The sequence below is a fragment of the Streptomyces cellostaticus genome (genome assembly GCF_023630175.1).
GTDB classification, from domain to species: domain Bacteria; phylum Actinomycetota; class Actinomycetes; order Streptomycetales; family Streptomycetaceae; genus Streptomyces; species Streptomyces cellostaticus_A.
In genome coordinates this window covers 1-57671 of record NZ_JALLIN010000009.1, presented here as the reverse complement: position 1 = coordinate 57671, position 57671 = coordinate 1, and the positions used below count along the sequence as shown (strand labels likewise).

Below are 57671 nucleotides of genomic sequence, written 5' to 3'. Positions count from 1 at the left end.
GGCGCCCCAGTCGCACGTGGACCCGGACGACCCCGCGTACCTCTCCTTCGAGTACCAGCGCCGGCTCGGCCACGTCATCGACCTCGCCGCGCCGCCCGGCCGGCCGGTGCGGGTCGTGCACCTCGGCGGTGGCGCGCTCACGCTCGCCCGCTACGTCGCCGCCACCCGGCCGCGCTCCACCCAGCAGGTCGTCGAGCGGGACGCGGCCCTCGTCCAACTGGTCCGGCGAGAACTCCCGTTGGATCCGAACGCGCGGATAAGGGTGCGGTCGACGGACGCCCGCGAGGGCCTGGCCAAGGTCCCGGACGGCTGGGCCGACCTGATCATCGCCGACGTCTTCAGCGGCGCCCGCACCCCGGCCCACCTCACCTCCACGGAGTTCCTGGACGAGGTCCGCCGGGCCCTGAAGCCCTCCGGTGTCTACGCCGCCAACATCGCCGACGGACCGCCGCTCGCCCATCTGCGCGGCCAGATAGCCACCGTCGCGGCCCGCTTCCCGGAACTCGCGCTGGTCGCCGACCCGGCGGTGCTGCGCGGCAGGCGCTTCGGCAACGCCGTCCTGGTCGCTTCCGGGCTCGCGCTGCCGCTCGCCGAACTCACCCGCCGCGCCGCCTCCGACCCGCACCCCGCCCGGGTCGAACACGGCAAGCAGCTCGCCGACTTCACCGGCGGCGCCGCCCCCGTCACGGACGCGGCGGCGGTGGCCTCCCCGGCTCCGCCGCCCTCGGTCTTCCAGTGACCGCGTCGGCCACGGGCCGTCAGTAGGTGCCCACTTCGACGCGCGGTGGGCCGTCGTGCCAGGTGCAGAACACCGACACCCGGTCGGCGTCCCGGCCGAACTCCACCCGGATCCAGCTCTCCGTCTTCCACACCTGCATCGACCAGCCGGTGCCCGGGGTCGCCGAGACGAGTGTCGCGTCGGCCGTGCCCAGGTCGAAGACCGCCCGGCCGCCGGCGGTGTCGTAGGCCTTGACCCGGCCGGAGGCCGTGGGAGCGGCGGTGGCGGAGGCGGACGGGGAGGCGCCCGCGGTACGGGACGGGGTCCGGGAGGGCGTGCGGGCCGACGGTTCGGCCGACGGTCTCCTCGCCCGGGTCGGCCGCGCGGACGGCGACCCGGCCGGCTCGGTGCGCCGCCCGGTGGTGTCGGCCGCCGCGATCGGCAGGGCGCGCGGCGGGTCGTACGCCGTGCCGGCCATGACCGTGTGCACGCCCCACCACGACAACGTGACCGCCGCGCCCGTGGCGAGCAGCCAGGCCAGTACGTGTACGAGTCCTCTGCGCATCGCGGGCCATACTGCCCCAGGGGCGCCGGGGCGCGCACCCGCCCCGGGTTGTCCACAGGCGGGCCGCCGGCGTCGGCCGCATGGCGTACGGTGCGGCGCATGGCAAGTGTGCTCGTGGTGGAGGACGACCAGTTCGTACGCTCGGCGCTCATCCGGCATCTGACCGACGCCGCGCACACCGTGCGCAGCGTGGGTACGGCACTGGAGGCGCTGCGCGAGGTCGCCCACATCCGTTTCGACGTGGTCGTCCTGGACCTCGGGCTGCCCGACCTGGACGGCTCCGAGGCCCTGAAGATGCTGCGCGGCATCACGGACGTGCCCGTCATCATCGCCACCGCGCGGGACGACGAGACGGAGATCGTCCGGCTGCTCAACGCGGGGGCGGACGACTACCTGACCAAGCCGTTCTCGGTCGAGCACCTGTCGGCCCGGATGGCTGCCGTGCTGCGCCGGGCCCGGGCCACCGGCCCGGAGGCGCCGCCCTCCAGCGTCCTGCGGGTCGGCGGGCTCACCGTCGACCCGCAGCGCCGCCAGGCCGAACTGGACGGCGTCCGGCTCGACCTGACCCGCCGTGAGTTCGACCTGCTCGCCTTCCTCGCCGGCCGCCCCGGAGTCGTCGTGGCCCGCAGGGAGCTCCTCGCCGAGGTCTGGCAGCAGTCCTACGGCGACGACCAGACGATCGACGTCCATCTGTCCTGGCTGCGCCGGAAACTGGGGGAGACCGCGGCCCGCCCGCGCTATCTGCACACCCTCCGGGGCGTCGGCGTCAAGCTGGAGCCGCCCGGGGGAGGGGAGCCGCCGCGATGAGATGGGCTCTGGTCAAGGTGTGCCTCGCGGTCACCACCATGGTCGTGGTCGCCTTCGCCGTGCCGCTCGGGCTGGTGGTGAAGGAGATGGCCCGCGACCGCGCGTTCTCCAACGCCGAGCGGGAGGCCGCCGCGGTCGCCCCGGCACTGTCCATCACCACCGACCGGGACCAGTTGGAACGGGTCGTGGCCTCGGCCGGCGCCGACTCCGGGATGGCCGTGCACCTGCCCGCCGCCGACGGCCGCGGAGCGCTCGACCTCGGCCGGCGGCGCGCAGCCGGCAAGGACATCGCGGCCGTACGGAAACTGGGCCGCGCCTCCACCACCTCCGTCTCCGGCGGCTCCACGCTGCTGCAGCCGGTCGCGCTCGGCTCCGGCGCGATCGCGGTCGTCGAGGTGTACGTGCCCGAGTCCGAGATGAGCAACGGCGTCGGCACGGCCTGGGCGGTGCTCGCCGCGGTCGGTCTGGCGCTGATCGTCGGCTCGGTCGCGGTCGCCGACCGGCTCGGGGTGCGCATGGTGCGGCCCGCGCAACGGCTGGTCGAGGGCGCGCGCGAACTGGGTGAGGGCAAGCTGGGCGCCCGGGTGCCGGAGGACGGGCCGACCGAACTGCGGCTCGCCGCCGTCGCGTTCAACTCCATGGCCGACCAGGTCGTGCAACTGCTGGCCAACGAGCGCGAGCTGGCGGCCGACCTGTCGCACCGGCTGCGCACCCCGCTGACCGTGCTGCGGCTGAACGCGGCCTCCCTCGGCGCCGGGCCCGCCGCCGAGCAGACTCGGACGGCCGTCGCCCAACTGGAGGGAGAGGTCGACACCATCATCCGCACCGCCCGGGAGGCCAAGCCGCAGACGGTGGCCGCCGGTCCCGGCGCCGGCTGCGACGCGGCCGAAGTGGTGCGCGAGCGGATGGAGTTCTGGTCCGCGCTCGCCGAGGACGAGGGCCGCAAGTGGCGGGTGGCCGGGGTCGAGCGGCCGGTGCGCATACCCGTGGCCCGCGCCGATCTGGCCGCCGCCCTCGACGCGCTGCTCGGCAATGTCTTCCGGCACACGGCCGAGGGCACCGCCTTCGCGGTCGACGTGCACAACGCGGAGGACGCGGTGATCGTGCTGGTCTCCGACGCGGGCCCCGGCATACCCGACCCCGACGCGGCGATGGCCCGCGGCCGCGGCTCCGGCAGCGCCGGCTCGACCGGGCTCGGCCTGGACATCGTGCGGCGCCTCGCCGAGGCCACCGGCGGTGACGTGCGCATCGGCTCCTCCGTGCTGGGCGGGACCGAAGTCCGGATCTGGTTCCAGCTCGACGGACGCAAGCCGGCCGGCCGGGTGCACCGCGGGAGTGTGCGCGCACGCCGGCGGACGGCGGGCGCCCGCTGACGCTCCGTTCGCACCGGACCACGGATTGGTCTCGACCTTTAACCGTCCCCGATCCCTTCCTTAAGCGCACCCTAAGGACTGCGGCGGACGTCCCCATAGGCCCGTTTGCCCGTTTCCGGCTCGCTAGCGTGCTGCCTCACCCCACCCCCCGTGAGCAGCGAAGGCAGGCACGCGCATGAGCACGCACCGGCGCAGGATCAGTGGCAGGAACAAGGCGATCGGCTCGGTGGTGGCCGCGGCGGTGATCGGCGGCGGTGCCCTCCTGCTCACCGGCACGGCGAACGCGGCCGGAGTCAACGCCGCCTACACGAAGACCAGCGACTGGTCGACGGGCTACACCGCGCAGTACGTCGTCACCAACAACAGCGGCCGGACGGAGAAGACCTGGACGCTGGAGTTCGACCTGCCCGCGGGCGCGAAGCTCGGCTCCCTCTGGAACGCAGAGGCGGCGGTCAGCGGTCAGCACGTGACCGTGAAGCCCGCGAAGTGGGACACCGGCGGCCTGGCCGTGGGCAAGTCGGTCACCGTCGGCTTCGTGGTCGACGGCACGGGCGACCCGACGGGCTGCCGTGTCGACGACGCGCGGTGCTCCGCGGACGACGGTGCCACCCCCGAGCCGAGCGGCCGCCCGACCGAGCCCCAGAGCCCGGCCCCCGGCGCGACGCCGAGCGGGAGCGCCACCCCCACCCGGAGCGCGACCCCGACCCCCTCGCAGAGCAGTGGCACCGGCACCACCGCCGAGGCCGGCTTCGCCCCCTACGTGGACACCTCCCTCTACCCGGCCTTCGACCTCCTCGCCGCGGCCGACGCGACCGGTGTGAAGAACTTCAACCTCGCCTTCGTCACCGACGGCGGCGGCTGCACCCCCAAGTGGGGCGGTGTCACCGACCTCACCGGCGACGCGGTGGCCGCGCAGATAGGCTCCCTGCGCGCCAGGGGCGGCGACGTCCGGGTCTCCTTCGGCGGCGCCTCCGGCTCGGAGCTGGCCACCACCTGCACCTCGGTGGACGCCCTGGCGGCGGCGTACGGCAAGGCCGTGGACGCCTTCGCGCTGACCAAGGTGGACTTCGACGTCGAGGGCGGCGCGCTGCCCGACACCGCGGCCAACACCCGCCGGGCCAAGGCCATCGCCAAGCTCCAGGCCCAGCACCCGGACCTGGACGTCTCCTTCACCCTGCCGGTGATGCCCGAGGGGCTGACCCAGGACGGCGTGAACCTCCTGGCCGACGCCAGGTCCAACGGCGTGCGGACCGGCACCGTCAACATCATGGCGATGGACTACGGCCCCGCCTACAACGGCGACATGGGCACCTACGCCGAACAGGCCGCCACCGCCACCCAGGCCCAGGTCAAGAGTGTGCTGGGGCTGTCCGACTCGGCCGCCTGGAAGACGGTCGCGGTCACGCCGATGATCGGGGTCAACGACGTCTCCTCCGAGGTCTTCAGGGTCGACGACGCCACCCAGCTCGTCGACTTCGCCAAGTCCAAGGGCCTCGGCTGGCTCTCCATGTGGTCCGCGACCCGCGACAAGCAGTGCGCCGGCGGCACCAAGCCCACCGCCGACGCCACCTGCAGCTCCATCACCCAGGACGAGTTCGCCTTCGCCAAGGCCTTCGGCTCCCTCGGCTGAGCGGGCCGGGCCCGGCCGCGGCGACGCCCCGGCCGGGCCCGGCGGCATGACGGCGCGGCACCCCCTGTCCGGGTGCCGCGCCCCGCCGTCCGTCCCCGGACCACCGGACGGTCCCTCGGTCCACGCGACGCCTCCCGGGCGCGTTCGCGCCGCCTGCGGACGAGACGCGCCAGGGCTCGCGCCCGGGCGGGATCACGGTTCGCGGCAGGACCGCGCGACCCCGGCGGCGCTCAGGCCGAGTCCCGGACGACCAGCCGGGTCGGCAGGACCACCTCGCGCCGCCCGGCCCGTCCCGCGATCTCGTCCAGCAGCAGGTCCGCCATGACGCGCCCCATCTCCTCCATGGGCTGGCGGACGCTGGTCAGCGGAGGGTCGACGTGCCGTGCCACGATCGAGTCGTCGAAGCCGACGACGGCCACGTCGTCCGGGACCCGCCGGCCCGTGGCGCGCAGTTCGAGCACCGCCCCGGAGGCCATCACGTCGGAGGCCGCGAACACCGCGTCGAGCCCGGGGCGCCGGCGGGGGAGCGCGCGGCGCGGTCGGGGACGTAGCCGAGTTCGGCGATCGCCTTCTCCACGGCCGCCCGGGACCGGTCGCTCACCCTGGGGGAACCGTTGAGGACCCGGGACACCGTGCCACGGCCGACACCGGCCCGAGCGGCCACGGCGTTCAGCGTCGGGCGCCGGACGCCGGGTGCCGCGGGCGGCTGGGCGTGGCTCATCGTTCACCTTCCGGTGTGCGGCAAGGGGTGCCTCATTCCGTACCGGCGCGCCGCGGGGCCGGCCCTCCGGTCCGGGGCCTCCGCCGGCCTCAGCTGAGATCATCCCTGTGACCAGCGTGGATCCGCCGGGCGGCGGGCGGGTGTCCGGAGCGCGGCAGGGGATTGCGTGACACGTTCGCGTGACGCCTGGGACACGCTCGGGCAACAACGCTGTTTTCAAGTCTTGACACCCGGCCCCCGCAGCGAGGAGTCTTCCGGCATGCCGCGTGGGAGCGGTCCCACGGAAGTTTCGAGGGGCTCGGCCCGCGCGGGTCGAAGCACTGATGGCCTTTCCCTCCACCCTGCACGAAACAACCGTTGACCAGCGTCTTTGCACCGCACATCGTGTGCTGTGAGCCGGCCGCTGCTCGAAATCGAGAGGGCAGGTCCGGGCCGCCGATCCTTGGCGGTCCGCTTCCTGGGGTCCCGATTCCCACCGGAACAAGGAGTAGTGGAATGCGCATCACCGGTACCGACGGCGGAGGCGGTCGCCGTCGCAGAGCGGCGGCCCTCGCCACCACGGTCCTGACGGCATCGGCGCTGCTGCTGACGGGCTGCAGCGGTGACGACGACTCGGACGCCTCCGGGTCCGACGGCTCGATCACGCTCACCGTGGCCGACTTCGGGCAGTTCGGCTACAAGGAGGCCGATCTGTTCGCCAAGTACCACGAGCTCCACCCGAACATCACGGTGAAGGAAGAGGTCACCGCCAACGAGCAGGACTACTACCCCAAGCTCCTTCAGCAGCTGAACACGGGCAGCGGCCTGGGAGACGTCACCGGTATCGAGGTCGGCCGGATCAAGGAGGTCGTCGACACCCAGGCGGACAAGTTCGCCGACCTGGGCAAGTCGATCGACGTGAAGGACTGGGTCTCCTGGAAGGAGAAGCAGGCCACCACGCAGGACGGCAAGGTCGTGGGCGCCGGCACCGACATCGGCCCGATGTCGCTGTGCTACCGCCGCGACCTGTTCGAGAAGGCGGGTCTGCCCACCGACCGCGAGGACGTCGCCAAGGCGATAGCGGGCGGATGGGAGGACTACCTGAAGCTCGGCGAGCAGTACAGGAAGAAGGCGCCGTCCGGCACCTACTTCATGGACTCCGCGAGCGCCATGTTCAACGCGGTCGTCAGCTCCTCGGACGAGCAGTACTACGGCACCGACGGCAAGCCGGTCTACAAGGACAGCGCCTCCGTGCGGCAGGGGTGGGACCTCTCCGCCGAGGCCGCGTCGAAGAAGCTGACGCAGGGACTGCCGCAGTTCACCGACGCCTGGACGGCGGCGCTGCGCAAGGGCAGTGTCGCCACGGTGGCGTGCCCGGCCTGGATGGCGGGCCAGATCTCCACCAACTCCGGTGACGCCTACAAGGGCAAGTGGGACATCTCGCGGGCGCCCGGTTCCACGGCGGCCAACTGGGGCGGCTCCTTCCTGGCGGTCCCGCAGGGCGGCAAGCACGTCAAGGAGGCCACCGAGCTGGTCAAGTGGCTGACGGCGCCCGAACAGCAGGCCGCGGTGTTCAAGGCCATCGGTGTCTTCCCGTCCAACCAGGGCGCCTACGAGCTGGCCGACGTGAAGAGCGCGAAGCTCCCGTACTTCAACGACGCCCCGATCGGCGAGATCTACGCGGAGGAGGCCAAGTCCATCCCCGAGGCGGTGCTCGGTCCCAAGGACGCCGTGATCAAGGACACGATCTCGACGCAGATCAACAACATGGAGCAGCGGGGCACCAAGCCCGCCGACGCGTGGAAGGCCGCGACCGAGGCGATCGACAAGGCGATCGGCTGACGCGCGCCGGGGCGGGCCGGTCCCTCGGACCGCCCGCTCCGCGTCCGCGCGTCCGGCCGGGGCCACCGCGCCGGTGCCGTGACCGCGGACCGCGGGAGGGCGCAGCGGCGCCCCGGCCGCGGCCCGGCACCTCAGCCGTCGCGGCGCCCGGCGGGACCCGGTCCCTCGGGTACGGACCCCGGCGGACCGGACCCCGGACGCCGGGCTCTGGATGCCCGGTCGGGCGGCTCGGTACCGTACCGCCCGCCGTGGCGCGCGGGACGGGGGCCGGCGCGCGGTCCGGTGGACGCCGCGCCCGCCCCGTATCCGGCCGAAACCCTGCAGACAAGGACTCCTCCGTGGCAACGACAACCCCCACCCGGGGCGCGTACAGCCCGCCGCCCGGCGGCTCCGGCACCGTGCCGAACGGACCCGGCCCCCGCTCGTGGCGCAGCCGGCTGTGGCGCTTCGACGACCTGGCCTCGCCCTACGCCTACATCGCGCCCTTCTTCCTCGTCTTCGGAGCGTTCGGGCTCTACCCGCTCCTCTACACCGGCTGGATCGCCCTGCACCGGGTCGAGATGACCAGCCTCGGCCAGTCGGAATGGGTCGGCTGGGACAACTTCTCCAGGATCCTCCAGGACTCGGAGTTCTGGACCGCGGTCGCCAACACCTTCGTCATCGGGGTCATATCGACCGTTCCCCAGCTCCTCGTGGCGCTGGGTCTGGCCCATCTGCTCAACTACAGGCTGCGGGCCAGCACGTTCTGGCGGACGCTCATCCTCACCCCGTACGCCACCTCGGTGGCCACCGCGGCGCTGGTCTTCGCACTGGTCTTCCGGGCGGACGGCGGCATCCTCAACTGGGTGCTGCACTTCGCCGGCGTCGGCGACATCGACTGGGGCAACGGCGAGTGGACGTCCAAGATCGCCATCTCGGTCATCGTGATCTGGCGCTGGACCGGCTACAACGCCCTGATCTACCTGGCTGCCATGCAGGCCGTGCCGACCGATCTCTACGAGGCCGCCTCCATCGACGGCGCGTCGCGGTGGCAGCAGTTCCGCAAGGTGACGATCCCCTCGCTGCGGCCGACGATCCTGTTCACCATCGTCATCTCGACCATCGGTTCCATGCAGCTGTTCGGCGAGCCGCTGCTGCTGCAGGGCGGCACGCTCGGGTCCATGGGCGGCAGCGAGCACCAGTACGAGACCCTGAGCATCTACCTCTTCAACTACGGCTGGAAGCTGGGGCACCTGGGTCCGGCCGCCGCCGTGGCCTGGGCGATGCTCGTCCTGCTGCTGCTGATCGCCCTGATCAACTTGATCGTCGGCCGGTTCGTGCGCAAGAGCGCGGCCTGACGGGAGCGACTTCGATGACCACGACCAGTCCCATCAAGCCCGCGGCGGACCTCACCCCGGACCGTCCGCCCACCCCCGGCAGCGGCGGCCGGGCCCGCCTCGTGCTCGGCGCCGGCCGGCAGCTCGAGGGCGGCCCCTTCACCTACGCCGCCCTCGTCGTCGTCGGCCTGGGGTCGATCTTCCCGCTGTACTGGACCCTGGTGGCCGCCTCGCACGACCAGCAGCGGGTCCTGGACAGCCCGCCGCCGCTGCTGCCGGGCGGCAGGCTGTGGAGCAACCTCCAGGCCGCCTGGGACCAGGCCAACCTGGGCAGGGCCATCGTCAACAGCGTCGTCGTGGCCGGCTGCATCACCGCCGCGACCCTGTTCTTCTGCACGCTGGCCGGATACGCCTTCGCCAAGATGCGCTTCCGCGGCCGCGGCTTCCTGATGACCGCGGTCATCGCCACACTGACCATCCCGCCGCAGCTCAGCGTCGTCCCGCTGTTCATGATGATGTCCGACATCGGGTGGGGCGGGAAGCTGGAGTCGGTGATCTTCCCGACCCTCGTCGGCGCCTTCGGTGTGTTCTTCATGCGCCAGTACCTGCTGGAGGCCCTGCCCCACGAACTGATCGAGGCGGCCAAGGTGGACGGCGCGACCAACCTCCGCATCGTGTGGAGCGTGGTCCTGCCCGTGGCCCGGCCCGCGATGATGGTGCTCGGGATGCTCACCTTCGTGCAGGCGTGGAACGACTTCTTCTGGCCCTTCCTCGCCCTGAACCAGCAGAACCCCACCATCCAGGTGGCGCTCGGCCAGCTCAGCGCCTCCTACACCCCCGACCAGAGCATCGTCATGGCCGGCGCGCTGATCAGCACGCTGCCACTGCTGCTGGTCTTCGTGATCTTCGGCAAGCAGATCGTCGGGGGCATCATGTCGGGCGCCGTCAAGGGGTGACGGCGCAGTCGTCCCGGGCAGCAGACCGACTTTCCACCCGCCACTTTGGGAGCGCTCTCACCATGACCGCTGTACGACCCGAGCCGACGACCCGGCCGGCCGCGGACCCCTCCTTCCCGCCCGGTTTCGTCTGGGGCGCGGCCACCGCCGCCTACCAGGTCGAGGGCGCGGCAGCCGAGGACGGACGCACGCCCTCCATCTGGGACACCTTCAGCCACACGCCCGGCAGGGTGCGCAACGGCGACACCGGCGACATCGCCGCCGACCACTACCACCGGTACCGCGACGACGTGGCGCTGATGAAGGACCTCGGCCTGCGGGCGTACCGGTTCTCCGTCTCCTGGTCCCGGGTGCAGCCCACCGGGCGGGGGCCCGCCGTCGAACGCGGCCTGGACTTCTACCGCCGCCTCACCGACGAACTCCTCCAGGCCGGCATCACCCCCGTCGCCACCCTCTACCACTGGGACCTGCCCCAGGAGCTCGAGGACGCGGGCGGCTGGCCGCAGCGGGACACCGCGCAGCGCTTCGCCGAGTACGCCGAGACGGTCGGCCGCGCCCTCGGGGACCGCGTCGGGGTCTGGACCACGCTCAACGAGCCGTGGTGCTCGGCCTTCCTCGGCTACGGCTCCGGTGTGCACGCGCCCGGCCGTACCGACCCGGCCGCCACCCTGCGCGCCGCCCACCACCTCAATCTGGCGCACGGCCGGGCGGTCGGGGCGCTGCGCTCGGTCCTGCCCGGCTCCGCGCAGCTCTCCATCACCCTCAACCTGCACCAGGTGCGGCCGCTCACCGACGCCCCCGGGGACGTGGAGGCGGCCCGGCGTATCGACGCGGTCGGCAACCGGATCTTCACCGGCCCGATCCTCGACGGCGCCTACCCGCAGGACCTGCTCGCGGACACCGCGCGCATCGTCGACTGGGACGAACTGGTGCGCGGCGACGACCTCGCCGAGATCTCCCGTCCGATCGACGTGCTCGGCGTCAACTACTACTCGCCGACCGTGGTCTCACGGCCCGTGGAAGGCGCCGGCGCCACCAAGAACGACGGCCACGGCGCCAGCGACCACTCGCCGTGGACCGGCTCCGAGGACGTCTCCTTCCACCTCGCCAACGACGAGCTCACGGCGATGAACTGGGCCATCGACGCGGACGGCCTGCACACCCTGCTGGCCGGGGTGGCGGCCGCGCACCCCGCGCTGCCGCTGATGGTCACCGAGAACGGCGCCGCCTTCGACGACTACGTCTCCCCCGAGGGGAAGGTGAACGACCCGCAGCGGATCGCCTACCTCCACGGCCACCTCGACGCGGTCCGGCGCGCCATCGCCGACGGCGTCGACGTCCGGGGCTACTTCCTGTGGTCGCTGCTGGACAACTTCGAGTGGTCCTACGGCTACTCGAAGCGGTTCGGCGCCGTCTACGTCGACTACGGCACCCAGCGCCGCATCCCGAAGGCCAGCGCCCACTGGTACGCCGACGTGATCCGCCGCAACGCCCTGCCGGAGACGGACCCGCGGATGTGACGTGCGCCCGCGCCCCCGGCCGGGCGGCCGGGGCACAGCCGCCGCGCCCGCGCCCCCGGCCGGGCCGCGGGCGCGGGATGATGAGAGCGGGTGCCGCGGGATCTCGGTTACATTCCTGGCCGGACGGTAGCGGACAACCCCCGGCCGGTCGGTTGTGAGCGGGAGGCGGAGACCATGCCAGTCAACGGAGAGCGGAGCCGGAGCAGCCGGCGGCCGACGCTGGAAGAGGTCGCCGCACGTGCCGGTGTCGGCAGGGGCACGGTCTCACGGGTGATCAACGGGTCGCCCCGGGTGAGCGAGGCGACCCGCGCCGCCGTGGAGGCGGCCGTCGCGGAGCTCGGCTATGTGCCCAACACCGCGGCGCGGGCCCTCGCGGCCAATCGCACCGACGCCATCGCGCTGGTGGTGCCGGAGCCGGAGACCCGCTTCTTCTCGGAGCCCTACTTCTCCGACATGCTTCGCGGTGTCGGCGCCGAACTCTCCGACAGCGAGATGCAGTTGCTGCTCATCTTCGCGGGCAGCGACCGGGAGCGGCAGCGGCTCGCGCAGTACCTCGCCGCCCATCGCGTCGACGGTGTCCTGCTGGTCTCGGTGCACGCCGACGACCCCCTGCCGGACCTGCTGTCCCAACTGGAGATCCCCGCGGTGATCAGCGGCCCCCGCTCCGCCACCGAGACGCTGACCTCGGTGGACTCGGACAACTACGGCGGCGCCCGGTCCGCGGTGGAGCACCTGCTGTCCCGGGGCCGCCGCCGGATCGCCCACATCACCGGCCGCCTCGACGTCTACGGCGCCCAGCGCCGTGTCGACGGCTACCGCGACGCCCTGCGGGACGCGGGCCTGCCCGTGGACGAGGACCTGATCGAGCCCGGTGACTTCACCGACGAGGGCGGCCGGCGGGCCATGGCGACCCTCCTGGAGCGCCATCCGGACCTGGACGCGGTCTTCGCGGGCTCCGACGTCACGGCGGCGGGCGCCCGGCAGGTGCTGCGCGAGGCGGGCCGCAGCGTCCCCGGCGACGTGGCCCTCGTCGGCTACGACGACTCGGTCATCGCCCGGCACATGGACCCGCCGCTGACCAGCGTCCGCCAGCCGATCGAGGAGATGGGCCGCGCCATGATCGACCTGCTCCTGACCGAGATCGCCGGCCGCCGCCCGGCCGCGACCCGCGACCCGCGACGCCTGCACGAGGTCCTGCCCACGGAACTGGTGGGCCGGGCGTCGTCGTGACGGTCCTCCCGGGTGGGTGACGTACCCCGCCCGGGCGGCGGACGCGAAAACGAATCAGCCGGTGACTCCGTCTCTCGACGGAGTCACCGGCTTACTACTCAGGGTGAGTGACGGGACTTGAACCCGCGGCATCCTGGACCACAACCAGGTGCTCTACCAGCTGAGCTACACCCACCACGACCGGTAGTCCGAGGAGTGCTCTCCCCGACCGGCCGAGAAGAAGTCTACAGGGTCCGAAGGGGTGCTCGCGCACGGGTTTTCGCGCGCGTCCCGAGTGGACCCCGGGGCGCCGGTCCCGGGGCCCTACCGCGCGGGCAGGACGTGCTTGGCGGCGATCGCCCTGGCGGTGTCGGAGTCCGGTCCGGGCTGCGGGACGAAGACGGCCTCGCGGTAGTAGCGCAGTTCGGCGATGGACTCGCGGATGTCGGCGAGGGCGCGGTGGTTGCCGTTCTTCTCCGGGCTGTTGAAGTAGGCCCGGGGGTACCAGCGGCGGGCCAGTTCCTTGATGGAGGAGACGTCGACGATGCGGTAGTGGAGGTGGTTCTCCAGGGCCGGCATGTCGCGCAGCAGGAAGCCGCGGTCGGTGCCGACGGAGTTGCCGCACAGCGGGGCCTTGCCGGGCTCCTTGACGTGCTCGCGGACGTAGGCGAGGACCTGTGCCTCGGCGTCGGCCAGCGTCGTGCCGCCGGCCAGTTCCTCCAGCAGCCCGGACGCGGTGTGCATCTCGCGCACCACCTCCGGCATCGTCTCCAGTGCCGAGTCCGGCGGGCGGATGACGATGTCCACCCCTTCGCCGAGCACGTTCAGCTCGGAGTCGGTGACGAGGGCGGCCACCTCGATGAGCGCGTCGTCGGACAGCGAGAGGCCGGTCATCTCGCAGTCGATCCACACCATGCGATCGTTCATGCGTCTCACCTTACGGCGCGCCGCCCCGGGCCGGACCTGGCGTGCGGCGACCTTGTCGGTGTGCGTGCGGACGAGCGACAGCCGAGGAGGGACGGAGCAGCGCTCCGTCCCTCCCGTGCCGCTCCTCGTTCAGCTACCGCTGCGCGGGCCCGGCAGCAGGCTCACCGCGCCCGCCGCCTGCCGGCGGCTCTGCATCGGCACCCCGCTCTCGCGGTCCGGGTGCAGCACCGGCGGCGCGTGGCCGACCGGTCCGGGGCCGGCCAGGCCGGGCCCGCCCGGTCCGGGCTGCACCGGGATCTCCGCCTCGCCCGGCCGCTCGCCCTGCGGCCTGCGGGCCCGGTAGGCCGCGCGGTAGGCGGCCGGGGACGAGCCGAGCTGGCGGCGGAAGTGCCCGCGCAGCGCGACCGGGGAGCGGAAGCCGCAACGGCCCGCCACCTCGTCCACGGAGTAGTCCGACGTCTCCAGCAGCCGCTGCGCCTGGAGCACCCGCTGGGTGATCAGCCACTGCAGCGGAGCGCTGCCGGTGAGCGAGCGGAACCGGCGGTCGAACGTACGGCGGCTCATGTAGGCGCGTGCCGCCAGGGTCTCCACGTCGAACTGCTCGTGGAGGTGTTCCAGCGCCCAGGCGACGACCTCGGCGAGCGGGTCGGCGCCGATCTCCTCCGGTAAAGACCGGTCGAGGTAGCGCTCCTGGCCGCCCGACCGGCGCGGCGGGACCACCAGGCGCCGGGCCAGCGCGCCGGCCGCCTCGTTGCCGTGGTCCGTCCGCACGATGTGGAGACAGAGGTCGATCCCGGCCGCCGTACCCGCCGACGTCAGGACGTCGCCGTCGTCGACGAACAGCTCTCTCGGATCCACGTGCACCGACGGATAGCGCTTGGCCAGCGTCGGCGCGTACATCCAGTGGGTGGTCGCCGGCCGGCCGTCCAGCAGGCCGGCCGCCGCGAGGACGAACGCGCCCGTGCACAGCCCGACGATGCGGGCACCCTCCTCATGGGCCCGGCGCAGTGCGTCGAGCGCCTCGTCCGGTGGCGGCGAGGTGATCGAGCGCCAGGCCGGCACGACGACCGTCCCGGCGCGGGAGATCGCCTCCAGCCCATGTGGCGCGGTGAGTTCCAGGCCCCCTGTGGTCCGCAGCGGGCCCTCCTCGCCGGCCGACACCAGTAGTCGGTAGCGCGGTACTCCGGCGTCCTGGCGGTCGATCCCGAACACCGAAAGCGGTATGGAACTCTCGAAGATGGGGCCGCCGCTGAACAGCAGCACCGCGACGATCTCCTTGCGGCGGCGCCCGGACAGTTTCCGGGCCGCGGCCTCCGGCGCGGCAGTGGAGTCGTGGCTCATCCTGCTAAGCCCCCCTCGGTGGTCGCGGCTCCTCGGTTGTGTCGCTCCTGCACGTTTCCCCTCGGTCCTGCACGAGTCCCCCGCCGTAAGACAGTCAAGATCGAATCTACTGGCTACCGCGGTCTGACGGTGGCCAGTTCGACACGCCGGACATTGTCGACATGACAACTTGGCGTGAAGCATTCGATCACGAAGCGTTGCACTCGTGGGGCGTGCAGGGAAGTGCGCCTCGTCGCAGTGGCCAAACCGCGTAGGGTGCGGACGTCGGCCCGGACCCTTTCCGTGCAGGTGGAACGGGGGTTTGGGGGTGGTCGGACCCCCTCCGGAACGGTGTCCGTAAGTTGGCCGAAAAGAAGCGCTCGAGGGTACGGAAACCGGTCAGTCGACCGGTGTCTCTCCTTCACTGTGACGTCCGCCGCTTTGCGCGGCGCAACGTTCGGACCGTCGCAGCAGCACCCGGCAGGCGGCCGTGACCGCGGCGAGGCCGAAGGCGGTGCCGGCCGCCCCGGCGAGCGAGGCGCCGCACCAGAGGAGGACCACGGGGACGAGGACGCAACTGAAGGCCGCCCAGCGGATCACGCCGCTCGTGGTGTCCGGGGCGGGGCGCGGGCGTGCGGTGGATCGGGGTCCGGGCAACTCGTACTCCCTGTGGCGGTGGCTCACGGAGATCAACGCCGGTTCGATCCGTCGGTCACCGGCCGCTGCTCCGTTCATGCTGTGCAAACCACCTGTACGAGGCAGCAACCATTGCGCTGCGGGCGCCGCTCGTGCATGCTCCGGGGAACCCCCACGGACATCCGGGGGCCCCGCTCACGGAGCGTGCGCGGGAAATGCACAGAGGAGGCGTGCAGCCGTACCCTTGGGGGTATGGGGTTGGGAAGACGAATCCCGGACACTGCTCCGCCGCTCGATGTCACTCCCGCCCACACAAGGATCACAACGCCGAGACAGTCATGGCCGGTCACGAATTCTTCGAACCCGCGGACCGCAAGCGACCCGTCGTCGATCCCACGGCGGACGAGCCCCTGGCGGCGCCGGAGCCACGCCCGTCCTGCGACCCCGCCTTCCTGCACGGCGTGGTGGTCGGCTTCGACGGCTCGACCTCGAGTGAGCGCGCCCTCGCCTACGCGATCGGCATGGCCCACCGCTCCGGCTCGGGACTGATCATCGTCCATGTGGCCAACCGGCTGCCCACGACCGTGTGGGCCGGCTGCGAGCCGCCCGTCTTCGTCGACGTGCCGGACCACCGCACCGAGGTGCTCGGTCTCGAACTGGCCTGCGCCGACTATCTGGCCGAGGTGCCCTGGATCCTGGTCGAGCGCGGCGGTGACATCTGCCACGAACTCGAGGAGGTCGGGCGGGAGTACGAGGCCGACGCGATCGTGGTCGGCACCACCCACGGCATCGTGGGCCGGATCTTCGGCTCCGTGGCCGGGCGACTCGCCAAGCGGGCGCAGCGTCCGGTCATCGTCATCCCCTGAGCCCGCCCGCCGCCGACGCTCCGTCAGTTCCCCGCGCCGCCGACAGTCCGTCAACTCCCCACGGGCGAACCGGGGCTACTCGTGCGTAGAGGTGTCTGTGCCCTTGTGAAGGGCATATATGGGGCACCGAGGCGTGCCGCGAGCCGGCGGGTGACGGCCGCCGGCCGAGCACGGCGGCACGGGAACGGACCCCCGCGCACGAGGTGGCGACGCGGGGGTCCGTTCTTCGTGCCGCGGGGCGGCGGGGGCCGCTACTCCACGGTGACGGACTTCGCCAGGTTCCTCGGCTTGTCGATGTCCCGGCCCAGGGCCTTCGCCGTGTGGTAGGCCAGGAGCTGGAGCGGGATGCCCAGGAGGATCGGGTCCAGCTCGTCCTCGTTCTTCGGGACCACGATGGTGCGGTCGGCCTTCTCCTGCTCCTGGTGGGCCACCGCGAGGATCTTGCCGCTGCGGGCCTTGATCTCCTCCAGGGCCGCGCGGTTCTTCTCCAGCAGGTCGTCGTCGGGGACGATCGCGACCGTCGGCAGGGCCGGCTCGATCAGGGCCAGCGGGCCGTGCTTCAGCTCGGAGGCCGGGTAGGCCTCCGCGTGGATGTAGGAGACCTCCTTGAGCTTCAGCGAGGCCTCGCGGGCCACCGGGTAGCCCCGGACGCGGCCGATGAAGAGCATGGAGCGGGCGTCGGCGTAGCTCTCCGCGAGCTGCCTGATGTCCTCCTCCTGCTTGAGGATCCGGGTGATCTGCTCCGGGAGCCTGCGCAGGCCCTCGATGATCCGCTTGCCGTCGCGGACGGAGAGGTCGCGGGTGCGGCCGAGGTGCAGGGCGAGCAGCGCGAAGGCGACCGTGGTGTTGGTGAAGCACTTCGTCGAGACGACGCAGACCTCGGGGCCGGCGTGCACGTAGATGCCGCCGTCGGCCTCGCGGGCGATCGCGGAACCCACCACGTTGACCACGCCGAGCACCCGGGCGCCCTTGCGCTTCAGCTCCTGCACGGCGGCGAGCACGTCGTACGTCTCACCGGACTGGGAGACGGCGACGTACAGCGTGTCGGGGTCCACGACCGCGTTGCGGTAGCGGAACTCGGAGGCCGGCTCGGCGTCGGCGGGGATGCGGGCCAGCTCCTCGATCATCTGGGCGCCGATCATGCCCGCGTGGTACGACGTGCCGCAGCCGAGGATCTTCACGCGGCGGATCCGGCGCGCCTCGCGGGCGTCCAGGTTGAGGCCGCCCAGGTGCACGGTGGAGAACCGCTCGTCGATGCGGCCGCGCAGCACGCGGTCCACGGCGTCGGCCTGCTCGTGGATCTCCTTGTGCATGTAGGTGTCGTGGCCGCCCATGTCGTACGACGCCGCCTCCCACTCCACGGTGGTCGGCTCGGCGCTGGTGCGGGTGCCCTCGGTGGTGTAGGTGCGGAAGTCGTCGGCCTTGAGGGTGGCCATCTCGCCGTCGTCCAGCGTGACGATCTGCCGGGTGTGGGCGACCAGGGCCGCGATGTCCGATGCGACGAACATCTCCTTCTCGCCGATGCCGAGGACCACCGGGGAGCCGTTGCGGGCCACCACGATGCGGTCGCCGAAGTCGGCGTGCATCACCGCGATGCCGTACGTGCCCTCGACCAGCCGGAGGGTCTCGCGGACCTTGTCCTCCAGCTTCTCGGCGGTGGACCGGGCGACGAGGTGGGTGAGGACCTCGGTGTCGGTCTCGGAGAGGAACTCGACGCCGTCGGCCTCCAGCTTGCGGCGCAGGTCCGCGGCGTTGTCGATGATGCCGTTGTGCACGACGGCGACCTTGCCGTCGCCCGACATGTGCGGGTGGGCGTTGAGGTCGGAGGGGGCGCCGTGGGTGGCCCAGCGGGTGTGGGCGATACCGGTGGTGCCCTTGAAGCGCGCCGGCACCTTGGCCTCGAGGTCGCGCACCCGGCCCTTCGCCTTGACCATCCTCAGGCCGGCCGTCTTCGGGGACGTGACGACGATGCCCGCCGAGTCGTAGCCGCGGTACTCCAGGCGCTGCAGGCCCTCCAGGAGCAGCGGAGCCACGTCACGCTTGCCGATGTATCCGACGATTCCGCACATGTATTGGGTATCCCTCAGTCTGGCGTCAGCCGTAGACCATGCGGCGCAGCTGCCTGAGCGTCAGCTCCGGCGGCGCCACCGCCCGGTATTTAAGGTCCGCCTCGATCCGGTCGAAGATCGCCGTGTTCGTCAGGCCCTGGGCCTGCAGCTCGCGGTGGCGGCGACGGACGTAGTCCTGCGTCGTCTCGTCGAAGTAGGCGAGCACGTCCTGCACCACCCGCAGCGCCTCGCCCCTGCTGAGGGCCGTGGACCGCGTCAGGTGATCGACAAGTTCCTCGTGCACCCGGTAGATCCTGGGGTAAGAGCGCGAGTTTCGCAAGAATCCTGCCCGATTCCGGGCAGAGGGCCGGTGGCGCCGGCTTCGGACCGCGCGAACCTGCCCGGCGTCCGCTCCTTCGCCCGCGGTGGCACCGCCCTCATCCCGCTCGGCGCCCACGGCATCTCCTGCGGAATCCCGGCGAACCTGGGCATATCCGGTGGAACCACGGGCCGTCCGGCCGGAGGACCGGCTCAGGGCGTACCGCGCCGCGCACCGATGACCCGACCGCCGTCCCTGCGGATGATTTCCGCGGGGCGGGGATTGATGCGCCGGCTCCGCGGGAGAGTGGTCCTTACCACTCGTGAAGGGAGCGCATGTGAGACGGCGCCACAGCACGACGTCCGGGCCGACCCGTGTCCTCGGATCCCTGCTGCTCGTCGCGGCGGCGGGCGTGACCGCCGTCGGCGCGGCCCCGGCACCGGCGGCCGAGGCGGCGACCACCCCGCTGAACCGGGTGGTCCCGGCGCCCGCCGAGGTCCGGCCCGGCGGACGCCCGTACCGCCTCACCTGGGCCACCGGCGTCCACGTGGACGGCTCGGCGGAGGTCCGCCGGATCGGCGAGTACCTCGCGGGCATCCTGCGCCCGTCCACCGGCTACCGCGTCCCGGTCACCGAGCACGGCGCCGGAGGCATCCGACTCCACCTGAGCGACGGGCGGTTCGGCGCCGAGGGCTACCGGCTGACCAGCGGACCCGCGGGCGTCACCGTCACCGCGAGCGCCGCCGCCGGCCTGTTCCACGGTGTCCAGACCCTGCGTCAGCTCCTGCCGGCCTCCGTCGAGCGCGGGAGCGTCCAGCCCGGACCGTGGCGGATCGCCGGCGGCACCGTCGAGGACCGCCCCCGCTACGCCTACCGCGGCGCCATGCTGGACGTCGCCCGGCACTTCTTCACCGTCGGCCAGGTCGAGCGCTACATCGACGAGCTGGCCCTGTACAAGATCAACACCCTGCACCTGCACCTCAGCGACGACCAGGGCTGGCGCATCGCCGTCGACTCCTGGCCCCGGCTGGCCGCCTACGGCGGGTCCACCCAGGTCGGCGGCGGCAGGGGCGGCTACTTCACCAAGGCCGACTACCGGCACATCGTCCGCTACGCCGCCTCCCGCTACCTGGAGGTCGTGCCCGAGATCGACATGCCCGGCCACACCAACGCGGCCCTCGCCTCCTACGCGCAGCTCAACTGCGACGGTACCGCGCCCCCGCTGTACACCGGCACCCGGGTCGGCTTCAGCTCGCTGTGCGTGCCGAAGCAGGTGACCTACGACTTCGTGGACGACGTGGTCCGCGAACTGGCCGCGCTCACCCCCGGCCGCCGCCTGCACATCGGCGGCGACGAGGCGCACTCCACCGGCCACGCCGACTACGTCGAGTTCATGGACCGCGTGCAGCGGGTCGTCGCCAGGTACGGCAAGACGGTCGTCGGCTGGCACCAGCTCACCGGCGCCACCCCCGCCAAGGGCGCCCTCGCCCAGTACTGGGGACTGGACGGCACCAGCGCGACGGAGAAGGCCCGGGTGGCCGAGGCCGCCCGGAACGGCACCGGCCTGATCCTGTCCCCGGCCGACCGGGTCTACCTCGACATGAAGTACACCGCCGGCACGGGGCCGGGCACCAGATGGGCCGGGCTGGTGGAGGTACGGCGCTCCTACGACTGGAACCCCGGGAGCTATCTGCCCGGCGTGCCCGCCTCGGCCGTCCGGGGCGTCGAGGCACCGCTGTGGACGGAGACCCTCACCAGGTCCTCCGAGATCGAGTACATGGCCTTCCCACGGCTGCCCGGAGCGGCCGAGCTGGGCTGGTCCCCGGCGGCCACCCACGACTGGGACGCCTACAAGGTCCGGCTCGCGGCCCAGGGCCCGCGCTGGGACGCCCTCGGGATGAGCTACTACAAGTCGCCCCAGGTCCCCTGGCCGGCGGGCTGAGCAGAGCACGACGGGCGCCCCGCGGGACCGTACCGCGGGGCACCCGCCCGTCCGTCCGTCCGGACGTCAGTACCCGGCGACGGGGTTGTCCAGATGCCCCACGAGCTGCAGCGCGCCGGACGGATCGGCGAGGTCCACCATCTGCCGGTTGTCGCGGAGCTGGAGCCGGTTGAGGCAGGACAGCGCGAACCGGGGGGCGAACACGTCGTACCGCTCGAACCGGTGGGCCAGTTCGGGCGTCGCCCGCTGGTACTCGCGGGTGACCTCGGCGACCGTGCGCCAGAAGTCGTCCTCCGCCAGGATCCCCTCGGTGGCGAGGTTCGCCGCCAGGAACCGGAAGAAGCAGTCGAAGACGTCCGTGAAGACCGACAGCAGCTTCTGGTCCTCGGGCACCTCGACGCGGATCCGCCGCACCTCCGGCGGCAGCACCGCGTCGGGGTCCATGACGACGATCTCCTCGGCGATGTCCTTGTAGATCGCGCGTTCCACCACCCCGTCCCGCAGGACGAGGATCACGTTCTCGCCGTGCGGCATGAAGGCCAGGTCGTAGGCGTAGAAGCTGTGCAGCAGCGGGGTGAGGTAGGCCCTGAGGTAGTGCCGCAGCCACTCGGCGGCCGGGAGGCCGGAGCGCTCGACGAGCGCGCCCGCGAAGGAGGCGCCCGCGTCGTCGACGTGGAGCAGCGAGGCCATGGTGGCCAGTGACTCGCCCTCGCGCAGGGACGGCACCGGGCTCTCCCGCCACAGCGCGGCCAGCATCTTCCGGTAGGGCGAGTAGCGGTCGGTGGCCCGCTCGTACTCCAGGTGCCGGTAGCCGACCGCCGCCCGCTCCCGGATGATCGACAGACCGGTGGACCTCAGGACGGGATCGTTCTCGACGAGCCGTGCGAGCCAGTCGTTGATCGCCGGGGTCGCCTCCATGTAGGCGGCCGAGAGTCCGCGCATGAAGCCCATGTTGAGGACGGACAGGGCTGTCTTCACATAGTGCCGGCGCGGGTCGGAGGTGTTGAAGAAGGTCCGTATGGACTGCTGGGCCAGGTACGCGTCGTCACCCTCGCCGAGACACACCAGGTGCCGGCGGGCCACCTCGGCGGCGAAGGTGACGCCGAGTTTGTTCCACCACTGCCACGGGTGCACCGGCACGAGCAGGTACTCGGCGGGATCGAGGCCCTGGCCGGTGAGGGTGGCGCGGAACCGCTCCAGGGTCTCCTCGCCCAGCTCCGCCCGCAGGAACGACTCGTACTCGATCCCGGCCCCCGCCGTGAACACGGCCCGCGAGCGGTGCGCGGCCAGCCACACCAGCCGGACCGGGTTCGCGGTCTCCGGCGCGTACGACAGGTACTCGTGGACGCCGAAGCCGAGCCGCCCGTTGTTGGCGACGAAGCAGGGGTGGCCCTCGGTCATCCCGGTCTCGATGTCCTGGAAGGAACCGCGCGCGAGCTCCGCGGAGGTGACGCGGGGCTTGGCGAGCTTGTAGCAGGTGCCCGAGAGGGTGGAGGAGATCTCCTCCAGGTAGACCGGCAGGATCTCGTCGCTCAGCCCCAGGGCGTCGCGCATCTCGACGAAGAAGTCCAGTGCCGCGAGCGGAAGTCCGGCGCCCCCGCGGTGCCGGGTGATCGACTCGGCGTCGACCTGCCAGTGGTCGAGGGCACGGCGGACGGCGGTGAAGCGGTACCGGGTGAGCCCGTCGTCGCTGCGGACGACGTACCCCTCGCCGTCCGGTTCCGGGATGATCAGCCGCTCGTGGGCGAACTCCGCGAGCGCCTTGCGCAGGAGCAGCCGGTTGGCCCGCTCCCAGCGCTCGGGGGAGAGGTGGGCGACGGCGTCGGCGAGGCTCACGCGGACACCGCCCGCAGGAACCGCTCGCGCGTGCAGAAGCTCAGCAGCGCCCGCTTCTCCGGCTTCTGGATCTCGCGCTCGGGCACGAACCCGACCGCCTCGTTCAGGGCGTGCACCGCCTTGTTGCCCACATCGGGCTCGACCACGACCCGCCGGGTCGCCGGGTCCGCGAAGAGATGCGCCATCACCGCGGTGATGACGGCCCGGGTGAACCCGTGCACGGGGGTGTCGGTGGGGGCGACGAGGAAGTGCATGCCGACGTCGCCCGGCCGCGGCTCGTACAGCCCGACCAGCTCGCGGTGGGCCGGGTCGTACTTCTCCATCAGGAAGACGGGCTCCGCGTCGCGCAGCCCGAGCAGGGCGTGGTGGTGCTCGTCGGCCGCGATCTCCCGGTAGGCCCGCTCGACGTCCCGCGGGCTCGCGTCCTGCATCATCCAGAACGCGGCCTTGGGGTGGGTGACCCAGCGGTGCAGCAGCCCGGCGTCCCCCGACGGGTCCGGCGGCCGGAGGGTGAACGTCATGGTGTCGCTGGTCATACGGCGAACTCCTGGAAGGCGATGGTCTTCTCGACCGGGTAGTACTCCCTGCCGAGCAGCTCACGGATGATGTACGCGTTCCGGTACGCGCCCATGCCCAGATCGGGACTGGTGACGCTGTGGGTGTGGACGCCGGCGTTCTGCAGGAAGACACCGCGGCCGGTGACGTCGATGGCGTAGTTGCGGGCGACGTCGAAGCGGCCGCGGCCGTCGAAGCGCAGGCGCTCGCGCACCGGCTCGAGGAAGGCCGGCGGCCGGTAGTGGTAGCCGGTGGCGAGCACCAGGCCCTCGGAGCGGATCTCGAAGTCCTTGCCCTGCTCGTCCTGGCGGAAGCCGAGCGTGTACGCGCCGTTCTCGTGGCGGGCCTCGTTCAGCGTGGAGTTGGTGAGCAGCCGGGTGGGCACCGGGCGGTCGCCGCTCGCCACGTCCTTCTGGTAGAGCAGGTCGAAGATCGAGTCGACCAGGTCCGAGTTGATGCCCTTGAACAGGCCCTTCTGCTGCTGCTCCAGCCGGTACCGGGTCTCCTCGGGCAGCGCCCGGAAGTAGTCGATGTAGTCGGGGGACGTCATCTCCAGGGTCAGCTTGGTGTACTCCAGCGGGAAGAACCGCGGGGAGCGGGTGACCCAGTTCAGCTCGTAGCCGTGGACGTCGATCTCGGACAGCAGCTCGTGGTAGATCTCGGCGGCGCTCTGCCCGCTGCCGACGATCGTGAGGGACTTGCGGGCCTGCAGGTCGGCCTTGCGGTGCAGGTACCGCGCGGTGTGGACGACGTCGTCGCCCAGGTCCCGGCAGGCCTCGGGGACGAACGGGACGGTGCCCGTGCCGAGCACCAGGTGCCGGGCGCGGAACGTCTCACCGGCCGCGGTGCGCACGGCGTACACCTCGTCCTCGTACGTCACCTCGGTGACCGTGGTGCCGAAGCGGACGCTGCCCAGCTTGCCGGCCGCCCAGCGGCAGTAGTCGTCGTACTCGACGCGCAGCGGGTAGAAGTTCTCGCGGATGTAGAACGGGTACAGCCTGCCCTTCTCCTTCAGGTAGTTGAGGAAGGAGTACGGGGAGGTGGGGTCGGCCAGGGTGACCAGGTCCGACATGAACGGGGTCTGCAGGTGGGCGCCGTCCAGGAACATGCCGGCGTGCCACTCGAAGTCGGGCTTGGAGTCCAGGAAGACGCCGTTGAGTTCGCCGATCGGCTCGGTCAGACAGGCGAGGCCCAGGTTGAAGGGACCGAGTCCGATCCCCACGAAGTCGTACGGGGCGGTCGGGGCTTCAGGACGCGCGGTCAAGGGACTCTCCCAGGTACTGCTCGGCATGGCCGGCGATCAGGTCCAGGACGGCGGCGATGTCGGCCGGCGTCGTCTCGGGGTTGAGCAGGGTGAACTTCAGGTAGTGGCGGCCGCCGACCTCGGTGCCCGCGACCGCGGCGTCACCGGAGGCGAACAGCGCCTTGCGGGCGTACAGGTTGGCGCGGTCGATCCGGGCCGGGTCGGTGACCGCCGCCGGGACGTAGCGGAAGACGAGGGTGGACAGGCTCGGCTCGACGACCACGTCGTAGCGGGGGTCGGCGGCGAGCAGCCGCCAGCCCTCCCGGGCCAGTGCGCAGACCTCGTCGAAGAGCCGCCCGATGCCGTCGGCGCCCATGGTGCGCAGCGTCAGCCACAGCTTGAGGGCGTCGAAGCGGCGGGTGGTCTGCAGGGACTTGTCCACCTGGTTGGGGATGCGCTCGTGCACCATGCGGCGCGGGTTGAGGTATTCCGCGTGGAAGGTCGCGTGCCGCAGGGTGGCCGCGTCCCGGACCAGCACGGCGGAGGAACTCACCGGCTGGAAGAAGGACTTGTGGTAGTCGACGGTCACCGAGTCGGCGTGTTCGATCCCGTCGATGCGGTCCCGGTGCCGCAGTGAGGCGAGCAGTCCGCAGCCGTAGGCCGCGTCCACGTGCATCCACACGCCGTACTGGGCGCAGAGCCCGGCGATCTCGGGCAGCGGGTCGATGGAGCCGAAGTCGGTGGTGCCGGCGGTGGCGACGACGGCCATGGGGACCAGGCCGTCCCGCGCGCAGCGCTCCAGTTCGTGGGCGAGCGCCACGGTCTGCATCCGCTTGTCGTGGTCGACGGGGACGGTGACGACGGCGTCCGGGCCCAGGCCGAGCAGTTTCGCGGACTTCCGGACGCTGAAGTGGCCGGCCTCGGAGGTGAGGATCCGCAGTTTCCCGTGGTCGTCGCTCTTCGCCTCCTCCCGGGCCAGCAGCAGCGCCTGGAGGTTGGACTGGGTCCCGCCGGAGGTGAACACGCCGTCGGCGCCCGGCCCGAGGCCGATACGGGCGGCCGTCCAGTCCACGAGCCGGCGCTCGATGAGGGTGCCGCCCGCCGACTGGTCCCAGGTGTCGAGGGAGGAGTTGACGGCGGAGAGCACGGCCTCGCCGAGCACCGCCGGGATGACCACCGGGCAGTTGAGGTGGGCGAGGTAGCGGGGGTGGTGGAAGTACACCGCGTCGCGCAGGTAGAGGTCCTCCAGCTCGTCCAGCGCCGAGGTGGTGTCGCCGAGCGGGCGGTCGAGGTCGACGGCGTCGACGCGCAGGGCGAGCGCGTCGACCGTGACGCCGGTGAACGGACCTTCGGTGGTGGCGAGTTTGGCCGCCACCCGCTCGACTCCTTCGGTCACGGAGCGACGGTAGTGCTCCGCTGTGAGGCCATTGAGCAGGTGCGAGCGCATGTGGGGGTCCTCCGAGGGACTGTCCGTGCGGGATGTAACTTAGGTTAGCCTAACCTAAGTTATTTGGATCAAGGCGCGACTCTCCCGTGACCGGCGTCACTTCGGGGCGGGTCAGTCGCCCGTGCGCAGTTGTTCCTCCGTCAGGCCCCGCCGCCAGTAGCCGACGAAGGCGATGCGCCGCCGGTCGAACCCGCGCTCACTCGTGAAGTGCGCGCGCAGTTCCCTCACCCGGCCGGACTCGCCCGCGAGCCACACGTACGGCCGCTCGGTGACGGGCAGCCGGGCGGACCGCACGCTGTCGCCGGTGGGTGAGCCGTCGTGGTGCACCAGCCAGGTGATCTCCGCGTCGGCCCGCGTCGCCACGTCCTGGATGTCACCGGGGTGCGGCACCTCCAGCCAGGCGCGGACCCGTGTACGGGCGGGCAGCGACTCCAGGATGGCGGTCGCGGCGGGCACGGCGGTCGTGTCGCCCCACAGGAGGACGAGGTCGGTGTCGGCCGGCGGCCGGAACCGGATCGCCCGGTTGTCGGCGATCGCCGGGCCGAGCAGCAGCACGCGGTCACCGGGGGCCGTCCGGGAGGCCCAGCGGGAGGCGGGCCCGGCGGGCGTGTGCAGGGCGAAGTCGATGTCGATCTCGTCCGGATCGCGCCGCAGGGCCCGCAGCGTGTACGACCGCATCACGGCCCGTACACCGTCCGGGAGTTCACGCCAGCCCTGCCACCAGCCGTCGCCCAGTTCGAGGGGCACGACCGGTTCGGCCTGCCCCGGGTGCGGCAGGAACAGCGACAGTGACTGGTCGCGCCCGTCGGAGTGGAACGCGCGCAGATCGTCCCCGGCGAAGGTGACCCGGACCAGGGACGGCCCCAGCCGCCTCGTCCGTACGGCCTGGAGGGAGAAGAAGCGGAACGGGGCGGCCACGGCCGTCGTCATGGGGGCTCCTGAGGTTGGTGTTCAGGAAAGGGGGGTTCAGCCGACCTTCTCGGCCTTCTCCAGCGCCTCGGCCAGGCCGGTGAGCAGCGGCACGCACTTGGCGTAGGAGAGGATCGGCTCGGGGGAGCGGGCGATGACCTGTCCCGCCTTGACCGCGGGCAGCTTCTTCCAGGTGGCCTTGGTGATGTCGGCCGGCTGGATGGCCGAGGTGCGGTCGTCCATCATGATGATGTCGGCCGGGTACTTGTCGACGTTCTCCCAGCTCAGCGACTCGTACCAGCCGCCGCCCTGCTTCTTGGCGCTCTTTGGGGGCTCGACGAAGTTCACGCCGAGGGACTTGAAGTACTCCAGGTCCACGGAGAGGTCGGTGCCGGAGACGTAGAAGAGCTGCTCACTGGCGGAGCCGGCCATCACCCTGACGCCGGGCTTGGCCCTGGCGGCGGCGCGCAGCCGGGCCGAGGCGTCCTCGAACCGCTTCTTGGCGGCGGTCGCCTTCGGGGCCTTCATGTCCGCGCCGAGTGACTCGGCCAGCTTCCACATGCGCTGCAGCGGCTCGGTGAGCCGGCGGTCGTAGACGGAGACGCCGACGCTCGGTGCGAGCTGGGCGATCTTCTTCTTCGACTCCTCGGGCACGTACCAGAGGGTGCCGGCGTCGTCGAACATCGTGCTGATGAGCACGTCGGGAGCGAGGGCCGCGTACTTCTCGATGTTGAACTGGCCCCAGGTGTTGCCGAGGACGGTCACCTTGCTGACGTCCATGTCGCCGGCCTGGACGTCGGCCCGGCCGTCGGTGGTCCTCGTCGGGCCGAAGACGCCCTTGACCTGGACACCGTAGTCGTACAGCGCGGCGGCGGCGCCGGTGAAGGCGACGATGTCCGTGGGGACCTCGTCCAGTTCCACCGTCGTGCCGCGGTCGTCCGTGAAGCTCCAGGGGCCCGGCCTGCCGCCCTTCGCGCGACCGTCGGAGCCCGCGTCCCCGTCCTGGCCGTCACCGCAGGCCGCGAGCGCGGCACCGAGTCCGAGGACACCGCCCGCGGCGAGCAGGCCGCGACGGGAGAAGTGGGTGGAACGGGCATGGGGCATGGGTGTGGCTGCTTTCGACCAGGGCGTGGCGCCCGCCGGACAGTTCGAAGGTAGGTTAGCCTAACCTCACTAGATGTCCAGGGGGCGGGGTCCACCGCCGACGTCCCGTCAGCAGCGCGAACGCGGGGCGGCGGACGGACGGATCCGCCTGCCGCCCCGCGTTGCCGGCGGTGCGGGCGCCTCAGCCGACCAGCCCCAACTCCCTTGCGATGAGCATCCGCTGCACCTCGCTCGTACCCTCGCCGATCTCCAGGATCTTGGAGTCGCGCCACATCCGGGCCACCGGGTACTCGTTCATGAAGCCGTATCCGCCGTGCACCTGCGTGGCGTCGCGGGCGTTGTCCACGGCGACGGTGGAGGAGTACAGCTTGGCCATCGCCGCCTCCTTCTTGAAGGGCTCGCCGGCCACCAGCCGGTAGGCGGCGTCACGCCAGGCCAGGCGGGCGGTGTGGGCCTTCATCTCCATGTCGGCGATCTTGAACTGGATGGCCTGGTTGGCGCCGATCGCCCGGCCGAAGGCGTGTCGTTCCTTCGCGTACTTCACCGACTCGTCCACGCAGCCCTGGGCCAGGCCGGTGGCCAGCGCCGCGATGGCGATGCGACCCTCGTCGAGGATGCGCAGGAACTGCGCGTAGCCCCGGCCCTGCTCGCCGAGCAGGTTGGCGGCGGGCACCCGGACGTCCTGGAACGACAGTTCACGGGTGTCGGAGGCGTTCCAGCCGACCTTGGAGTAGGGCGCGGCGACCGTGAAGCCGGGGGTGCCGGACGGGACGATGATCGCCGAGATCAGCGGCCTGCCGTCCGGCTTGCGGCCGGTGACCGCCGTGACCGTCACCAGACCGGTGATGTCGGTGCCCGAGTTGGTGATGAAGCACTTCGTGCCGTTGATCACCCACTCGTCCGTGTCCGGGTCCAGGCGGGCCGTGGTACGGGTGGCACCGGCGTCGCTGCCGCCGTCCGGTTCGGTGAGACCGAAGGCGCCCAGGATCTCGCCGGAACAGAGCCGGGGGAGCCACTGGCGCTTCTGCTCCTCGGTGCCGAACAGGTGGATCGGCATGGCGCCCAGCGACACCCCGGCCTCGAGCGTGATGGCCACCGAGGAGTCCACCCGGGCCAGTTCCTCCAGGGCGATACCGAGGGCCAGGTAGTCGCCGCCCATGCCGCCGTGCTCCTCGGGGAACGGCAGCCCGAACAGGCCCATGCGGCCCATCTCGCGGACGATCTCGTACGGGAACTCGTGCCGCTCGTAGAAGTCGCCGATCTTCGGCGCCACCACGTCATGCGCGAACTCCTCCACCGTGCGGCGGAGTTCCTCGAGCTCGGGGCTGAGACGGTGGTCCATGCTGATCACTGGTCCTTGTGGGAGAGAGCGCGGACGGTACGGGACGGGCTGGGCCGGCCCAGCTGCTCGGCCATCCACACGCTGGTGGCGGTCAGACGGCCGAGGTCGACCCCGGTCCTGATGCCGAGGCCGTGCAGCATCCAGACGAGGTCTTCGGTGGCGAGGTTGCCGGTGGCGGACTTCGCGTACGGGCAGCCGCCGAGGCCGCCGGCGGACGCGTCGACCGTCGTCACACCGTGCTCCAGGGCCGCGTAGGTGTTCGCGAGCGCCTGGCCGTAGGTGTCGTGGAAGTGCACGCCGATCACGTCCGTCGGCACGCCCTCCTCGTTCAGCAGGGCGAGCAGTTCCCGGACATGGCCCGCGGTGGCGACGCCGATGGTGTCGCCGAGGCTCAGCTCGTCGCAGCCCATGTCGCGCAGGGCCTTGCAGACGCGGGTCACCTGGCGGAGCGGGACGGCACCCTCCCAGGGGTCGCCGAAGCACATCGACACATAGCCGCGCACCCGCGCGCCCGCGCCCTTCGCCTGGCGCACGACCGGCTCGAACACGGCCAGCGACTCGTCCACGGTGCGGTTGAGGTTGGCCTTCGCGAAGGACTCCGTGGCGCTGGCGAACACCGCGATCCGGCGGGCGCCGAGCGTCAGGGCGCGGTCCAGCCCGCGCTGGTTCGGCACCAGCACCGGCAGTTCGACGTCGAGGTCCGAGACGAGCGGGAAGAGCTGCTCGGCGTCCGCGAGCTGGGGCACCCACTTGGGGTGCACGAAGCTGGTCGCCTCGATGGTCGTCAGGCCGGCCCCGGCCAGGCGGCGGATGAACTCGGCCTTCACCGCCGTCGGCACGGACGCCCGCTCGTTCTGCAGCCCGTCGCGCGCGCCGACCTCGTGGATCCGCACCCGCGCGGGCAGGCCCCGGGCCGGCACCACCATGGGCAGTCCCCCGGCGCTCACTGCGCCTCCTCCCTGGGCGTGATGACGGCCAGCACCTGGTCCATGGCGACCGTCGAGCCCGGGGTCACGTCCAGCTCGGCGACCGTGCCCGCGTGCGGGGCGGAGACGACGTGCTCCATCTTCATCGCCTCGACCACCAGCAGGCTCTGCCCGGCCGCGACCTCGTCGCCGACGGCGACCTTCACCACCGTCACCGTGCCCGGCATCGGCGCGGTGAGCGAGTCGGCACCCGCGTGCGCCGACCGGGTCAGGGCGGCCTCCACCGGGTCGTGGTCGCGCACCTGCCAGGCGTCGCCGTCCCGGCCGATCCAGTCACCGGCCCGGAGGAACGTGTGCCGGACGCCGTCGAGGGTCACGGACACCCGGTCGCCGCTGACGGTGTGCGTGCCGCGCGGCGTGCAGGCGACCGCCTCCTGCGTCCGCAGATGGACGACGGGCCGCCGGGGCGTGCCGCCCAGCCGCCAGCCGCTCGGCACCGAGAAGGGGTCGACCCAGCCGTCGCCGGACGGCCGCAGCGCCTCCAGCCGTACGGCCGCCGCGGCCTCGTACACCTCCTCCGGCACGTCCGTGGAGACCAGCTCGTCGACCACACGCTCCACCAGCCCGGTGTCCAGCTCGCCGGCCGTCACCGCCGGGTGCGCCAGCAGCCGCCGCAGGAATCCCGCGTTGGTCTGCACGCCCAGCGTGACCGTCTCGGCGAGCGCGGAGCGCAGCCTGCGCAGCGCCGTCTCCCGGTCGGGGCCGTAGGCGATCACCTTGGACAGCATCGGGTCGTAGAGGCTGCCCACCTCGGTGCCCTCGCTGAGCCCCGAGTCGGTGCGCACGCCGTCGCCCTGGGGCTCGTTCAGCAGCCGCACCGTGCCACCGGAGGGCAGGAAGCCGCGGGCCGGGTCCTCCGCGCAGATTCGGGCCTCCACCGCGTGCCCGCTCAGCCGGACGTCCTCCTGCGCGAAGCCCAGCCGCTCCCCGGCCGCCACCCGAAGCTGCCACTCCACCAGGTCCATGCCGCCCGCGGCGCCGACGGACACGACGAGTTCGGTGACCGGGTGCTCCACCTGGAGGCGGGTGTTCATCTCCATGAAGTAGTACGACGAGGGGTCGCCGCCCGGCACGATGAACTCCACCGTGCCCGCGCCCCGGTAGCCGCAGCTTCGGGCCGCCTGCACGGCGGCCTCGCCCATCGCGGCCCGGGTGGCCTCGTCGAGGAGCACGCTCGGCGCCTCCTCGATGATCTTCTGGTGCCGCCGCTGCAGCGAGCACTCGCGCTCGCCGAGGTGGACGACATCGCCGTGCCCGTCGGCCAGCACCTGGATCTCGATGTGCCGGGGACGGTCGATCCACCGCTCCACCAGCAGGGTGTCGTCGCCGAAGGAGGCCCGTGCCTCGCGGCGGGCGGCCGCGATCTCCTCCTCCAGCACGGCCGCGTCCCGCACCAGCCGCATGCCCTTGCCGCCGCCGCCCGCCGACGGCTTGAGCAGTACGGGCGTCCCGATCTCGCGGGCCGCCGCGGCCAGTTCGGCGTCCGTGAGACCGCTGCCGCTGGAGCCCGGCACCACCGGGACCCCGGCCGCCTTCACCGTCTCCTTGGCGCGGATCTTGTCGCCCATGAGGGCGATCGCGTCCGCGGGCGGGCCGATGAAGACCAGCCCCGCCTCCTCGCAGGCTCGCGCGAAGCCGGCGTTCTCGGCGAGGAAGCCGTAGCCGGGGTGGACGGCCTGGGCGCCGCTGCGGGCGGCGGCCTCGAGCAGCCGCTCCACCGACAGATAGCTCTCGGCCGCGGGCGCCGGGCCGATCCGTACGGCCGTGTCGGCCTCCCGGACGTGCCGCGCGTCGGCGTCGGCGTCGGAGAAGACCGCCACCGAGCGGACGCCCAGCGAGCGCAGCGTACGGATGACGCGCACGGCGATCTCGCCCCGGTTGGCCACCAGCACTGTGTCGAACACGGTTCCCCTCCTCACATCCGGAAGACGCCGAACTGGGGATCTCCCAGCGGCGCGTTGGCGCAGGCCGTCAGGGCGAGTCCCAGCACCTGACGGGTCTCCATCGGGTCGATCACGCCGTCGTCCCACAGCCGGGCGGTGGCGTAGTAGGCGTTGCCCTGGCTCTCGTACTGGGCGCGGATCGGGGCCTTGAAGGCCTCTTCCTCGTCGACGGGCCAGTCCTCGCCGCGCGCCTGCATCTGGTCCCGCTTGACCGTGGCCAGCACGGAGGCGGCCTGCTCGCCGCCCATGACGGAGATCTTGGCGTTGGGCCACATCCACAGGAAGCGGGGGGAATAGGCGCGGCCGCACATCGAGTAGTTGCCGGCGCCGTAGGAACCGCCGACGACGACGGTCAGTTTCGGCACGCGCGTGCAGGCCACCGCCGTGACCATCTTGGCGCCGTGCTTGGCGATGCCACCCGCCTCGTAGTCCCGGCCGACCATGAATCCGGAGATGTTCTGCAGGAACAGCAGCGGGATGCCGCGCTGGTCGCACAGCTCGATGAAGTGGGCGCCCTTCTGGGCGGACTCCGAGAACAGGATGCCGTTGTTGGCCACGATCCCGACCGGGTGGCCGTGGATCCGGGCGAAGCCGGTGATGAGGGTCTGCCCGTACTCGGCCTTGAACTCGGCGAACCGCGAGCCGTCGACCACGCGCGCGATGATCTCGCGCACGTCGTAGGGGGTGCGGGAGTCGACCGGGACGGCGCCGTACAGTCCGGCCGGGTCCACCTTCGGCTCCACGGCCGGGGCGACCTCCCAGGGGAGGGGCCGCCGCGCGGGCAGCGTGGCGACGATGTTCCGCACGATCCGAAGGGCGTGCGCGTCGTCCTCGGCGAGGTGGTCGGTGACGCCGGAGGTCCGGGAGTGCACCTCGCCGCCGCCCAGCTCCTCGGCGGTCACGACCTCGCCGGTGGCCGCCTTCACCAGCGGCGGGCCGCCCAGGAAGATCGTGCCCTGGTTGCGGACGATGACGGCCTCGTCGCTCATCGCCGGCACGTAGGCCCCGCCGGCCGTGCACGAACCGAGGACGGCCGCGATCTGCGGGATGCCGGCGCCGGACATCCGCGCCTGGTTGTAGAAGATCCGCCCGAAGTGCTCGCGGTCCGGGAACACCTCGTCCTGCATCGGCAGGAACGCCCCGCCGGAGTCGACGAGGTAGACGCAGGGCAGCCGGTTGTCGAGGGCCACCTCCTGCGCGCGCAGGTGCTTCTTCACCGTCATCGGGTAGTACGTGCCGCCCTTGACGGTGGCGTCGTTCGCCACGATCACGCACTCGCGCCCGCTGACCCGGCCGATGCCGGCGATCACGCCGGCGGCCGGTGCCTGCCCGTCGTACATCCCGTCGGCCGCGAGGGGAGCCAGCTCCAGGAAGGGCGACCCCGGGTCGAGCAGCGTGTCCACCCGGTCCCGCGGCAGCAGCTTGCCGCGCGCGGTGTGCCGGGCCCGCGCCTTCTCGCCGCCGCCGAGAGCGGCGGCGGACAGCTTGCCGCGCAGTTCCCCGACGAGTGCGAGATGAGCCTGTTCGTTGGCCCGCCAGGCCTCCGACGCGGGATCGGCCGCGCTGTGGAGCTCCGGTGCCTCTTGCATCCTTGCGGTCCCCTCACCCAGTGGTGACTGTTAATGAGCGTTAACCATTTCCTTCAGGTTAACGACCGCTAACCTCGCTGTCTAGAATTGCCGGCATGGTCACCAGAACCGACGCCCCCACCCGCCGCGAGCAGATCCTCAAGGAGGCTGCCCGGCTCTTCGCCGAGCGCGGCTTCCACGGCGTCGGCGTGGACGAGATAGGCGCCGCGGTCGGCATCAGCGGCCCCGGCCTGTACCGCCACTTCCCCGGCAAGGACGCGATGCTCGCGGAGCTGCTGGTCGGCATCAGCGGCCGGCTGCTGACCGGCGCCAAGCGCCGCCTGGCCGAGGCCGACGGGGGCGCCGGGGCCCCGGCGGTCCTGGACTCGCTCATCGAGGGCCACATCGACTTCGCCCTCGACGACCGCCCCCTGATCACCCTGCACGACCGCGAGCTGGACCGCCTGCGCGACAGCGACCGCAAGCTGGTGCGCCAGCTCCAGCGGCAGTACGTGGAGCTGTGGGTGGAGGTGGTGCGGGAGGTCTACCCCCACCTGACCGAGCCCAGCGCCCGCTCGGCGGTCCACTCGGTCTTCGGTCTGCTCAACTCCACCCCGCACCTCGGCCGCGCCGGCACCCTGCCGGGCCGCGCCGCCACGGCGGCGCTGCTGCACCGGATGGCCCGGGGCGCCTTCGGGGCGGCCGAGGGCTGAGCCCCGGGGGCGCCCCCGGCCGCCGGGTGGCCAAGGTCACCCTGGACGGCGGAACGTACCCGCCAGTATCTTGGGATCTGAGCAAGCGCTTAGACATGCCCGAATGTCATGCCGAGGTACGTGGAGGTGGCGGCGTGCGCCGTACGGTGTTCAACGAGGATCACGAGGCGTTCCGGGAGACCCTTCGCGCCTTCATCGAGGCCGAGGTCGTGCCCGTCTACGACGAGTGGTTCGCCGCCGGCCAGGCGCCGCGCGACTTCTACCACAAGCTCGGTGAGCTGGGCATCTTCGGGATCAACGTGCCCGAGGAGTTCGGCGGCGCCGGTCTGGACAGCCACAAGTTCGAGGCCGTCCTCTACGAGGAGACCGCCCGCGCCGGTGTGCAGTTCGGCGGCTCCGGCGTGCACGTGCTGCTCGCCCTGCCGTACATCAAGATGCTGGCCACGGACGAGCAGAAGAAGCGCTACCTGCCGAAGTTCGTCACCGGCGAGGAGATGTGGGCCATCGCGATGACCGAGCCGGGCACCGGCTCCGACCTCGCGGGCATGAAGACCACCGCCAAGCTCTCCGAGGACGGCACCCACTACGTCCTCAACGGCGCCAAGACCTTCATCACCGGTGGTGTGCACGCCGACAAGGTCATCGTCTGCGCCCGGACCTCCGCGCCGACCGCCGAGGACCGCCGCCACGGCATCTCCCTGTTCGCCGTGGACACCAAGTCCGAGGGCTACTCCATCGGCCGCAAGCTGGACAAGCTGGGCCTGCGCACCTCCGACACCGCCGAACTGGCCTTCGTCGACGTCAAGGTGCCCGTCGAGGACCTGCTCGGCGAGGAGAACAAGGGCTTCTACTATCTCGGCCACAACCTGGCCTCCGAGCGCTGGGGCATCGCCTTCGGCGCCTACGCCCAGGCCAAGGCCGCCGTCCGCTTCGCCAAGCAGTACGTCCAGGAGCGCACCGTCTTCGGCAAGCCGGTCGCCCACTTCCAGAACACCAAGTTCGAGCTGGCCGCCTGCCAGGCCGAGGTGGACGCCGCCGAGGCCGTCGCCGACCGCGCGACCGAGGCCCTGGACGCCGGTGAGCTGACCCCCGCCGAGGCGGCCTCCGCCAAGCTCTTCTGCACCGAGGTCGCGCACCGCGTCATCGACCGCTGCCTCCAGCTCCACGGCGGCTACGGCTACATGAACGAGTACCCGATCGCCCGCCTGTACGCGGACAACCGCGTCAACCGCATCTACGGCGGCACCAGCGAGATCATGAAGACGATCATCGCCAAGGACATGGGCCTGTAAGGTCTCCGCAATCACTGGCGGGTACAACCACCTCATGAGCCAGGCACTTCAGGACCTCCTCGATCTGCTCGACCTCGAGCAGATCGAGGAGGACATATTCCGCGGCAGGTCCCGCTCCGCCGTCGTACCCCGCGTCTTCGGCGGGCAGGTCGCGGCGCAGGCGCTCCTCGCCGCCGGGCGCACGGTCCCCGGGGACCGGCAGGCCCACTCGCTGCACGCGTACTTCCTGCGCCCGGGCGACCCCGGCGCGCCGATCGTCTACAGCGTCGACCGGATCCGCGACGGACGGTCCTTCACCACCCGCCGTGTGGTCGCCGTGCAGCACGGCAAGCCGATCTTCCATCTCTCGGCGTCCTTCCAGGCGCACGAGGAGGGGCTGGACCACCAGGCCGCCATGCCGGCGGCGCCGGACCCGGCCACGCTGCCCACCTCCCGGGAGCGGATGCGCGGTTACGCCCATCTCCCGCCCGACGTCGTGGAGCGCTTCCTGGAGGTCCGCGAGGCGATCGACCTGCGCTACGTGGACGAGCCGCCGTACGGCAGGTTCGGCGAGCCGCGCGAGCCGCACTCCCAGGTGTGGTTCCGCACCAACGGCAAACTGGACGACGACCCGCTGCTGCACGTCGTACTCGCCACCTACGTCTCCGACATGACCCTCCTCGACTCCGTGCTGCTCGCGCACGGCCGCGGCGGCTGGGCGGTCGGGGACGTCGTCGGGGCGTCGCTGGACCACGCGATGTGGTTCCACCGGCCGTTCCGCGCCGACGAGTGGCTGCTGTACGACCAGGAGTCGCCGTCCGCGCACGGCGGCCGGGGCCTGGGCCAGGCCCGCATCCACACCCAGGACGGACGGCTGGCCATCTCGGTCATCCAGGAGGGCGTGGTCCGCGTCCCGCGCTGACTTCGTCCGGCCCGCGGGCCCGCCCGCGCCCTCCCGGTACGGGGGCGCGGGCGGGCCTCGCCGCGCCGGGCGGTCCCGCCGGTTCCCGACCGTCGTGCCGCACCCGCCGCGTCAGCTCGCCGTCCGCTGCCCGCCGTTGGGCGGAACATGGTCTTCCGGGTTTCTTCGGGTGAGCGAAAAATAGTTGCCTGCTCAATGTGACGTGTGACACGTGTGGTACTAGGCTTTGGAAGTGAAAGCCGCAGTGCACGGCATGCCCGGTCGGCGAGGATCCGGTTGACTCCGGACCTCAGCCGCGGCACCCGGGGGCGCGATCGCGAACAGGGTGGGCCGCAGGCGCCGGCAAGGTGACGCACGTCGTGTCGCATCACAGGCTGCGGCGGACCCCACCAGACCGCCCCCGCACTTTCCTTCACGACACGCGGCGGCGGCCATCCACACCCAGGGATGGAAGGTATTGCCCATGCGAGCACAGCGCGCGAGGCGCCTTGTCGCCATGTCCGCCACCGGCCTGCTGCTGGCCGGCGGGGCGGCGGTCGGCACGGCGGGCACGGCCTCGGCCTCCGACAACAACGACCACGGCTCCTACAGCCACAGCTGGGACTGGGGAGACAACGACCACTACAACCACCACAACTCGTGGTGGGACGACGATGACGACGACTACGGCGACTACGGCGGCTACGGCCACGGCGACCACGGTGGTTATGACCACGGTGGCTACGGCGGCTACGGCGGCCATGGCGGTTACGGAGGCTACGGCGGTCACGGCGGCCACGGAGGGCGCTGAACCGACCGTCTCCTGAGACACGCCCGAGACAAGGATGTGCGGCCCCGTGCACGGAGCCGCGCATCCGCCGTGCCCTGGTGCCGGGCCGGCCGGGGTTCGCCCCTCGCGCCGGGCGAACCCCGACTTGACGCGGTACCAGGTACCACGCGTTACCAGGTATCAGTCGAGGCCCGCCGCCGCCAGCAGGTACGCCGTCATGGGGTCGTAGTGGCGCGGGCTGACGACGTGGTCGTCGAGCGGGACGACCACCTGGACGGTGCCCTCGGACTCGGCCAGGAACAGCGCGGGGTCGTTGCAGTCGGCGTATCCGACGGAGTCGACGCCGTGCTGTCCGGCGTACCCGGCCCAGCCGTGGTCGGCGACCACCAGGTCGGGCAGCGGGCGCCCCTCGCGCGCAAGTCCGTTCAGAACGGCCCGCATCGGCTCGCCGGAGTGCGTGTGCCACAGCGACGCGCCGTGCTCCAGGACGGCGACGTCCGCGAACTGCATGACGTACCCCTCGTCCGTCTGCAGCCCGTCCGGGACGACCACGATCTCGCAGCCGGCCGCGCGCAGCGCCCCGGCCGTGGCCCGGTGCACGTCCAGCAGGCCGCCCGGGTGTCCGGTGGCGAACAGCACCCGCTGCCGTCCCTCGGCCGCCTTGCGCAGCCGCGCGGCCAGTCGGTCCAGCGCGTCCACGGTCAGTTCGGGGTCGATGGTGTCCTGCCCGTACCGGTACTCGGGGTCGTCGTTGACCCCCACCCGCTCCGCCATCACCGCGAGCACGTCCTGCTCGTCCGCCCAGCGGTCGCCGAGCTCGAGCCCCAGCCAGAAGTTGCGCTCGCCGTTGGCCAGCCTGCGGTAGTGGGAGAGGTTGTTCTCGCGGGGCGTGGCGACGTCCCCCGCGATACGGGTCCTCACCAGGTGGTCGACGAGCTGGGCGCGGCTGGGTGTCCCGGTTATCGGCATGCCCCCCATTGTGGGGCAGCGCACCGGGCGCGTCCTCGGCATGCCGCGTGCTGGGACCTGGATCACTGGGTTCCGGCGCGGCACCGGGCACCGGTCAGCCCCGGCGCAGCGCGAACCACATCTCCATGCGCACGTCCGCGTCGTCCAGGTCGGCGTCCAGCAGCGCGGCGCAGCGGGCGATCCGCTGCCGCACGGTGTTGCGGTGCACGTCCAGCGCCACCGCCGTACGGTCCCAACTGCCGTGCAGCGACAGCCAGGCGCGCAGGGTCTCGGTGAGCGCGGGCTGGGCGCCGAGCGGCGCGAGCAGCGCCCGGGCGTGCGCCTCGGCGTCCGCGGGGGGCACCAGGTCCGCCAGGCCCGGCCGGGCACCGTGCCGGACCAGCGGGACGCGGGTGGCGCGGGCGCGGGCCAGCGCGCGGGCCGCCCGGGTGTCGGCGGCGGGCCACTCGCCGGGGCCGGCCGCCGCGCTGACCCCGAGGGTCCAGCCCGGCTGCGGCACCGGCTCCCGCGCGGCGGGCACCAGCACCCGGACGACGTCACGGGCCACGTCCACCAGCGGCGAGCCGAGGGCGGCGCCCAGCGCCGAGGCGGCCACGGCGTCCGGTGACCGGCTCTCCGGCCGGGCGTGCACGACGATCCACTCGCCGTCGCCGAGCAGCGGCGCCACCGCCTCGGGCGACGAACCGAGCAGCAGCCGCACGAGCGCGGCCGTCCGGGCCGCGCCGGACCCGCTCCGGTGCTCGCCGGTCAGCAGGGAGAGCAGTACGGCGGCGACGGAGGCGATGGTGTGGTCCCCGGGCCCGCGCGGTCCGGAGGCCATCGCGAGCACGAACCCCTCGCCGGCCCCGAGAGCGTAGGCGGCGAGGTGGGTGTCGCCGAGGGTGTCGGCGGCGGAGGAGGGGGCCGGCCGGGCCGGCGGGGGCTGGACGGCGCCGGCGGCGCCGCCGGAGCGCCCGGTGCCTGCGTCGCCCTCCGGGGGCCGCGGGCCGCCCGGCCGGACCACCTCCGCCAGCTTCGCCAGTGCCTCCCGCACCTCGCCGGACACCGCCCGGCCCGCCTCCGCGACGCCGGTGCCGTCCGGGCCGAACAGGATCGCGTGACCCCCCAGGTGCCGGGCGAGCCGGCGCAGCACCGCGGGCACCGGGTCCGGGCGGGAGGCCGCCGCCGCGAGGCTCTGCTGGGCGTCGGTCACGCGGCGCAGCTCGGCCAGGCGGGCCTGCGCCATGAGCTGCCAGACCGCGCGGGCCACGCCCGAGAAGGTGGTCCGGGGCGGGACCTCGAGCAGCGGGAGGCGCTGCGCGTCGCAGGCCGCGATCAGGGCGGGCGGCACGGTGTCGTGCACCGGGGCCAGTCCGAAGCCGAGGGCCGCGCCGCCCGCCGCCACGATCCGGGAGACGTAGTCGTCGAAGTACGTGCCCGCCTCCGCCGCCCGCGGGATGTGCACCCCGGCCGTCAGCAGCAGCTCGCCGCCCAGCAGATACGGGTACGGGTCGGCCATCTCCGAGGTGTGCGCCGCGTGGATCACCAGGGACGGACCCGACGGGCCCGCGATCTGGCGCAGGGCGAGGTCCTCCCGGGACAGCAGGGCCGAGAGCGCGACCGGTGGCGTCGGTGGGACGGCTGGGGCGACCGGTTCCGGCATGGTGTGCGTTCCCTCCATCCAGCCCCGTTCGTATGGATGAAACGTACACTTCGCAGTCGCTTTCCGGCCACCTAGTGTCAAGTCGGACCGGCAGCCGCGGGTACGGGCGGATGTCCCCGCGGTGGGAACGCCTCGCGGGACGATCCCCCGAACTCGCGTCCGAACCGGTGGCGGCTCGCCAGTAGAGTTGTCCGGAAAGCAGTACAAGCGTGATGAAACGCTGGAAAGAAGGCATTTGACCATGAGCAGTAACGAGACGCCCCGCGGCCCCGTCGACTCCTCCCGCGTCCCGCGGTACGCCGGGCCCGCGACCTTCGCCCGGCTGCCCCGCCTCGACGAGGTCGGCACCGCCGACGTCGCCGTGGTGGGCGTGCCGTTCGACTCCGGTGTCTCGTACCGGCCGGGCGCCCGCTTCGGCGGCAACGCGATCCGCGAGGCGTCCCGGCTGCTGCGCCCCTACAACCCTGCGCAGGACGCCTCCCCGTTCGCCCTCGCGCAGGTCGCGGACGGCGGCGACATCGCCGTGAACCCGTTCAACATCAACGAGGCCGTGGAGACCATCGAGGCGGCGGCCGACGACCTGCTGGGCACGGGCGCCCGCCTGATGACCCTGGGCGGCGACCACACCATCGCGCTGCCGCTGCTGCGCTCGGTGGCGAAGAGGCACGGCCCGGTGGCTCTGCTCCACTTCGACGCCCACCTGGACACCTGGGACACCTACTTCGGCGCCGAGTACACCCACGGCACCCCGTTCCGCCGCGCGGTGGAGGAGGGCATCCTCGACACCGAGGCGCTCTCCCACGTTGGTACCCGGGGCCCGCTGTACGGCAAGCAGGACCTCACCGACGACGAGAAGATGGGCTTCGGCATCGTCACCTCGGCGGACGTCTACCGCCGCGGTGCCGACGAGGTGGCCGACCAGCTCCGCCAGCGCATCGGCGACCGTCCGCTGTACATCTCCATCGACATCGACTGCCTCGACCCGGCCCACGCCCCGGGCACCGGCACCCCGGAGGCGGGCGGCATGACCTCCCGCGAGCTCCTGGAGATCCTGCGCGGGCTGGCGTCCTGCAACCTGGTGTCGGCCGACGTGGTGGAGGTCGCCCCCGCGTACGACCACGCCGAGATCACCTCGGTGGCGGCCTCCCACACGGCGTACGAACTGACCACCCTCATGAGCCGCCGGATCGCGGCGGCCCGGAAGGACGCGTGAGCGAAGTGACCCACGACCACGATCCGGTGCTCCGCCCGACCGAGGCACAGATCTCGACCGCGCTGAACCCTCCCCCCGGGCGCACCGGCGGAGACCTGGTCGTGGAGACCCTGGCCGGGCTGGGCGCGACCACCGTCTTCGGCCTGCCCGGCCAGCACGCCCTCGGCGTGTTCGACGCCCTGCGCCGCTCGTCGCTGCGCTACGTCGGCCTGCGCGTGGAGAACAACGCGGGTTTCGCGGCCGACGCGTACGGCCGGATCACCGGTGAGGCGGCCCCGCTGCTGCTCTCCACCGGCCCGGGCGCGCTGACCTCGCTGGCCGCCCTGCAGGAGGCCGCCGCCGCCTCCGCCCCGGTGCTGGCGATCAGCAGCCAGATCCCCACCGCCGGCCTGGGCGGCGGCCGGCACGGCTACCTTCACGAACTCCCCGACCAGGCGGCCTCGTTCCGGGGCGTGGTCAAGTCGGTCCACACCGTCCGCACCCAGTCCCAGATCCCCTCCGCCGTCGCGGCGGCCTGGCAGTCGGCGCTGACGGCTCCGCACGGCCCGGTGTGGGTGGAGATCCCCCAGGACGTGCTGCTCGCCCCGACCGCGCTTCCGGTGGTCACGGCGCTGGACGCCACCCCGGACGACCTTCTCCCGCGCCCCGAACTGACCGCGGTGGCGGCCGACCTGCTGTCCCGCGCGGTCCGCCCGGCGGTCATCGCGGGCGGCGGGGTCGTACGGTCCGACGCGTCCGGGAAGCTGAGGGCGCTGGCGGAGAGGCTGGACGCCCCGGTGGCGACGACCTTCGGCGGCAAGGGCGCCTTCCCCTGGACCCATCCCCTCTCCCTGCGGTCCTGGCTCGAGGACCGTCACACCACCGACTTCCTGGAGGACGCCGACGTCCTCCTGGTCGTCGGCTCGGGCCTCGGCGAACTCTCCTCGAACTACCACACGTTCAAGCCGCGCGGCCGGGTGATCCAGATCGAGGCCGACCTCGGCAAACTGGAGTCCAACCACCCGGCACTCGGCATCCACGCGGACGCCCGCCTCGCCCTCCAGGCCCTGCTGGAGACGGTGGAGGAGCGGGCCGACCCGTCGGCGCCGGAGCGGGTGCGGGAACTGCTCGCCAAGGTCGAGGACCGGATCGCCGGCCAGGAACTCACCCTGGAGCAGGGCGTTCTGGCCGCGGTCCGCCGCGCCCTCCCCGCCGGCTCCCCGTCCTTCTGGGACATGACGATCCTGGCCTACTGGGCCTGGTCCGCCTTCGACCCCCGGGGCGCGAACACCATGCACTCCGCGCAGGGCGCCGGCGGCCTCGGCTACGGCTTCCCCGCCGCCCTCGGCGCCGCGGCGGCCGACCCCACCCGCCCCGTCCTGGCGGTGTCCGGCGACGGCGGCGCCCTGTACTCGATCGCCGAACTGGCCACGGCCCGCCAGTACGACCTGCCGGTCACCTGGCTGATCGTCGACGACGGCGGCTACGGCATCCTCCGCGAGTACATGAACGACGCCTTCGGCCGGGCCACGGCCACCGAGCTGACCCGCCCGGACTACGTGGCCCTGGCGGAGTCCTTCGGCGTACCGGGCGTCCTGACGACCCCGGAGACCCTGCAGGAGGACCTGGCGAAGGCGCTCGCGGCGCCGGGTCCGTCGGTGGTCGTACTCCCCGCGGTGCTGCGGATGTTCGCGCCGACCCACCTGGACTGACCGGTCGCGCCGGACGCCGGACGGCGGTGGACTTCCCCTTCGCGGGCGGAGGTTCACCGCCGTCGTGCGTTCACCAGATCGCGTCGACCCACTCCGGGTGGTCGATGAACGGGTTGCGGTTGTGCTGGTATGTGTCGTATATGACCTGGTTGCGCCTCTCCTCGAAGGCGCTCGGCGGGTCCTCGTCGTTCCACTGCTTGAGGACGGACAGCCTGCCGATGTACGGGTTGCTGCCGTTGCTGACCTTCTCGTTGGGCTCCAGGTCGGCGAAGCCGTCGCCCCCGTCGTAGCGGACCGCCATGTAGAGGATCATCCTGGCCACGTCGCCCTTGTCCGCGTCGCGCGGCTCGAAGGAGTCGGCGTCGGTGAGGCTGCCGCCCCCGCCGCTGACCGCGCTGCCGCCGTCGTCGAAGTCCTTGTTGCCGCGGATGCCGTTGACCTGGACGTCCGCGGGGCGCAGGTGGTGCAGGTCGGTGCCGGGGCCGGTCACCTCGCCGAAGTCACCGTGCGACTTGGCCCACACGTGCTCGCGGTTCCAGTCGCCGGTGCTGCCGCCGTTGAGGGACTTGGCGCGTGAGACGCCGCTGTACAGCAGGATCACGTTGCTGCTGTTGTCCGGGTCCTGGTCGGTGACCTTCAGCGCGTCCCAGACCGCCGAGTACGAGATCCTGCTCTGGCTGCTGACGATGGTGTGCAGCGAGGACTTGAGGCTCGCGCCCGTCTTGCCGACGGCGTTCCTGTAGTACGTGCTGTCGTACGAGGTCGTCGTCGCGCTTGCCGGGGTGGCGATCGCCGTGGGCAGGGTGAGGCCGACGAGCAGGGCCGAAACGGCCAGTGCCGGAGCCTTCCGGCGGGGCATGTGCGTCACGGTCATGTGGGGGCCGATCTACGCGGGTTGATTGAGCGGACAACCGCAGCGTGACATGAACATGCGCATCAAGGGGTGAAGCGGAGGTGACCGTTGTGTGTCGGGACCCGGCAGGCCGCCTGTCATGGGCGTCATGTGGCGCGGAGAAGCAATCAGTTCAGCAGGCCGGGGAACTTCTCGCGGTACTCGGCCAGTTGGGCGTCGTAACCCGCCCGGTGCTCCGCCAGCTCCTCGTCGTTGATGTTTCCCGGGGGCACCGGTCCGGCCGTCAGGAAGCCCGGTATGGAGCGGAATATCTCCGACGCGGCCTTCCAGTGCTCGCCGCCGCCGTACCGGCGAGCCGCCGTGAGCACCTCGTACAGGTCGCCCTTGACGCGCCTGACGCGGATCTCCGGGCTGTCCTTCGCGTTCGGCGCCGCGTCCGGGGTGATGAGTTCCCGGTCCACCCGGGCGAGGAGGCGCAGCACGGCCAGTGCCGCGAACAGGCGCCCGGACTGCTTCAGCTGACCTTCCGTCTCCGGCATGGCTGAAGCATTGCCACCCCCGTGACCGGCCACACGTACAACCGTCGCCCACCCCGGTGAGTCAACGCATGCATGACTTCCCGCACATCCGTACGCGCCGGCGCCCTGGCGGCCGCCCTCGGCGCCGTGGTGCTCATACCGGCGGTCGCCGCCACCCCGGCCGCGGCGGCGACCGCGCCCACCGTCAGCTGCACGTCCGCCAAGGCGGGCCTGGCCGACAAGCTGAAGAAGGACATCACCGCGGCGCTCGCGAACCGCAAGGGCAGCGTCGCGATCGGCCTGTACGACCGGTCCACGAAGACCACCTGCACCCTGCGCGCCACCACCTCCTACGACTCGGCCAGCACCGTCAAGGTCACCGTGCTCGCCACCCTGCTGTGGGACGCCAAGAAGCACAACCGGTACCTGACCGACCGTGAGGCCTCACTCGCCAAGGCCATGATCACCAAGTCGGACAACAGCGCGACCAGCACGCTCTGGAAGCAGCTCGGCATGACGAGGATCAAGGGCTTCCTGTCCGCCGCCGGGATGACCAGGACCGTCCCGGGCGCGAACGGCTACTGGGGACTGACCCAGGAGAACGTCACCGACGAGCAGAAGCTGCTCAAGCTCGTCACCGCCAGGAACAGCGTGCTGAGCGACAACTCCCGCGCCTACATCCGCAAGCTGATGAACCAGGTCGTCTCCTCGCAGCGCTGGGGCACGCCGGCCGGCGCTCCGTCCACGGTCACCGTGCACGTCAAGAACGGCTGGCTGCAGCGCGCCACGCACGGCTGGCGCGTGCACAGCCTCGGCACCTTCGACGGCGGCGGCCACGACTACATGATGTCCGTGCTGACGCAGGACAACAGCACCATGAGCTACGGCGTCACCACCATCCAGAACGTCGCCAGGGCCGTCCACAAGGACCTGGCGCCGACGACGTCCGCCGTGGCGCGCTACACCCCGACGAGCACGCCGAGCGAGGCCCGGGTCGCGGTGCCGCCGCGGGGCTGAAGCGGATCCGCCGCTCACGGGCGCGGTCCCGGCGCCCGGCCCCGTTCGCCGCGGGGGGATGAAATCCGCGCGCCCCGGCGTTGGTGCCTTCCGGTAGAGCAGGACGACAGGAAGGCACCGGCGTGGCAGCGCAACGGGGATGGGCACGGCGACTGGCGGGCTACGCCTGGCGGTACCCGAAGGACGTGGTCCTCGCCCTCGGCTCCTCCCTCGGCGGCATGGCCGTCATGGCCGTCGTCCCGCTGTTCACCAAGGTGATCATCGACGACGTGATCGGCTCCCACACCCGCTCCATGGCCGTGTGGGCCGGGGCCCTGCTCGGTGCGGCCGCCCTGGTCTACGTCTTCACCTACGTCCGCCGCTACTACGGCGGACGGCTCGCCCTGGACGTCCAGCACGACCTGCGGACCGAGATGTACGGCGCGATCACCCGTCTCGACGGCCGCCGCCAGGACGAGCTCTCCACCGGGCAGGTGGTCGGCCGGGCCACCAGCGACCTCCAGCTCATCCAGGGCCTGCTCTTCATGCTCCCGATGACCATCGGGAACGTCCTGCTCTTCCTGATCTCCCTGGTGATCATGGCGTGGCTGTCGCCGCCGCTGACCCTGGTCGCGCTGGCCGTGGCCCCCGCCCTGTACGCGATCGCCAAGCGCAGCCGCAGCAAGCTCCACCCCGCCACCTGGTACGCCCAGGCCCAGGCCGCCGCCGTGGCCGGCGTCGTGGACGGCGCGGTGAGCGGTGTCCGCGTGGTGAAGGGGTTCGGGCAGGAGGAGCAGGAGACCGGGAAGCTGCGTGAGGTCGGCCGCCGCCTCTTCGCGGGACGGCTGCGCACCATCCGGCTGAACAGCAGGTTCACCCCGGCCCTGCAGGCCGTGCCGGCCCTCGGCCAGGTCGCCATGCTGGCCCTCGGCGGCTGGCTGGCCGTGCGCGGCCACATCACGCTCGGCACCTTCGTGGCCTTCTCCACCTACCTCGCCCAGCTCGTCGGCCCGGTCCGCATGCTCGCCGTGGTGCTCACCGTCGGGCAGCAGGCCCGGGCCGGCACCGAGCGGGTGCTGGAGCTGATCGACACCGAGCCGACCATGAAGGACGGCACGAAGCCCCTCCCGGCCGACGCGCCCGCGACCGTCGAGTTCGACGACGTGTCGTTCGGATACGACCTCGCCCCCGGCGCGGCCCGCCCCGTCCTCGACGGCCTCAGCTTCGAGATCCGGTCCGGCGAGACCCTGGCCGTCGTCGGCTCCTCCGGCTCCGGCAAGTCCACCGTCTCCCTGCTCCTGCCGCGCTTCTACGACGTCACCCGGGGTGCCGTCCTCGTCGGCGGGCACGACGTGCGCGAACTGACCCTGGACTCGCTCAGGGCCGCGATCGGCCTGGTCCCCGAGGACTCGTTCCTCTTCTCCGACACCGTCCGCGCGAACATCGCCTACGGCCGCCCGGACGCCACCCAGGAGCAGGTCGAGGCCGCCGCCCGCGCCGCCCAGGCGGACCGCTTCATCGGCGAGCTGCCCGAGGGCTACGACACCAAGGTCGGCGAGCACGGCCTGACCCTCTCCGGCGGCCAGCGCCAGCGGGTCGCGCTCGCCCGCGCCCTGCTCACCGACCCCCGCCTGCTGGTCCTGGACGACGCCACCTCCGCCGTGGACGCCCGTGTGGAGCACGAGATCCACGAGGCGCTGAAGCACGTGATGGAGGGCCGTACGACCCTGCTCATCGCCCACCGCCGCTCCACCCTGAACCTCGCCGACCGCATCGCCGTCCTGGACGGCGGACGGCTCGCCGACCTCGGCACCCACGAGGAACTGCAGGAGCGCTGCGCCCTGTACCGCCGGCTGCTGACCGACCCCGACGAGCTGGGCGGCGTCTCCCCGGGCCGCACCGAGCCCGCCGAGCCGCGGGAGGACACCAGCCTGCGCGAGGAACTGGACGCCGAGTTCGACGCCGAGGCCGGCATCACCCCCCGGTTGTGGACGGGCGAGCGCCGGCCCAGGGACGAGGCCATGGCCGGCACCCCCGCCACCCCCGAACTCCTCGCCCAGGTCGAGGCGCTGCCCCCGGCCACCGACACCCCCGACGTCGACGAGGCCCGCGCGGTGCGCCCCGAGCGGTCGTACGGCCTGCGCCGCCTGCTGCACGGCTTCGGCCTGCCGCTGCTGGTCAGCCTGCTGCTGGTCGCCGTGGACGCGGGCATGGGCCTGCTGCTGCCGGTGCTGATCCGGCACGGCATCGACCAGGGCGTCAGCAGGGCGGCCCTGGGCGCGGTGTGGGCCGCGTCGCTGCTGGGCCTGCTCACGGTGCTGGTGCAGTGGGCCGCCCAGATCGGCGAGACCCGGATGACCGGCCGCACCGGCGAGCGCGTGCTGTACGCGCTGCGGCTGAAGATCTTCGCCCAGCTCCAGCGGCTCGGCCTCGACTACTACGAGCGCGAGCTGACCGGCCGGATCATGACCCGGATGACCACGGACGTCGACGCCCTGTCCACCTTCCTGCAGACCGGCCTGGTCACCGCGTTCGTCTCGGTCGTCACCTTCTTCGGCATCATGACCGCCCTGCTGGTGCTCGACGTGCAGCTCGCCCTGGTCGTCTTCGCCACCCTGCCCCCGCTGGTCGTCGCCACCTTCTTCTTCCGCCGGGCCAGCGTCACCGCGTACGAACTCGCCCGTGAGCGGGTGTCGCTGGTCAACGCCGACCTCCAGGAGTCGGTGGCCGGACTCAGGATCGTGCAGGCCTTCCGGCGCGAGGGGGACGGCGCGCGCCGGTTCGCCGAGCGCAGCGACAGCTACCGCGCCGCCCGCATCCGCGGCCAGTGGCTGATCTCGGTCTACTTCCCGTTCGTCCAGCTCCTGTCCTCGGTCGCCGCGGCCGCCGTGCTGATCACCGGTGCCGGCCGGGTGGAGGCGGCCACGCTGACCACCGGCGCGCTGGTGGCGTACCTGCTGTACATCGACCTGTTCTTCGCCCCGGTCCAGCAGCTCTCCCAGGTCTTCGACGGCTATCAGCAGGCCACCGTCTCCCTCGGCCGCATCCAGGAGCTGCTGCGCGAGCCGACCTCCACCGGCTCCGCCGACACGCCCCGCGAGGTCGGTTCCCTGCGCGGCGACATCGCCTTCGAGGACGTGAGCTTCGCCTACGGCACCGACGAGGCGGCGCTCACCGGCGTCGACCTCACGATCCCGGCCGGGCAGACGGTCGCCTTCGTCGGCGAGACGGGGGCGGGCAAGTCGACGCTGGTGAAGCTGGTGGCCCGGTTCTACGACCCCACCTCCGGCCGGGTCACGGCCGACGGCACGGATCTGCGGGCCCTGGACCTGACCTCGTACCGGCACCGCCTCGGGGTGGTCCCGCAGGAGGCGTACCTCTTCCCGGGCACCGTCCGGGACGCCATCGCCTACGGCCGCCCCGAGGCCACCGACGCCGAGGTCGAGGCCGCGGCGCGGGCGGTCGGCGCGCACGAGATGATCGCCACGCTCGACGGCGGCTACCTGCACGAGGTGGCCGAGCGCGGCCGCAACCTCTCGGCCGGCCAGCGCCAGCTCATCGCGCTCGCCCGCGCCGAACTGGTCGACCCGGACGTCCTGCTCCTCGACGAGGCCACGGCCGCCCTGGACCTGGCCACCGAGGCCCAGGTCAACCAGGCCACCGACCGGCTGGCCGGCCGTCGCACGACGCTGGTGGTCGCGCACCGGCTGACCACGGCCGCGCGCGCCGACCGGGTGGTGGTCATGGACCACGGCCGGGTCGCCGAGGACGGCACCCACGACGAACTCCTGGCCCTGGGCGGCCGGTACGCCGAGCTGTGGCGGACCTTCATCGGCCGGTCCGAACCGGAGGAGCCGGTCGGCGCCGTCCGCTGAGCACCCCGGAGCGAAGCACCCCGGCGGGCCGTCTCGCCGACGGCCGTGCAACCATCCGACACAGGTCGTGCGTCCGTACACGAGTACGGTCGTCGGTGACGTATGCCGGGGACGTACGACCGCGGTACGGGGAGGGACGACGATGGACTGTGGTGCCATACGCCGGCGCCTGGCGCTCGGCGCGGCCGCGCTGGCCGCCTCCGGCGCGCTCGCGCTCGCGGTGCCCGGCGCCGCCCAGGCGGCACCGGCCGGCTCCTGCGCCGGACGCGAGGTGCGCACCCTGCCGTTCAGCGCCGGAGTCGTGCACGTCTACAAGCGCAACGGCTACGTCTGCGTCGTCACCGTGGCCCGGCACCCCGGGGCCCGCCGCCTCATGTCGGTCAGCCTCCAGGCCCGCGGCAACCGGCCGGTCCTGGACACGGGCCGGTTCAAGCACCACGCCGGCCCGGTGACGGTGCACGCCGGGCAGCGCTGCGTGTGGGTGCGGGGCTCGGTGGGGCGCGCCTCGGTCAGCTCCGGCTGGTTCCTGTGCTGACCGCCGCGTCGCCGCGCCCCTGAATCCCCGACCGGCACGGCCAGGTAAACCGCAGATCCATCCAAACCGCACAACCCCCTCTGGTGCCACGGCAGTTGCTCCGCTAGCTTCCGGCGCACATCTGTCTCACAGGGGAGAGTGCGCATGCGCAAGGCGCTCAGATGGCTGCTGGCGCTCACGGTGTTCATAGGCACGCTGAGCACAGCGGGCGCGGCCACCGCCGCCCAGTCCGAGCCCGACATCAAGGACCGGTTCCTGGCGATACCCGGCATGAGCCTGGTCCAGGAGAAGCCGCACCCCGGCTACCGGTACTTCGTACTGAACTACACCCAGCCGGTCGACCACCGGCACCCGTCCGCGGGCACGTTCCAGCAGCGGATCACCGTGCTGCACAAGGACACCAGCCGCCCGACGGTCTTCTACACCGGCGGCTACAACGTCTCCACGACCCCGTCCCGCCGGGAACCCACCCAGATCGTGGACGGCAACCAGGTCTCCCTGGAGTACCGCTTCTTCACGCCGTCCCGGCCGGCGCCGGCCGACTGGTCCAAGCTGGACATCTGGCAGGCGGCCAGTGACCAGCACCGGGTCTACCGGGCCCTGAAGCCGGTCTACTCCGCCAACTGGCTCGCCACCGGCGGCTCCAAGGGCGGCATGACGGCCACCTACTTCGAGCGCTTCTACCCGCGCGACATGGACGGCGTGATCGCGTACGTCGCCCCCAACGACGTCGTCGACAAGGAGGACTCGGCGTACGACCGGTTCTTCGCGGGCGTCGGCTCCAAGGAGTGCCGGGACCGGCTGAACGCCGTCCAGCGGGAGGCACTGGTGCGCCGCGAACCGCTGGAGGAGAGGTACGCGCGGTACGCGGCCGACAGCGGCTACACCTTCGACACCATCGGAAGCCTGGACAAGGCCTACGAGGCGGTCGTCCTCGACTACGTCTGGGGCTTCTGGCAGTACAGCCTGCTGGAGGACTGCGACACGATCCCCGCCGACGCGGCGACCGCGACCGACGACGCGATCTGGGACTCGGTCGACACCGTCTCCGGCTTCTCCGCCTACACCGACCAGGGCCTGGAGAGGTACACGCCGTACTACTACCAGGCGGGCACCCAGCTCGGCGCGCCCACCATCCACTTCCCGTACATCGAGAAGAAGCTGATCCGCTACGGCTACCAGCCGCCGCGCAACTTCGTGCCCCGCTCCATCCCGATGCGCTTCCAGCCGGACGCGATGCGGGACGTGGACACCTGGGTCAGGCGGCACGCCCGGCACATGCTCTTCGTCTACGGCGAGAACGACCCCTGGGGTTCGGAGCGGTTCCGCGTCGGCCGGGGCGCCCGTGACTCGTACGTCTTCACCGCCCCCGGCATGAACCACGGTGCCAACGTGGCGGGCCTGGTGGCCGACCAGAGGGCGCTGGCCACGGCACGCATCCTGGAGTGGGCGGGCGTCGCGCCCGCGGCCGTCCAGGCGGACCCGTCCGCGGCGCGGCCCCTGGCCCGCCACGACGCGAAGCTGGACGTACGGGACGTGGAGCGCGAGCCCGCGCTGCGTCCCTGAGTCACCGGTGCCGGTCCCCCGACCCGTGGGGGACCGGCACCGCGGGGCGCCGGACGACCGGGTGCGGCGCCCCGTCCCGCCTCCGCCGGAGGCGGCGGAGCGGCACGCCGGTCGGGCCGGGCACGGCCTCACCCGGGCGTCCTGTGCGTTCCCTTGACGGAAAGAAACTTCCCGGATATTGGTGGCTCCTTGGAAGTTTCCTTCAGCGGTTCTCCTCCGGAAGGAGCACGCGTGCACGACAGCAGCACGGGAAGCACGGGAAACACCCCGCGGCCGTCCAGACGGACCGTTCTCGCCGCCACCGCGGGCATCACGGCCGCGCTGACCGTACCGGCCACCGCCCACGCCGCCGCCTCCGGCGACACCAGGCTGCGCGCCCTCATCTCCCGCATGTCCCTGGAGGAGAAGGTCGGCCAGCTCTTCGTGATGCGGGTCTACGGCCACTCCGCCACCGCCCCCGACCAGGCCGACGTCGACGCCAACCTCGCGGAGATCGGGGTGCGCACGGCCGCCGAGCTGATCGCGAAGTACCGGGTCGGCGGCATCATCTACTTCACCTGGGCCCACAACACCCGGGACCCGCACCAGATCGCCGACCTGTCCAACGGCATCCAGCAGGCCTCCCTCGGGCAGCCCCGGGGTCTGCCGGTTCTCATCGCCACCGACCAGGAGCACGGCATCGTCTGCCGGGTGGGCGCACCGGCCACGCTGTTCCCGGGCGCGATGGCGATCGGCGCGGGCGGCCGCCCCGCCGACGCCCACACCCTCGGCCGCGTCTCCGGCGCCGAACTGCGTGCCATGGGTATCAACCAGGACTACAGCCCCGACGCCGACGTGAACGTCAACCCGGCCAACCCGGTCATCGGCGTACGGTCCTTCGGGGCCGATCCCGAGGCGGTGGCCCGGCTGGTCGCCGCCGAGGTGAGGGGCTATCAGGCCGCCCGGGTCGCGGCGACCGCCAAGCACTTCCCCGGCCACGGGGACACCGCCGTCGACAGCCACACCGGCTTCCCGGTCATCACGCACAGCCGGGAGCTGTGGGAGCGGCTGGACGCGGTCCCCTTCCGGGCGGCGATCGCGGCGGGCATCGACTCGATCATGACCGCGCACCTGCAGTTCCCGGCCCTCGACGACGCCGGGGACCCGGCCACCCTCTCCCACCCCATCCTGACCGGCATCCTGCGCGGTGAACTCGGCTACGACGGCGTCGTGGTCACCGACTCGCTCGGCATGGAGGGAGTGCGCACCAAGTACGGCGACGACCGGGTGCCGGTGCTCGCCCTGAAGGCCGGTGCCGACCAGCTCCTCAACCCGCCGTCGCTGGACGTGGCGTGGCACGCGGTCCTCGGGGCCGTCCGGGACGGCGAGCTGACCGAGGCCCGCCTGGACGAGTCGATCCTGCGCATCCTGCGGCTGAAGGCCCGGCTCGGACTCCTCGACCGGCCGCCCTACGTCACCGGTGCCGGCGTCGACCGCACGGTGGGCACCAGGGCCCATCTCGCCGCCGCCGACCGGATCGCCGAGCGGACCACGACCCTGCTCGTCAACGACGACCGCGTCCTCCCGCTCGACCGCGACGACCGGCCCAGGGTCCTCGTCGTGGGCGCCGACCCGGCCTCCCCGTCCGGCACGACCGGCCCGCCCACCACCGTCCTGGCGGCCGCCCTCACCGAACTCGGTTTCACCGCAACCGCCCTGTCCACCGGCACCGCGCCCTCCGCGACGGCGATCGGCAGGGCGGTGACGGCCGCGCGGGACGCCGACGCGGTGGTCGTGGCCACGTACAACGTGACGGCGGGCAGCAGCCAGCGGACCCTGGTGGAGCAGTTGCTCGGCACCGGGAAACCGGTGGTGGCCGTCGCCGTCCGGAACCCCTACGACGTGGCTCGGCTTCCCGCGGTCAAGGCGTTCCTGGCGACCTATTCCTGGACCGACGTCGAACTGCGCGCCGCCGCACGGGTGATCGCCGGCCGGGTGGTGCCGCACGGCAGGCTCCCGGTGCCGGTGCAGCGGGCGGACGATCCGGACCGGGTGCTGTACCCCCTGGGGTACGGGCTGACGTACTAGGCGCACTGCGCGTGCTGCGTGTGCCGCATGTGCCGGAGGCGCGCGGCGTGTCGGGGGCGGACGCCCCGGCGGGCGGGACCACCGCCCGTGTCCGGCGTGGCCCGGGTCAGGTCGGCCACGCCAGGCGGGAGGCGTCCGGGGGAGCGGCCGTCCGCGTCCCGCGCGCCGGGAAGCCGCCGTTCGGCTCAGGGGGCCTCCGGCACGGTCGGTTCCGCGGCTCCTGCCCGCAGTTCGGGAGTCGCCGCCGCGACCGCCGCGACCGCGAGGACGCACATCAGACCGCCGCCCACCAGTGCCGTCGCCCCGGAACTGAAGCCCGCGAGCAGACCGCCGCGCACATTGCCGAGGCTGGGGCCCGCCTGCCCGACGATCTGCTCGGCCGCCGTGACCCGGCCCAGCAGCGCGTCCGGGGTGCGGGTCTGCACGATCGTGGAGCGGGAGACGACCGCGGTGGCGTCCGCCGCGCCCGCGAGGACGAGCAGGGCGAGACCGGCCCAGGGGCTGGTGGACACCCCGAACAGGACCAGTGCCACGCCCCAGGTGCCGGAGGCGCACAGCATCACCGTGCCCGGCCTGCCGAGCCGGGTCAGCGAGCCGGACAGGGCCGTCGCCGTGACGCCGCCCACCGCCAGGGCCGACAGGAACAGGCCGAGGGTGCGCGGGTCGTCGCCGAACCGCTCGGCGTTGACCAGTGGGAACAGGCTCACCGGGAAGGACAGCACGGTGGCGGCCAGGTCCGTGATCAGTGCTCCCCGCACCACCCGGTGCCCGGCCAGGAACCGCAGCCCGTCCAGTACCCCGCGCAGTCCCGCCCGCGACGGCTCGCCCTCCGGTGGCAGCGCGGGCAGCCCGAAGGCCCCGTGGAAGGCGAGTCCGAAGCTGAGCGCGTCCAGCAGGTAGCAGGCGCCGATGCCCAGCCGGCCCAGCAGCACACCGGCCAGAGCGGGGCCGAGCAGCATCATCGTCTGGCCGGTGACGAGGTTCAGGGCGAGCCCGGCGGGCACCTGCTCCGGGGGCAGCAGCCGGGGGACGAACACCCCGGCCGCCGGGGCGCCGAGCGCGCCGAACGACGACTGCACGGCGACCAGCGCGAGGACCGCCACCACCGGGACGTGCCCGGTGAACCCCTGCACGGCCAGCAGCAGCGAGCAGGCGGCCTGGCCCACGGTGGCCGCCAGATAGATCCGGCGCCGGTCTGCCCGGTCCACCCAGGCGCCCGCGAACAGCCCGAACACCACCAGCGGCAACGCCTGCGCCAGCCCGACCGCGCCGGTCCACGCGGTGCTGCGGGTCATGTCCCACACCTGGTACATGACCGTCACCATGGTCATGATCCCGCCGAGCACGGACACGGTCCGGCCGATCAGCAGCCGCCGGAAGACGGGCGAGGTGCGCAGCGGCGTCACGTCGACGAGCGAGCGGCTGAGCCTCACGGGAGCGAACGGGGACGCGCGGGCTGGGGAGTCACCGGGGGAGGCTAACCACCCCCCGTGGCCCCGGCCATCGAATTTCCCCGCGCCCGGCCGCCTGCCCCACGGCGCGGGACACCCACGTGTGCGGTGTGCCCGGGACCGGCCCGCCGCCGACGCCCGGCCCCGCCGCCGACGGCCCCGGGGCCGGAGGTGGGCCGCCCGGCGCGGGGCGTTCGCCCGGGGGCCGGCGGTGGAGCACGTGCGCCGGGCGGCCGTGGACAGGGTCCGGGCCGGTCAGGCCGCCTCGCCGAGCAGGCGTACGAGGTGCTCGCGGCCCGCGGTCAGCAGGCCGGGGAGCGGGGCGGCGGACTCGTGTCCGCGCTTGTCGTACTCCCAGCACAGCCAGCCGTCCCAGCCGTTGCGGCACAGGACGTCCACGCACTCGGTGAGCGGCAGGACGCCGGCGCCGAGCGGCAGCGGGCCGCTGTCCTCGGCCGAGGCGATGTCCTTGACCTGTACGTAGCCGAGGTGCGGGGCGAGCGCCGCGTAGCTGTCGACGGGCTGCTCGCCGCCCAGCCAGGTGTGCATCACGTCCCACAGCGCACCCACCTGCCGGTGCCCGACCGGGCCCAGCACACGGATCACGTCCGCGCCGGTGCGGTGCGAGTCGTGGGTCTCCAGCAGGATCCGGACGCCGAGCGCGGCGGCGTCCTCGGCGGCGGCACCGAGCCGCCGGGCCGCGAGGGCGTCGGACTCCTCGCGGGGCCGGTCCGGATCCGCGCCCGGGAAGACCCGGACGAAGGGGGCGCCCAGATCGTGGGCGAGCTGCAGGAGCAGTCGGATGTCGTCGAGGACGGGGGCGTCGTCGCCGGGCGCGGCGACGTGTGCGTATCCGGCCAGGCCGAGCAGTTCGATTCCGGTCGCTTTGAACAGTGCGGCCGTTTCCGCCTGCTCGGCGGGTGACAGTCCCGGGTGCACGGGCTCCTCGGGATGGGCGCGCAGTTCCACACCGTGGTAACCGTGCGCGGTCGCGAGCGCCAGGACGTCGGGGACGGGCAGGCCGGGGACACCGAGAGTGGAGAACGCCAGCTTCATGCTCGGACCCTACTCGCCGGGTGCCCGATCCGCGGAGATCCAACCGCCGCTCCCGGCCGACCGGATCCTGGCCGAAGGAGCGGTGCGGTCCCTCGGCGACGAGCACGAAGGCGAGCACGCAGACGAGCACGAGGCCGTGCTCCTGGTGGAGGCGCCGGGCACCGCCCGGCGTCGCTGGTCCACGGCGCCAGGCACCGGTGGCCGCCCGGCCGCACGGACGAAGCCGACGACGGAGCGCACCAGCCGGTCGCCGATCCGGCGCCCGCCCGGGCACCCCGGGACGCCGGGCCGCCGGGCCGCCGGACGCCCGTGAGGCGTCCGCCCGCCGGAAGGGGCGCGGGGAACGGACCGGGCGGCCCCCGCCGAACCGAACCCGCCGAACCGAACCCGCCGAACCGAACGCGCCGACCCGCACCCCCGACCCGCACTCCCCGAGCGGCGCCCCCCCACCGATCAGGCGCCCCGCGGAACCCCGGAGGAACCCCGCACCATCAGATCCCCCCGCACCGACGCGATCCCCCCGGGCGGAGCCTCCTCGCGGCCCATGGCGATACGCCCCGCCCGGGCCCCCGCCTCGGACAGCGGCAACCGCACCGTCGTCAGCGACGGCACCGCGTCGATGCTGAAGGGCAGGTCGTCGAAGCCGGCCACCGAGACGTCCGCGGGAATGCGCAGCCCGGACTCCCGCAGCGCGGCACACGCGCCCAGCGCGACGGAATCGTTCGCGGCGACGATCGCCGTCAGGGACGGGTCCCGGCGCAGCAGTTCCAGCGTGGCCTCGTGACCGGACCGGCGGTCGTAGCTGCCGTGGACCGTCCACCGCGGGTCATCCTCGATGCCGGCCGCCTCGAGCGCCGCGCGGTGCCCCTCCAGCCGGTGGCGGGTGGTGGTGCGCTCGTCGGGGCCCGCGAGGTAGCCGAGCCGCCGGTGCCCGAGGCCGACGAGGTGCTCCGTCAGGGCGCGGGCACCACCGCGGTTGTCGAAGGTCAGCGCGACGGATCCGGTGTCCGGCACGGGCGGCCGCCCGCACAGCACCACCCGGGTCCCGGCCTCGGCCAGCCTGCGCAGCTTGGCCGAGACCGCCGACGCGTGCGCCTCGTTCTCCACGGCTCCGCCGGTCAGCACCACCGCCGCGGCCCGCTGCCGCTGCAGCAGGGTGAGGTACGTCAGTTCCCGTTCGGGCGAGCCGCCGGTGTTGCACACGACCGCCAGCCGCTCACCGCCCGCCCGCCCGCCCGGCCCCCCGATCTCGGCCTGTATCGCGCTCGCCATGATCCCGAAGAACGGGTCCGCGATGTCGTTCACGAGGATGCCCACGAGGTCCGAGGTGGCCGCCGCGAGCGCGCTGGCGGGGCCGTTGAGGACGTAGTCCAGCTCGTCGACCGCCCGCAGCACCCGCTCCCGGGTGGACGCGGCCACCGGGTAGTTGCCGTTCAGCACGCGCGAAACCGTCGCGGGGGAGACCTGTGCGCGGGCCGCCACGTCCGCCAGGGTCACCGTCATCTCGTCGTCCTCCGGTCGCGCGGGGGGTCGCGCATTGGTGCTCGTACGTCCTGGTGCGCAGGCCGGGCACGGTCACGGTTCCGTCCGTGCCGAGCAGACCATAAGGCCAAGCAGGCGTTTTGTTCGCCCCCTCGAACAACTCGAAGAGGACACGGTCTGTCCGGACCCCTGCGCGCAGGCCGGCTCCACCGGACCCATCGGGGTCGAGCTGTTCGTCGAGGGGCTGTGGGTCCGGGGCGGCCGTGAGACGCCGGCCGGGCCGGCGGAGCGGGCCGGCGCCCAGGTATCCGGTGAAGGAAATTCCGGATCCCGTACAACCCTCCCCCCGCCTCCCGTGTCGAACTCTGCGTCCGGAACTCCGGGGGAGGGAACCCGGGGGGGATCGAGGGGTTCCGGCACGGAGGGGAAGGCCGAGGGGGTGGGGCCCGGGGGGG

At 72.5% G+C, this 57671-nt stretch carries 47 protein-coding genes, 1 tRNA gene and 1 pseudogene (1 of these 49 running past the window's edge); 23 read left to right on the top strand and 26 right to left on the bottom strand.

Going from position 1 to position 57671, the window contains the following annotated elements; translation table 11 throughout:
* Positions 1–739: the 3' portion of a spermidine synthase gene (locus MXD57_RS07955; protein ID WP_250400609.1), read on the top strand. Its footprint begins 131 nt before the window's first position; only the last 739 of its 870 coding nucleotides appear in the window; its start codon lies off the left edge, out of view; it ends in the stop codon at positions 737–739.
* 19 nt (positions 740–758) lie between these two features.
* On the opposite strand, the gene MXD57_RS07950 is transcribed toward MXD57_RS07955, so the two are convergent.
* Complete coding sequence (locus MXD57_RS07950) at positions 759–1283, bottom strand: hypothetical protein (protein ID WP_250400608.1); 525 nt, start codon at positions 1281–1283, stop codon at positions 759–761.
* 99 nt (positions 1284–1382) lie between these two features.
* On the opposite strand from MXD57_RS07950, the gene MXD57_RS07945 reads away from it, so the two are divergent.
* From MXD57_RS07945 to MXD57_RS07935, 3 genes are all read left to right on the top strand, one after another.
* Positions 1383–2090 (top strand): response regulator transcription factor, encoded by a 708-nt coding sequence (locus MXD57_RS07945; RefSeq protein ID WP_250400607.1) that lies wholly within the window; start codon positions 1383–1385, stop codon positions 2088–2090.
* On the top strand, positions 2087–3463 hold the full coding sequence (locus MXD57_RS07940) for a sensor histidine kinase (protein ID WP_250400606.1): 1377 nt from the start codon (positions 2087–2089) through the stop codon (positions 3461–3463). Before MXD57_RS07945 ends, MXD57_RS07940 begins: the two co-directional genes overlap by 4 nt.
* Before the next feature lie 175 nt (positions 3464–3638).
* A complete protein-coding gene (locus tag MXD57_RS07935) occupies positions 3639–5093 on the top strand; it encodes a glycoside hydrolase family 18 protein (RefSeq protein WP_250400605.1) in 1455 nt (484 codons plus the stop codon).
* Positions 5094–5323: 230 nt separating this feature from the next.
* On the opposite strand, the pseudogene MXD57_RS31760 reads toward MXD57_RS07935, so the two are convergent.
* Together MXD57_RS31760 and MXD57_RS31755 are read right to left on the bottom strand one after the other, a co-directional pair.
* Positions 5324–5680, bottom strand: a pseudogene (locus MXD57_RS31760) (substrate-binding domain-containing protein); the annotation flags it as partial.
* Positions 5569–5814 (bottom strand): LacI family DNA-binding transcriptional regulator, encoded by a 246-nt coding sequence (locus MXD57_RS31755; RefSeq protein WP_308290660.1) that lies wholly within the window; start codon positions 5812–5814, stop codon positions 5569–5571. The gene MXD57_RS31755 and the pseudogene MXD57_RS31760, both read right to left, overlap by 112 nt.
* Before the next feature lie 495 nt (positions 5815–6309).
* Between MXD57_RS31755 and MXD57_RS07925 the strand changes: the two genes are divergently transcribed.
* The 5 genes from MXD57_RS07925 to MXD57_RS07905 all read left to right on the top strand — a co-directional run bounded on the left by MXD57_RS07925 (position 6310) and on the right by MXD57_RS07905 (position 12657).
* Positions 6310–7635, top strand: a complete 1326-nt coding sequence (locus tag MXD57_RS07925; protein ID WP_250400604.1) for an ABC transporter substrate-binding protein — start codon at positions 6310–6312, stop codon at positions 7633–7635.
* 338 nt (positions 7636–7973) lie between these two features.
* The gene (locus MXD57_RS07920) at positions 7974–8972 is read left to right on the top strand and encodes a carbohydrate ABC transporter permease (RefSeq protein ID WP_250400603.1); all 999 of its coding nucleotides are present in this window, start codon (positions 7974–7976) and stop codon (positions 8970–8972) included.
* A gap of 14 nt (positions 8973–8986) precedes the next feature.
* Positions 8987–9907 (top strand): carbohydrate ABC transporter permease, encoded by a 921-nt coding sequence (locus tag MXD57_RS07915; protein ID WP_250400602.1) that lies wholly within the window; start codon positions 8987–8989, stop codon positions 9905–9907.
* Between the two features lie 62 nt (positions 9908–9969).
* The gene (locus tag MXD57_RS07910) at positions 9970–11427 is read left to right on the top strand and encodes a GH1 family beta-glucosidase (protein WP_250400601.1); all 1458 of its coding nucleotides are present in this window, start codon (positions 9970–9972) and stop codon (positions 11425–11427) included.
* Positions 11428–11601: 174 nt separating this feature from the next.
* On the top strand, positions 11602–12657 hold the full coding sequence (locus MXD57_RS07905; RefSeq protein WP_250400600.1) for a LacI family DNA-binding transcriptional regulator: 1056 nt from the start codon (positions 11602–11604) through the stop codon (positions 12655–12657).
* Between the two features lie 102 nt (positions 12658–12759).
* Here the strand turns inward: MXD57_RS07905 and MXD57_RS07900 are convergent.
* The 4 genes from MXD57_RS07900 to MXD57_RS07885 form a co-directional block, all read right to left on the bottom strand.
* A tRNA-His gene (locus tag MXD57_RS07900) sits at positions 12760–12832 on the bottom strand.
* A gap of 128 nt (positions 12833–12960) precedes the next feature.
* Positions 12961–13563: an oligoribonuclease gene (orn, locus tag MXD57_RS07895; RefSeq protein WP_250400599.1), complete on the bottom strand. Its 603-nt coding sequence runs from the start codon at positions 13561–13563 to the stop codon at positions 12961–12963.
* Between the two features lie 129 nt (positions 13564–13692).
* On the bottom strand, positions 13693–14904 hold the full coding sequence (locus MXD57_RS07890; RefSeq protein WP_250400598.1) for a helix-turn-helix domain-containing protein: 1212 nt from the start codon (positions 14902–14904) through the stop codon (positions 13693–13695).
* 378 nt (positions 14905–15282) lie between these two features.
* A complete protein-coding gene (locus tag MXD57_RS07885; protein ID WP_250400597.1) occupies positions 15283–15540 on the bottom strand; it encodes a hypothetical protein in 258 nt (85 codons plus the stop codon).
* A gap of 317 nt (positions 15541–15857) precedes the next feature.
* Between MXD57_RS07885 and MXD57_RS07880 the strand changes: the two genes are divergently transcribed.
* Positions 15858–16385, top strand: coding sequence for a universal stress protein (locus MXD57_RS07880; RefSeq protein WP_250400596.1), 528 nt, complete (start codon positions 15858–15860; stop codon positions 16383–16385).
* Positions 16386–16636: 251 nt separating this feature from the next.
* Here MXD57_RS07880 and glmS read toward each other — a convergent pair whose 3' ends face one another.
* The gene (glmS, locus tag MXD57_RS07875; RefSeq protein WP_250400595.1) at positions 16637–18454 is read right to left on the bottom strand and encodes a glutamine--fructose-6-phosphate transaminase (isomerizing); all 1818 of its coding nucleotides are present in this window, start codon (positions 18452–18454) and stop codon (positions 16637–16639) included.
* Between the two features lie 25 nt (positions 18455–18479).
* Positions 18480–18737, bottom strand: a complete 258-nt coding sequence (locus MXD57_RS07870; protein ID WP_250400594.1) for a hypothetical protein — start codon at positions 18735–18737, stop codon at positions 18480–18482.
* 352 nt (positions 18738–19089) lie between these two features.
* On the opposite strand from MXD57_RS07870, the gene MXD57_RS07865 reads away from it, so the two are divergent.
* Positions 19090–20694, top strand: a complete 1605-nt coding sequence (locus tag MXD57_RS07865) for a beta-N-acetylhexosaminidase (protein WP_308290659.1) — start codon at positions 19090–19092, stop codon at positions 20692–20694.
* 66 nt (positions 20695–20760) lie between these two features.
* On the opposite strand, the gene MXD57_RS07860 is transcribed toward MXD57_RS07865, so the two are convergent.
* The 10 genes from MXD57_RS07860 to MXD57_RS07815 all read right to left on the bottom strand — a co-directional run bounded on the left by MXD57_RS07860 (position 20761) and on the right by MXD57_RS07815 (position 33648).
* Positions 20761–22530: an IucA/IucC family protein gene (locus MXD57_RS07860; protein ID WP_250400592.1), complete on the bottom strand. Its 1770-nt coding sequence runs from the start codon at positions 22528–22530 to the stop codon at positions 20761–20763.
* Positions 22527–23066, bottom strand: coding sequence for a GNAT family N-acetyltransferase (locus MXD57_RS07855; protein ID WP_250400591.1), 540 nt, complete (start codon positions 23064–23066; stop codon positions 22527–22529). The genes MXD57_RS07860 and MXD57_RS07855 overlap by 4 nt, the downstream gene beginning before the upstream one ends.
* The gene (locus tag MXD57_RS07850) at positions 23063–24349 is read right to left on the bottom strand and encodes a lysine N(6)-hydroxylase/L-ornithine N(5)-oxygenase family protein (RefSeq protein WP_250400590.1); all 1287 of its coding nucleotides are present in this window, start codon (positions 24347–24349) and stop codon (positions 23063–23065) included. Before MXD57_RS07850 ends, MXD57_RS07855 begins: the two co-directional genes overlap by 4 nt.
* A complete protein-coding gene (gene desA, locus MXD57_RS07845; protein ID WP_250400589.1) occupies positions 24333–25775 on the bottom strand; it encodes a lysine decarboxylase DesA in 1443 nt (480 codons plus the stop codon). The genes MXD57_RS07850 and desA overlap by 17 nt, the downstream gene beginning before the upstream one ends.
* A gap of 111 nt (positions 25776–25886) precedes the next feature.
* A complete protein-coding gene (locus MXD57_RS07840; protein ID WP_250400588.1) occupies positions 25887–26705 on the bottom strand; it encodes a siderophore-interacting protein in 819 nt (272 codons plus the stop codon).
* A 36-nt stretch (positions 26706–26741) separates the two neighbouring features.
* The gene (locus MXD57_RS07835; RefSeq protein WP_250400587.1) at positions 26742–27788 is read right to left on the bottom strand and encodes an ABC transporter substrate-binding protein; all 1047 of its coding nucleotides are present in this window, start codon (positions 27786–27788) and stop codon (positions 26742–26744) included.
* Between the two features lie 181 nt (positions 27789–27969).
* Positions 27970–29130: an acyl-CoA dehydrogenase family protein gene (locus tag MXD57_RS07830; RefSeq protein WP_250400586.1), complete on the bottom strand. Its 1161-nt coding sequence runs from the start codon at positions 29128–29130 to the stop codon at positions 27970–27972.
* A 5-nt stretch (positions 29131–29135) separates the two neighbouring features.
* A complete protein-coding gene (locus tag MXD57_RS07825) occupies positions 29136–30077 on the bottom strand; it encodes a hydroxymethylglutaryl-CoA lyase (protein WP_250400585.1) in 942 nt (313 codons plus the stop codon).
* Complete coding sequence (locus MXD57_RS07820) at positions 30074–32020, bottom strand: acetyl/propionyl/methylcrotonyl-CoA carboxylase subunit alpha (RefSeq protein WP_250400584.1); 1947 nt, start codon at positions 32018–32020, stop codon at positions 30074–30076. The genes MXD57_RS07825 and MXD57_RS07820 overlap by 4 nt, the downstream gene beginning before the upstream one ends.
* Before the next feature lie 11 nt (positions 32021–32031).
* Positions 32032–33648: a carboxyl transferase domain-containing protein gene (locus tag MXD57_RS07815; RefSeq protein WP_250400583.1), complete on the bottom strand. Its 1617-nt coding sequence runs from the start codon at positions 33646–33648 to the stop codon at positions 32032–32034.
* 95 nt (positions 33649–33743) lie between these two features.
* Between MXD57_RS07815 and MXD57_RS07810 the strand changes: the two genes are divergently transcribed.
* The 4 genes from MXD57_RS07810 (at position 33744) to MXD57_RS07795 (ending at position 37323) form a co-directional block, all read left to right on the top strand.
* Entirely contained in the window at positions 33744–34340 is a 597-nt protein-coding gene (locus MXD57_RS07810; protein WP_250400582.1) for an SACE_7040 family transcriptional regulator, read from the top strand.
* Positions 34341–34474: 134 nt separating this feature from the next.
* The gene (locus MXD57_RS07805) at positions 34475–35632 is read left to right on the top strand and encodes an acyl-CoA dehydrogenase family protein (protein WP_199210646.1); all 1158 of its coding nucleotides are present in this window, start codon (positions 34475–34477) and stop codon (positions 35630–35632) included.
* Between the two features lie 34 nt (positions 35633–35666).
* Complete coding sequence (gene tesB, locus MXD57_RS07800) at positions 35667–36533, top strand: acyl-CoA thioesterase II (RefSeq protein WP_250400581.1); 867 nt, start codon at positions 35667–35669, stop codon at positions 36531–36533.
* Between the two features lie 463 nt (positions 36534–36996).
* Positions 36997–37323: a hypothetical protein gene (locus tag MXD57_RS07795; protein WP_250400580.1), complete on the top strand. Its 327-nt coding sequence runs from the start codon at positions 36997–36999 to the stop codon at positions 37321–37323.
* Between the two features lie 159 nt (positions 37324–37482).
* On the opposite strand, the gene MXD57_RS07790 is transcribed toward MXD57_RS07795, so the two are convergent.
* Positions 37483–38271, bottom strand: a complete 789-nt coding sequence (locus MXD57_RS07790; RefSeq protein ID WP_250400579.1) for a phosphatase — start codon at positions 38269–38271, stop codon at positions 37483–37485.
* A gap of 94 nt (positions 38272–38365) precedes the next feature.
* Positions 38366–39913 (bottom strand): PucR family transcriptional regulator, encoded by a 1548-nt coding sequence (locus tag MXD57_RS07785; RefSeq protein ID WP_250400578.1) that lies wholly within the window; start codon positions 39911–39913, stop codon positions 38366–38368.
* Positions 39914–40154: 241 nt separating this feature from the next.
* Here MXD57_RS07785 and speB point away from each other — a divergent pair, with 241 nt between their 5' ends.
* Both speB and MXD57_RS07775 read left to right on the top strand, forming a co-directional pair.
* Positions 40155–41126, top strand: a complete 972-nt coding sequence (gene speB, locus MXD57_RS07780) for an agmatinase (RefSeq protein WP_250400577.1) — start codon at positions 40155–40157, stop codon at positions 41124–41126.
* A 5-nt stretch (positions 41127–41131) separates the two neighbouring features.
* On the top strand, positions 41132–42817 hold the full coding sequence (locus tag MXD57_RS07775; RefSeq protein WP_250400701.1) for a thiamine pyrophosphate-binding protein: 1686 nt from the start codon (positions 41132–41134) through the stop codon (positions 42815–42817).
* 70 nt (positions 42818–42887) lie between these two features.
* On the opposite strand, the gene MXD57_RS07770 is transcribed toward MXD57_RS07775, so the two are convergent.
* Positions 42888–43676 (bottom strand): endonuclease I family protein, encoded by a 789-nt coding sequence (locus tag MXD57_RS07770; protein WP_250400576.1) that lies wholly within the window; start codon positions 43674–43676, stop codon positions 42888–42890.
* 161 nt (positions 43677–43837) lie between these two features.
* The gene (locus MXD57_RS07765) at positions 43838–44209 is read right to left on the bottom strand and encodes a hypothetical protein (RefSeq protein ID WP_250400575.1); all 372 of its coding nucleotides are present in this window, start codon (positions 44207–44209) and stop codon (positions 43838–43840) included.
* 72 nt (positions 44210–44281) lie between these two features.
* On the opposite strand from MXD57_RS07765, the gene MXD57_RS07760 reads away from it, so the two are divergent.
* The 5 genes from MXD57_RS07760 to MXD57_RS07740 all read left to right on the top strand — a co-directional run bounded on the left by MXD57_RS07760 (position 44282) and on the right by MXD57_RS07740 (position 53227).
* Positions 44282–45205 carry a serine hydrolase gene (locus MXD57_RS07760; protein ID WP_250400574.1) on the top strand — a complete coding sequence of 308 codons (924 nt, stop codon included), beginning with the start codon at positions 44282–44284 and terminating at the stop codon, positions 45203–45205.
* A gap of 122 nt (positions 45206–45327) precedes the next feature.
* Entirely contained in the window at positions 45328–49059 is a 3732-nt protein-coding gene (locus MXD57_RS07755; protein ID WP_250400573.1) for an ABC transporter ATP-binding protein, read from the top strand.
* Between the two features lie 142 nt (positions 49060–49201).
* The gene (locus MXD57_RS07750; RefSeq protein WP_250400572.1) at positions 49202–49594 is read left to right on the top strand and encodes a hypothetical protein; all 393 of its coding nucleotides are present in this window, start codon (positions 49202–49204) and stop codon (positions 49592–49594) included.
* A 144-nt stretch (positions 49595–49738) separates the two neighbouring features.
* Entirely contained in the window at positions 49739–51160 is a 1422-nt protein-coding gene (locus MXD57_RS07745; RefSeq protein WP_250400571.1) for a S28 family serine protease, read from the top strand.
* A 231-nt stretch (positions 51161–51391) separates the two neighbouring features.
* Positions 51392–53227, top strand: coding sequence for a glycoside hydrolase family 3 protein (locus MXD57_RS07740; protein ID WP_250400570.1), 1836 nt, complete (start codon positions 51392–51394; stop codon positions 53225–53227).
* A 185-nt stretch (positions 53228–53412) separates the two neighbouring features.
* Here the strand turns inward: MXD57_RS07740 and MXD57_RS07735 are convergent, their stop codons facing one another.
* Together MXD57_RS07735 and MXD57_RS07730 are read right to left on the bottom strand one after the other, a co-directional pair.
* Positions 53413–54660 (bottom strand): MFS transporter, encoded by a 1248-nt coding sequence (locus MXD57_RS07735; protein ID WP_250400569.1) that lies wholly within the window; start codon positions 54658–54660, stop codon positions 53413–53415.
* A gap of 273 nt (positions 54661–54933) precedes the next feature.
* Positions 54934–55734: a sugar phosphate isomerase/epimerase family protein gene (locus tag MXD57_RS07730; protein WP_250400568.1), complete on the bottom strand. Its 801-nt coding sequence runs from the start codon at positions 55732–55734 to the stop codon at positions 54934–54936.
* Here MXD57_RS07730 and MXD57_RS07725 point away from each other — a divergent pair.
* A complete protein-coding gene (locus tag MXD57_RS07725; protein ID WP_250400567.1) occupies positions 55733–56047 on the top strand; it encodes a hypothetical protein in 315 nt (104 codons plus the stop codon). The genes MXD57_RS07730 and MXD57_RS07725 overlap by 2 nt on opposite strands.
* 140 nt (positions 56048–56187) lie before the next feature.
* Here MXD57_RS07725 and MXD57_RS07720 read toward each other — a convergent pair whose 3' ends face one another.
* Positions 56188–57237, bottom strand: a complete 1050-nt coding sequence (locus tag MXD57_RS07720) for a LacI family DNA-binding transcriptional regulator (RefSeq protein WP_250400566.1) — start codon at positions 57235–57237, stop codon at positions 56188–56190.
* Between the last annotated feature and the right edge of the window lie 434 nt (positions 57238–57671).

Coding starts and splice junctions, on each gene's coding strand:
- MXD57_RS07950 (WP_250400608.1), bottom strand. CDS start 1,283: ATGCGCAGAGGACTCGTACACGTACTGGCCTGGCTGCTCGCCACGGGC.
- MXD57_RS07945 (WP_250400607.1), top strand. CDS start 1,383: ATGGCAAGTGTGCTCGTGGTGGAGGACGACCAGTTCGTACGCTCGGCG.
- MXD57_RS07940 (WP_250400606.1), top strand. CDS start 2,087: ATGAGATGGGCTCTGGTCAAGGTGTGCCTCGCGGTCACCACCATGGTC.
- MXD57_RS07935 (WP_250400605.1), top strand. CDS start 3,639: ATGAGCACGCACCGGCGCAGGATCAGTGGCAGGAACAAGGCGATCGGC.
- MXD57_RS31755 (WP_308290660.1), bottom strand. CDS start 5,814: ATGAGCCACGCCCAGCCGCCCGCGGCACCCGGCGTCCGGCGCCCGACG.
- MXD57_RS07925 (WP_250400604.1), top strand. CDS start 6,310: ATGCGCATCACCGGTACCGACGGCGGAGGCGGTCGCCGTCGCAGAGCG.
- MXD57_RS07915 (WP_250400602.1), top strand. CDS start 8,987: ATGACCACGACCAGTCCCATCAAGCCCGCGGCGGACCTCACCCCGGAC.
- MXD57_RS07910 (WP_250400601.1), top strand. CDS start 9,970: ATGACCGCTGTACGACCCGAGCCGACGACCCGGCCGGCCGCGGACCCC.
- MXD57_RS07905 (WP_250400600.1), top strand. CDS start 11,602: ATGCCAGTCAACGGAGAGCGGAGCCGGAGCAGCCGGCGGCCGACGCTG.
- orn (WP_250400599.1), bottom strand. CDS start 13,563: ATGAACGATCGCATGGTGTGGATCGACTGCGAGATGACCGGCCTCTCG.
- MXD57_RS07890 (WP_250400598.1), bottom strand. CDS start 14,904: ATGAGCCACGACTCCACTGCCGCGCCGGAGGCCGCGGCCCGGAAACTG.
- MXD57_RS07880 (WP_250400596.1), top strand. CDS start 15,858: ATGGCCGGTCACGAATTCTTCGAACCCGCGGACCGCAAGCGACCCGTC.
- glmS (WP_250400595.1), bottom strand. CDS start 18,454: ATGTGCGGAATCGTCGGATACATCGGCAAGCGTGACGTGGCTCCGCTG.
- MXD57_RS07855 (WP_250400591.1), bottom strand. CDS start 23,066: ATGACCAGCGACACCATGACGTTCACCCTCCGGCCGCCGGACCCGTCG.
- desA (WP_250400589.1), bottom strand. CDS start 25,775: ATGCGCTCGCACCTGCTCAATGGCCTCACAGCGGAGCACTACCGTCGC.
- MXD57_RS07840 (WP_250400588.1), bottom strand. CDS start 26,705: ATGACGACGGCCGTGGCCGCCCCGTTCCGCTTCTTCTCCCTCCAGGCC.
- MXD57_RS07835 (WP_250400587.1), bottom strand. CDS start 27,788: ATGCCCCATGCCCGTTCCACCCACTTCTCCCGTCGCGGCCTGCTCGCC.
- MXD57_RS07830 (WP_250400586.1), bottom strand. CDS start 29,130: ATGGACCACCGTCTCAGCCCCGAGCTCGAGGAACTCCGCCGCACGGTG.
- MXD57_RS07815 (WP_250400583.1), bottom strand. CDS start 33,648: ATGCAAGAGGCACCGGAGCTCCACAGCGCGGCCGATCCCGCGTCGGAG.
- MXD57_RS07810 (WP_250400582.1), top strand. CDS start 33,744: ATGGTCACCAGAACCGACGCCCCCACCCGCCGCGAGCAGATCCTCAAG.
- tesB (WP_250400581.1), top strand. CDS start 35,667: ATGAGCCAGGCACTTCAGGACCTCCTCGATCTGCTCGACCTCGAGCAG.
- MXD57_RS07795 (WP_250400580.1), top strand. CDS start 36,997: ATGCGAGCACAGCGCGCGAGGCGCCTTGTCGCCATGTCCGCCACCGGC.
- MXD57_RS07790 (WP_250400579.1), bottom strand. CDS start 38,271: ATGCCGATAACCGGGACACCCAGCCGCGCCCAGCTCGTCGACCACCTG.
- MXD57_RS07785 (WP_250400578.1), bottom strand. CDS start 39,913: ATGCCGGAACCGGTCGCCCCAGCCGTCCCACCGACGCCACCGGTCGCG.
- speB (WP_250400577.1), top strand. CDS start 40,155: ATGAGCAGTAACGAGACGCCCCGCGGCCCCGTCGACTCCTCCCGCGTC.
- MXD57_RS07770 (WP_250400576.1), bottom strand. CDS start 43,676: ATGCCCCGCCGGAAGGCTCCGGCACTGGCCGTTTCGGCCCTGCTCGTC.
- MXD57_RS07765 (WP_250400575.1), bottom strand. CDS start 44,209: ATGCCGGAGACGGAAGGTCAGCTGAAGCAGTCCGGGCGCCTGTTCGCG.
- MXD57_RS07760 (WP_250400574.1), top strand. CDS start 44,282: ATGACTTCCCGCACATCCGTACGCGCCGGCGCCCTGGCGGCCGCCCTC.
- MXD57_RS07750 (WP_250400572.1), top strand. CDS start 49,202: ATGGACTGTGGTGCCATACGCCGGCGCCTGGCGCTCGGCGCGGCCGCG.
- MXD57_RS07745 (WP_250400571.1), top strand. CDS start 49,739: ATGCGCAAGGCGCTCAGATGGCTGCTGGCGCTCACGGTGTTCATAGGC.
- MXD57_RS07725 (WP_250400567.1), top strand. CDS start 55,733: ATGCTCGGACCCTACTCGCCGGGTGCCCGATCCGCGGAGATCCAACCG.
- MXD57_RS07730 (WP_250400568.1), bottom strand. CDS start 55,734: ATGAAGCTGGCGTTCTCCACTCTCGGTGTCCCCGGCCTGCCCGTCCCC.
- MXD57_RS07720 (WP_250400566.1), bottom strand. CDS start 57,237: ATGACGGTGACCCTGGCGGACGTGGCGGCCCGCGCACAGGTCTCCCCC.